The sequence below is a fragment of the Kordiimonas lacus genome (assembly GCF_001550055.1).
In the GTDB taxonomy this organism is placed as follows: Bacteria; Pseudomonadota; Alphaproteobacteria; order Sphingomonadales; family Kordiimonadaceae; genus Kordiimonas; species Kordiimonas lacus.
On record NZ_LRUA01000006.1, the window covers coordinates 60,172 to 117,842 of the forward strand.

Here is a 57,671-nt window from a genome sequence, read left to right on the forward strand (position 1 = left end):
TTCAGGATGGCGGTGCCGGTAATCCGCGCGGCGCAAAGCATGTGGTCGTCGTTGGCGGAGGCATGGCGGGGCTGATCGCGGCCCTTTACGCCGCAAAGGGCGGGGCTAGAGTGACTGTGCTTGAAGGGGCGCGCCAGTTTGGTGGCAGGGCCCAAACCACCAAAGAAGGCGGTTTCTCGGTCAATATGGGCGCGCACGCTCTTTACAAGGGCGGTGCCGCGAAGCGGGCGCTCGATGATCTGGGTCTGTCTGTCACTGGGGGCACGCCGCCCCTAGAAGGCCAAACCGCGACATGGCAGGGCAAGCCCTATCTCTTGCCGGTCAGCCTGATGTCATTCTGGCGGACGGGGTTGTTCTCGCTCATCGACAGGTGGGCGACAACGCGATTCTACGCCAACTTGCCCAAAATGAATTCGGCAGACTATGTGGGCATGACACTTGAGGACACGCTTATGGCGCTTCTGCCTGCGCCAGGTGCCCGCGCCTATATGCATGCCGTGATGCGGCTCAGCACCTATGCCAACGCGCCCAGCCAGATGTGTGGCGGCGCGGCAATCGAACAGCTGAAGATGGCGCTTGGGGGCGTGCTTTATCTGGACGGCGGTTGGCAACAGATGGTGGACACGCTGGTTGACGCCGCCAAGACAAGTGGCGTTGACCTGCAGGCAGGCCAGAAGGTCAGTGATGTCGAGCGCACTGGTGCTGGCTTTACCGTGGTCACGTCCAAGGGGCAGGTTAGTGCGGATGCTGTGGTGCTGGCCCTGGCTCCGAAACAGGCGGCGTCGGTTGCGGCAGGCCTCGCATCCGAGTTAACAGGCTATGCCGAGCAGGCCGTACCGGTCCGGGGGGCGTGCCTGGATGTGTGTCTCTCGAAGGTGCCTGTTGAGGCCACCAGCTTCGCACTGGGGATCGATGACCCTGTCTATCTTTCCGTCCATTCCTGTGTGGCCAAGTTGGCGCCAAAGGGTGGCGGCTTGCTGCATACCGTAAAATACCTGGACCCGTTGAGAGCAGAGAAAGCCAGCGCGCTGGAACAAGAGGTCGAGCGCTATACCGATCAGTTACAGCCGGGCTGGAGGCAGCATGTCGTGTCGCGGTATTTCCGCCCCGGTATGGTGATCGCCAATTCGCTTCCGCTTGCAGAGCATGGCGGCATGGCGGGGCGTCCGGCGGTGGAGACGTCAGTGCCTGGCCTTTGTCTGGCTGGTGACTGGGTTGGGCCGAAGGGCTTTCTGTCTGACGCGTCCGCGGCAAGTGGCCGGGCTGCGGGGCGTCTCGCAGCTGGTGCAGCTGCCCAGCCGCAGCATGCCCAGGCAGCAGAATAGCTGACACCTGACGCACAGCGCTATATGAGGGCGGGGCGGCATTCGTCGCCCGGCCCCTAGCTTCCGACTTCAGCTGTCAAGGCTGCCGATTACCAGCAGTACCCGCAACACCTGCTCGCGTGGAAGTCGAATTTCGTGCGCAGGATTATACTGTTTCAAAACCAGATCCTGACCATCCCATTTGACAAATTGCTTGATGAAACCTGTGTGCTCTGCGGTTTCCACCAGCACGAAACGCCCCCGGCGTGGTGGCTTCGTTGGGTGGACATAGGCCAGGTCCTGATTCTTGTACTTGGGCACCATCGAATCGCCGGTAACAAAAACAGCAAAGGCGTTCTTTACCCCCTGCAGGTCTGCGGGCCGGAACGTCCAGTCTATGGCGCTGTCTTCCATCACAATACTGCCGTCCTTCCCGCCTTGCGCCCGCCCCAGCACAGGTAGGTCCCGCATGGGGCCAAAGGCTTGCACGCGGCCACTGCCTCCAGCGCGTCCGTGTTTGCGCGGCCACTTTCGGGACAGGGAGTCATGCCCCAGTATCGGGGCTTGCCCTTCTTCAAATTGTGCCTTCGTCTCGCCGGTTATGTTGCTCAGGTATCCAGTGGCTGTCGGGTCAGGTATATCGCTTGTGGTCATTATGTTCTCCTTTTGTTCTTATTATGCAGATCAGCCGCGTCAAATAAAGCGCAAAGTTGTAGTGACTAAATTTTAATGATGTTGGGTCCATACTGTCCCTGTTGGCGCTTTTGGTTCCGGGTGTGTGGCCAATTGACGTGCGGGTGAGGGGCGCCTGCAACGATCGCTTTGGATAGGTGGCATGGACGACAATCGGTCGATCGATCTCCATAGATTCGCGGGGCTTTATCAGTCGCTGGCTGGTGCAGTAATGGAGCTGGCACCTGATGACAGGGTCATCTACGCATCGGGCAACCTGGACCGCCTGCTGGGGTGCGGCAGCGGCGGCCTGATGGGCCAATGTTTCACTGCCTACATTCATTCCAAGGATTTTGCGATCTGGCGCCTGGTGCGTCACAAGCTGATGAAGTCCGGCCATGTCGGGCCCGTGCCGCTTCGCATGCTGCGGGCTGACGGCGTGCCGGGCGCGATTGAACTGCACGCTGTACGCACGCCAGGGGCGGAACCCGGTACAATCCAGCTTTCAATCAGCCCCTATTGGGGGCAACTCTCCATCGGCGAGAACAAGCGTGCACCCAGCAGTTCGCCGCGCCAGTTCGACAAGCAGCATTTCGCCAAGCTGGCACAGCGCCTGACAGAATATGCAGCGGGGACAGATCATAGTGTTCCTGAAGCGCTGATGAAGCTGGCGGGCCTTGACGAACAGGCGGGGCAGGGCAAGGCAGAGGTCAGCCTGTGGGCGCTTCACCGCTTGCTGGGCGATGCGGCGGCAGAAGGGGCAGCGGCAGATTTGTCGGAGACCAAGCGTGAAGCGCACAGACCGGAGGGTGTGGCCTGTCCTGACGAACGGCAGCAGGTCTCCAACGCTATGCGCGGTGCCTTCAAGCAGGGTCGGGACGAAGCCAATTATGTGACAGTGGCCGGCGAAGACGGTATTTCCGAATCCGATGCGGTGAAAGCTGCCGTTTATGCCATGAAGCGCGCGGCATCCAAGGAAAATGCCAAGACCATCCAGGCCCTGACAGGCGGGTACGAACGGCGGTTGGAGAAGGTGAAGGCGCAATTGAAGGCTTTCAAGCAGATTGTGTTGCAGGAGCGTTTCGATGTAGCCCTGCAGCCGATTGTCGATATCCACGACGGCACACTGCATCATTTCGAAGCGCTGGCACGGTTCGACCAGAATATATTTGCGGGTTCGCCTTTCGAGTTCATGTGTTTCGCAGAAGATATCGGGGTGATCCACGAATTTGACCTGGCCATGACCATGAAGGTGGTGTCGCTGATCAAGCGTATGCGGCGCATCGGCTATAACGTGGCTGCAGCGGTGAATATTTCCGGCCATTCCATCCAGTCACAGGGCTTCCTGCGCCATTTCTTCAATATTCTGGAAGATTGCGGTGACATCCGTGAAAACCTGATGTTCGAACTAACGGAATCGAGCCAGATCGACGATCTGGAAACCACCAACCGCATCCTCCGCCGTATCCGCGATTTTGGCCATAAGGTCAGCCTAGATGATTTTGGCGCTGGCGCTGCAGGGCTGCAGTATCTGCGTGTCCTTAAGGTAGACTGCGTCAAGATCGACGGCATCTATATTCGCAAAGGCCTCGAGGACGCTGAGAACCGCTCCTTCCTGCGGTCAATGGCTGACCTTTGTAAGGGGCTGGGCATTGAAACGGTGGGTGAATGCGTCGAAAATGAAGAACAGCGTCGCTTCCTTGAGGAAATAGGCGTGAACTATGCGCAGGGTTGGCTATACGGCAAGCCGATGCCGCCTGACGAGGCGCTTCAGTTCCTGCAGGGGTGACCTGCGCCCCGTACCCCTTTCTCCAGACTTGGCACACTCCTTGCTCCTTATCTTGGCGAGCGGCAAAGCGTTTCCAGCGCTGCGTCCCTTCGAGAGATAAAGGATTGGTGTGCTAACTATATGTTTTTACGTCGAAAATATGCAGTAATGAGAGATTTCTCCCGTCAGCTTACGGATCAGCCAACGGCCAAGTTTGCCGCGAGTGTTCCGATGGCGGTGGCATATTTTGCCCGGCCAGCCACCAGTGCAAAACCTGCAGCGGGGGAGATGATCCATGTCGATTAACGGAATTATCAATACTTCGCTGAGCGGCCTGTTCACGAACCAGGCTGCGATCCAGGCAACGTCAAACAACATCGCGAACGTCAACACCGAAGGCTATGCCCGCGTGGTCGTTGAAACGGAAGCCAATATCCTGCAGGGGCAATCTGCCGGGGTCAGTATCTCTGACATCAAGCGCGTTGTTGACAAGTTTCTTGAAAGCGCTCTCCAGACTTCCACTTCCAATCTGTCTGAGGTCACAGTGCAGCGCGAGTTCCATGACCGGCTGCAGGGTATTCTTGGCGACCCGGCGTCAGATAGTTCACTCGCGGCGCGTATGGACCAGATCTATCAGGCAATGGCTGACCTGGCCCTTAACCCGGCCGATGTATTGCGTCGCCAGCAGATGTTGTCCGAGATTGGCAGCTTTACCGACCAGATCAACCTGTATCATGATCAGATCCAGTCCCTGCGCAGCGAAGCCAGTACCCAAATGGCCGAGACGGTTAATGCGATCAATACCACGCTGCAGCGGATCGATGAGCTGAACCCGCTTCTGGTTCGCGCCAGTGCGCTGGGTGAAGAATCGGGAGGCCTGGAAGGGCAGCTGTCGCTTGCGCTGAACGAACTGGCGTCGTTGATTGACATCAAGATTGAACGGACGGCCGCGGGCGGCGTCAAGATCGCTACCGGCGACGGGTACCCGCTTCTGGATACATCGCTGTTCCAGTTGGAATATGATGCGCCGGGTATCGTTGAAGCCGGCACCACGTTCCCGACAATTGACGTATACCGGGTGAATGACGACGGTGAACAGATTTCCTCCACCGTCGACCTGACACCTCACATTCGCTCAGGCAAACTCAAGGGCTTGATGGAAATGCGCGACAACCAGTTGGTGGACCTCAGTGTCACGCTGGGTGAATTGTCTGCGCGTGCCATGGATGAGTTCAATGCCATCCAGAACAAGTATTCGGCTGTGCCAGCCCCTAACAGCATGGAAGGCAAGCAGACCTTTGTCGACGGCGCACATCAGACGGGTTTCACTGGTCAGACCACGTTTGCTGTTGTTGATGGCAATAACCAGCTGGTCAATTCCGTAACTGTCGATTTCAGCGATACTGGGACCTATCCCGATTTTGATGCTGTTGTGACGGCGGTGAATGCGGCCCTGGGTGCGGACGGCACTTTGGCCCTGAACAACGGTGTGATGTCCTTCACAGCGACCAACTCAGCGAACGGTGTTGTTATTGCTGACGATGAGGCGGACCCAAGCGACCGTGCTGGTCGTGGCTTCTCGCATTTCTTTGGTATGAATGACCTCCTGTCCGCAGATCGGGCCGGCATTTATGAAACGGGCCTCGACGGCACGGAAGACCATAACATGGGTGCGGCCGAAACCATCGAATTTGAAGTGCTGGACTCTCTGGGGCGCAGTCTGGCGACAATTTCCGTTGGCACCACAGGCACGACCTTCGACGACATGATCACTGAACTGAATAACGTTGGTGGTCTGGGGGCGTATTTCTCCTTCACGCTCGAAAGCGACGGCCAGCTTACGTACGAGGAAACAGCTTCCTACGACGGCATCAACCTGAAGGTTATCAACGACACCACGGATATCGGCGGCACCGGTGTGACCTTTACCGGCGCCTTTGGTATTGGCGACAAGCACCGGGTTGAAGCGGCACGGGACGTTACCATTAACGAAGACATCACATCAGACCCCAACCGCCTTTCGCTGGCGGTCTTTGATGCGACAGGCGCGGTGGGCGATGTGGTGCTGACAGACGGTGACCAGCGCGGGGCGCTGGCATTCCAAAGCCTGGAGACGTCCCTTGTGGGGTTCGACAGTGCAGGTGAATTGAAGGCGAGCAATGTCACACTCAGCCAGTATGTTGCCCGTTTCCTTGGAAACGCAGGCCTGCAGGCTCGCCGAGTGTCGGACCTGGAAGCAGACAATATCGCGCTGCAACAAGAAGTGCAGGCGCGGAACTCAGCGGTGTCCGGTGTGAATATGGACGAAGAATTGTCAAACCTCATTGTCTACCAGAATGCCTATGGGGCTGCGGCGCGTGTCCTCTCAAGCGTGCAGGATCTCTATGACGACCTGTTGTCGATAGTGTAAGGAGCTTAGTATGGTTCGGGTATCATCATTCGGTCAGCAAACGCTGCTTATCCGTTCTATCATGGAAAACCAGCAGAAGGTTTTCGATGGCCAACGCCAGATTTCCACAGGCAAGAAAACCGATGAGTTTCGGGGTCTTGCTGGACAGGCCAGTACAATCCTGGGCTCGCGCTCCTTCAAAACACGCATTGAGACATACCAGCAGACCATCGACACCATTCGCGGCAAACTGGACGCCAACGACGTCCAGATCGAAGGTATGTTGGGCGCGATGGAAAAGCTCAAGGAAACCATCCAGGTCACGCTTGCGAATGGTCAGGCTGAAGGCTTCAGTGAGATGCTGGATCAGACGTTCAAGTTTGTCTCGAACGCCCTTAACACCAACTTTGACGGCACGTATCTGTTCTCCGGTGCGAAAACCGGGTCAGAGCCCGTCAATATTACATCGCTGGCGGATCTGGACGCGTTGGCATCCGTGAGTGACGCGTTCGATAACGGTGATGTGGCCTTTGAAGCCCGCATTGCAGACGGTGTAGACATTGAGTTCGGTATCCTTGCCAGTGACTTGGGTGAAGGAGTGTTCCAGGAAATGCTGGACCTGTATCAATTTGATCAGGGCGGCAGCGGTCCGCTTCAGGGCGAGTTGGATGCCACCCAGTTCAGTTTCCTGCAGGGTCAGCTTCAATCCCTTGATACCGCTATCGATAATATGCGGCAGATCCATGTGGCCAACGGCCTCGCGTACGAGCGCCTTGATGTGGTGGACGACCAGCACACAGACACGTCCGTGTTCCTGGAAAAATTCATTGCCGATGTGGAAGATGTGGACATTGCAGAAGCTGTTACCAGGCTGAACAACGACCAGGTAGCGCTTGAGGCGTCCTATCAATCGATCAGCTCCTTGTCCCAACTGACGCTGTTGCGCTTCCTCTGAAAACCATTCCGGTAATCTGCTCCGGTAGTCCCGCTCTGGCCGATTGTCGTTGCATTTGGTCTGTCGCTGGCTAGATTGAGCGTCGGAACAAATGAGGACGACAATGGCTATTTCAAAAGACCAGTTCAAGCAGGGCATGCGCCGCTTGGGGGGCGCGGTCAATATCGTGACCGCGGCAGATGGCGAGGTTTGGGCTGGGCTGACAGCAACAGCTGTCACCTCCTTGTCGGCTGAGCCGCCGCGTCTGCTGGCCTGCATTAACCGGCAGGGTGTTACCTATGACATTGTCTCGAAGGGGCGCACGCTGGGCGTCAACGTGCTGGGCACAGCTCACAAGGCGCTTGCCATGCGGTTCGCTGGTATGGACGGCGAAGGCGAAACAGAGCGTTTCGATGGCGGCAACTGGTTTACGGCCAAGTCTGGTGCGCCGCTGTTGACCGGTGCGCTGGTCTCTTTCGACTGCACAGTCGAAAGCATTCTGGATGCCGGCAGCCATGCTATTGTCATTGGCAACATCGAGGCGGTGAAAGTGGGTGCGGGCGATACGCTGGACCCTTTGTGCTACCTGGATGGCGAATGGGGCACCTTTCAGCCCCTGGTCTGACGCTCTTTCCCTTAAGTGATTTGCAACAAATTTCGAATATCTTGTGCCTGAGCTGATTTTTGCAGGACATTTTCGCAACATGTGCGAAAAAAAATCGCTCACCCGAATCGCTATATCTTGACTCTGCGAATCAATATGATTCGATATATGGTGTTTGAGGCGTGATTTGGACCGATCCGGGAGAGGGCCATTTTCCTAAGATGTTGATTCTTCTCTCTGAATCTATATCCTAAAACGCGCTAGGGGTGTGTTGCACCTTGAAATCATGAGAAGTGCCCGTGTTGTTTTGAGCATTTTACGGGAGCGGAGGCGTCAGGTGGTAAGTAAAGAGCTGCAGGAATTGTTGTTGCTGGCGAAGACCAAGTCTTCGGATGCCCGGTCGCGCCTTGTGGAGAACATTACGGACCTGTTTTTATCCGATGGTGGCCGGCTCAGCGAGCATGAGCGCGCCCTGATGTCGGACATTCTTGGCAAGCTCGTGAGCCAGGTTGAAACAGACATCAGGAAAGAGCTGTCCCAGGCTTTGGCAGCATCGGGGGTTGATTTGCCTGATATCGTCAAAATGCTTGCAAATGACGAGATCGAGATCGCGCGTCCGCTTCTGGAAAAGAGTGCGCTTCTCAAGGATCCAGATCTTATAGAAATTATACGGATGCGGACGGACGAACATCGCATCGCCATCGCCATGCGCGAAGATGTGTCCGAAAGTGTCAGCAATGCGCTGGTTGAATACGGTAGCGAAGACGTGGTTGAGACGCTTCTCAATAACCATGACACGCAGTTGTCGTCCCGCGCGATGGAATATCTTGTGGCTGAGTCCCGCCGGGTGGACCGGTTTCAGGAGCCGCTTTTGCAGCGGTCCGATCTGCCCGGCGACTTGGCTTACCGCATGTATTGGTGGGTGTCAGCTGCGCTCAGGAAGCGCATTCTTGAAGACTATCAGGTTGATCCGATTGTGTTCGAGCAGGCTGTGCGCCGCGCTGCTAATTCCGTCATGGTGGACAAGGGCGGGGAACAAAGCGCCTATGTCCGTGCCCAGCGCCTCGTGCGCCGCATGATGGAAAACGGCGAGCTGACGATCCAGTTCCTGCAGAATGCCCTCAGGCAGCAGCGTGTGGCCGTGTTTGTGGCGGGGCTGGCAGAGCTGGCAGGCATCAATTTCCGTACAGCCTGGCGCATATTTTCAGACAAGGGCGGTGAAAGCTTCGCCATTTTGGCAAAAGCCGTTGGTGTTGAGCGGAACCAGTTTACCAGCATCTACCTTCTGGTGGTGCAGGCCCGCGAGGGTGGCGGTGTGAAATCGCCTGGGGTGCTGAAAGGCATATTGGAGTTGTTTGATGCCACGAGCGAAGAGAATGCCCGTGGGGCGCTGCAAGTGTGGCAGCGCGACAGTGCGTACCAAGAAGCAATAGAAGAATTGGAAAAGGTGGGGTAGTGCCGGCTGATCGGGAGCTCAGCCAGACACAGTAAGCCCGGGGAGGACCTCAATGACTTTGGAAAAGCCGAAAGACAACAATGTTGTCGACCTGGCGGGGCGCCGTGGTGACGGGGCTGACGCGATGGAGCCGGCGTTTGGCGCGAGCATTGGCCGACAGGCAGGTGCAGGGATGCCGGCGAACGAGCAGGTGCTGGGCCTTGTCTCGCGTATCCTTGTAGATGAAAGCCTGCCTTTCTATGTGTGCGCGCTCGACGGCACAGTCATTCACTTCAATGACCATTACCAGAATCTTGATCGGGCCCTTGGCGACGTCACGTTGGCGCCGGGCGAAGGCAAATATGCCGGGCGGTATCAGGTGCCAACCCTGAAGCCTGTGATCGAAGATGTGTTGGCCAGTGAAACAACTGTCCGGGCTGAAGAAATTGTGGCCATCAGTGGCAGGGACCGCGTTTTCCTCGGGCGCCATACGCCTGTGCGGAACGAAAAGGGCGACATTGTTGCCGTTGCCGGGACCTATGAAGATGTGACCGTGCAGGTGCGTGGGATCGAGGAAGCGAACAAGACGCAGGCCCGGTTCCAGGATTTTGCCCGCGCGAGCTCTGACTGGTTCTTTGAATGTGACGCCGATATGCGTATCCGCTCTCTGTCTGAGCGCTTTACCGCCATTGTTGGCCAGCCTGCCTCGCTGTTTATTGGATCGAAATTCGAGCAGTTTGGCCGCCTTGAGGAAAATCTGGAAAAACGCATGGAGGGCCCGCAGGCCATCCGCATGCGTAAACCGTTCCGCGAGCAGCTTTTCGTAATTACCGAGCCATCAGGGGCGGACCTCAAATTCCACCTGTCTGCTGTGCCTGTGTTTGAGCGCCAGAGCGGCGACTTCCGCGGTTACCGTGGGGTCGGCATGGATGTGACAGCGCGCTACAAGCAGGCCGCTGAGGCGGATGATATCCGCCGCAATCTGGAAGCCCTGCTGCAGGAATTGACGCGCAAGAATATGGCGCTCGATGAAGCGACAGAGCAGGCCACCAGCGCCCTTCGCGCCAAAAATGAGTTCCTTGCGGCCATGAGCCATGAGCTCCGTACACCGCTGAATGCCATCATTGGCTTCGCCGAAGCGTTCGAGGGTGAAACCTTCGGTGCGCTTGAGCGTGCCTATGTGGATTATGCGTCTGACATCAGGAAGTCCGGCCAGCACCTTCTGGGCCTGATAAACGATATTCTTGACGTTGCCGTGATTGAAAGCGGTGGGTTGTCCCTCAATATCGATGAGCAGGAGCTGGATCAGCTGCTGACAAAAGCCGTGCATATGAACATTGATGCCGCCCGCAACAAAGGGCTGAATGTTGACGGGCTGGACAAAACCACCGGCTTGTGTGTGAAAGTCGATGACCGCCGCACCACGCAGATTCTGGTGAACCTGTTGTCGAACGCCATCAAGTTCACGCCTGAAGGCGGTGCCATCGGGATTGACGTTACCTCAGATGAGGCGGCCCAGCAGGTTGCCATCACCGTTTGGGATACAGGCATCGGGATTTCCGACGATCATGCTGAAAATGTATTCGAAAAATTCCACCAGGTGACAGAGCATATTTATAGCCGGAGCCAGGAAGGCACGGGCCTGGGCCTGCACATCAGTCGCGAGCTTGCGCGCAAGATGAACGGCAATATTACGCTTGAAAGCAAGGTGGGCGAGGGCAGTCGCTTTACGGTGACACTGCCACTGTCGGACGGCGACAACACAGACGCTGGCTATATCTAAGAGATAAAAACCCTGATAAGGGACGGGAGATGGGGCGCAGGCGGATAACCGCCGCGCCCCATTTTTATTTTATTCGCCCCGGATGAAGGTGCGAATGTCCTTCACCAGTTGCTCGATGGACGGCTGGTGCACATACATCATGTGGCCGGCCTCATAATAAGTGAACCACACCCGGCTGGTGTCGATGCCATTGGCGTTGAAGGTGTTCTCCGACGCGAAGAAGGGGGTTGCCAGGTCATAGTAGCCATTGGCTACCATGGTGCGCAGGTCCTTGTTTTCGCGCATAGCCGTGCCCACGAAAGGGGCAACGTTCGGGTAGCCTTCGCTGTAACCACGCTTGCGGGGCTCTGCCCAGTGGCGGCCCGGCTTGCCGGACAGCACCTCATAGCGGCGCTCAATATCCACGCCCAGGTCATTCTGCATATACTGGTAGATGCCAGCGGTATAGGCAGCATCGATGCCGTAGCCTGAAGGGTCATTATCGAACCGTTCGCCGGTGCCTTCATAGTCTTCGCCAACGAAGCGGCTGTCCAGGCGACCAACGGTTTTACCCTCATTGCGCAGCAGTTCTTTCATGAACCGCATGTTGTTGACGCGCAGGTTGGCATTTTTGACATATTGCTCGCTCAGACCCGTGTAGGCAGCCAGTTTGGCGGCGACAGCGTTGAACTCGCTCTCGTCCAGGCGGTTGCCTTGCAGCAGGGCACTGGCATAGTCGCCCAGCGTGAAGGCACGAACTTCGTCAATAAATCCTTCAAGTGTGCGGCCCGCCTTGTCCACCTTGCCGTGATACCAGGCGGTGGCGGCCATTGTCGGCAGGTAGGAAATATAGGGCGTGTCGTTACCAGGCTGATAGCGCGCTGTCTGGAAATCCAGGATGGAGGAGATGAACACAACACCGTTGATCGCAATATCGGACCAGCCGCCCTGAAGCTCATGCAGAAGCGCCGCCGCACGCGTGGTGCCATAGCTTTCGCCCGACAAATACTTGGGCGAATTCCAGCGCTTGTGCTTCACCAGCCAAAGGCGGATGAACTCAGCGATAGACTGGGCATCATTTTCAATGCCCCAGAAATCCTTGCCGTCACCTTTGCCGATGGCGCGGCTATAGCCTGTGCCGACGGGGTCAATGAAGACCATATCGGCCATGTCCAAAATCGACAGTGGGTTGTCTTCCAGCCGGTAAGGCGCGGCGCCATCATCTTCGGCGTCGGACGGCAGGACCACCCGCTTGGGCCCGTAAACGCCCAGGTGCAGCCATAGGCTGGCAGAGCCCGGACCACCGTTGAAGATGAAGAACACAGGGCGCTCGGCGTTTGATTTCAAATCTGTCCGCAGATAAGTGGTGGAAAAGATCGAGGCTGTGGCTTCGCCCTTATCGTTCTTCAGATGCGTTTCACCGGCAATGGCCTTGTATTTGACCTTCTCGCCGCCGAAAGTACCCGCCTTTTCAACTTCATAGACTTTTGGTGCTTCGACAGGTGCTGCGGTCTCGCCCTTCGTCTCGGCCGCGACCGCAGGCAGCGTCATGGACGCCGCAAGCAGCATGCCGACGCATGATTTTGCTAGCTTGAACATGGATATCCCCTGATTGTTGACTTTGGGGCTCTCTTAGCCCTTTGGTTTAGCCCTGTCGCGAGCTTCGCGATGAGCTGAGCCCTTTAGTAGGCGAACTGTTCGGTGAAGATGCGCTCGGCCAGCGTGTGCTCGCTGTCGAACAGCAGCGTCAGCGACACGTCGCGGGCCTCTTCGATCAACACATGGCGCACATCCCGCACTTCATGCATGTCCGCAACAGCGGAAACTGGCCGTTTTTGCGGCTGGTTGATGGTAAGCGCCACCGTCACATGATGCGGCAACAGGGCGCCGCCCCAACGGCGGGGGCGGAAGGCAGAAAGCGGTGTCAGCGCAAGAAGGTCGGCGCCCAATGGGATGATCGGGCCATGGGCAGACAGGTTATAGGCTGTGCTGCCGGCAGGGGTTGCCACCAAGACGCCGTCGCCGACCAGTTCCGGCAGCCGCACCTTACCGTCAATCGCCACGCGGATGTTGGCAGCCTGGCGGGTTTCCCGCAGGAGCGACACTTCATTGATGGCCAGATGTTCGACAACCTCACCATCACAGCGGGTGGCGCGCATACGCAGAGGATGCAGGGTGAAGCTGTCTGCCTTGCCGATACGTTCAATCAGGTCATCATCGTTGAATTCATTCATCAGGAAGCCAACGGTGCCCTTGTTCATGCCGAAAATTGGCACATTGCGGCCCATATAGGCATGCAGGGTCTGCAGCATGAATCCGTCGCCACCAAGCGCAATAATGACGTCTGCATCACTGGTGCTGACTGCCTTATAACGGTTCCGTAATAACTGCGCGGCTTTGCTCGCTTCGCCAAACTCGCTGGCAATGATGGCTATCTTCATATGCTTGTTCCCTCTTGGGTGCGAGTATAGGGAAAAATTGGCTGAGAGCGAGCGGGAATTTTTCCGCAGGAGGTCTCGGTCGGCTGATCAGCCGCCGGTCTGGCTCATGTGGCGACCAACGGTGCCGACCATACGGTCATTCTGCATGGCAAAATCGTGGCCTTTGGGCTTTTCCAGCATGGCTTTCCCAAGAGCGGCTTCAAGCTCGGCTTCCGGGTCGTCAGACCTAAGGGCTGCGCGCAGGTCCACATGGTCATCCTGGCCAAGGCACATATAGATGCGGCCCGTGCAGGTTACGCGCACGCGGTTGCAGCCGTCGCAGAAGTTGCCGGTCAGCGGTGTAATAAGCCCCAGGCGGTTGGCGTGGCCCTTTACAGAGAAATACCTGGCCGGGCCGCCTGTGCGGTGGCCGCTCGGCGTGAGCGTCCAGCGGTCCTGGAGGGTGGGCAAAAGCGCGGTCAGCGGCAGATACCGGTCTTCACGGGCATCGTCGATTTCACCCAAGGGCATGGTCTCAATCAGCGTAAGATCAAGGCCTTCAGCCAGACACCAGGCCATCAGGTCCGGGATTTCACCGTCGTTCATGCCCTTGAGCGCCACCGTGTTGATCTTGACCTCAAGGCCTGCGGCCTTGGCGGCACGGATGCCTTCAAGGACCTGCGCCAGCTTGTTGCGGCGGGAGATTTCCTCGAACAGGTCTGGCTTCAGTGTATCCAGCGACACATTGATGCGCCTTACGCCCGCCTTATAGAGGTCAGCCGCCATATGTGGCAGTTGCGTGCCGTTGGTGGTGAGGGTCACCTCATCCAACAGGCCGCGATCTACATCATCCCCAAGCCGTTCAATCAGCGACAGGATGCCTTTCCTGACCAGGGGTTCGCCGCCTGTCAGGCGGATGCGGCGCACACCGCGGTCCATGAAGGCCTTTGACAGGTCGTAAAGCTCCTCAAGCGTCAGCACGTCGGCTTTGGGCAGGAACACCATGTCTTCCGCCATGCAGTAGCGGCACCGGAGGTCACAGCGGTCCGTGACGGACAGGCGCAGATAGTTGATCTGCCGCCCGAAAGTGTCGGTCAGTGCTTTGGTCTGTGGCATATGGTCATGGCTATCAGGCATAGCTGCAATGTCGTGCGCAAGACGCCAGTCGTCAAGTCATTAGCGCGTGATAATGGCGTCAGAATGTGGTGTGGGGTCAGCTATCTTCGTCGAAGAAGGAACCCAGGGCCTCGTCATACGCTTCATCCAGGCGCTTGAATACTGTGGCATTGGCTTTGAACGCATGCCCTTCGGCCTTCAGGTCCACCATATTCTGCAACAGGTCTGAATAACCGGGACCGGACGGGCTTGTGGAAGGGGACGTAAGGGCTGCGGTGTTCTGGCTTTGACCAGCATCGTCGTCCAGGCTGAAGGATGAAGCCTCACTTGTTTTCTTCAGGATCTCAGCCGCCAAGTCGGTGGCGCGGCTTTCCGACTGCAGCAGGCCTTGTGTCGCGATGTTGAGCGCCTTGATCATGAAATCGTGATATCCCTCTAAAGTCCGCGGTCACTATACACCTGAGGCGGTGAATTGGCAGTAAAGATTTAGATACAATTGTCGATATCCCGTGCGGTGCTATGTTGTGGTGTGAACGATGAACGGAGGCTTTTGTGGAACTTGATCTAGTTATCGATGTGGTGTGCCCCTGGTGTTATGTGGGTAAACGCCAACTGGACAAGGCGCTGGAGATGCGCCCGGGCAGCCTGTCCGTGGTGCGCTACAGGCCATATCAGCTCGCGCCCGACACACCGATAGAAGGCGTGGACCGCAAAAGCTATTACCGGAAGAAATTCGGCGATGGGCCACAACTTGAGGCCATGCGGGAGCACCTTAAGGTACAGGCAGCGGGCCTTGGGATCGCATTCGATTTCGACAGTGACTGCACCATCGCCAACAGCCTGGATGCGCACCGCCTGATCCGCTGGGCCATGACGCCCGGCAAGCAGGCGGAAGTGGCGGACGGCATCATGAAAGCCTATTTCGAAGACTGCGCCTTCATTGGCGATCATGCCCTGCTGACAGAGATCGCCGGGCAGGCGGGCATGGACACTACGCTGGTGGCTGAACTGCTGGCCTCCAACCAGGACACAGACCTCATTCGCACGGAAGTGCAACACGCGCAGGAAGCCGGTATTCGCGGCGTACCCATGTATATCTTTGGCGGCAAATATGCGGTTTCGGGTGCGCAGGGACCGGAAGCGCTCGTGCAGGTGATTGATAAGGTAACAGCCGAGGCAACCGCGTAAAAAAACAGGCGCCCTTCTGGGAAAAGGACGCCTGCTACTCATAACAATTGATACTCGGAACAAAAGGCCAGGGAAAGCCAAGGAATAATCAGGGTAGAAGGGTCAGGACATTTGAAGTTCCCTGAGGGAGCGGGCCCCACTGAACGGAGAGGAAATCAGCAGGGCCCACGAGGGAGACCGTTAGAAGCGGGCGATCAGGCCTGCTTTGGTTGTCCAGGCGTTTTTGTCGTCGCCGTAGGTCGTATAGTCGGCGCCGACACGAAGGCTGAGGCTTTCGCCAAGCGCCCGCTCATAGCCGCCACCAAAGCGCCAGCCGTTGTCGTTGAAGGCATCACCGTCTGCGCTGGTTGGGTCGAACCGGGTGCGAACATAACCAGCTTTACCGTAAATCAGGTTCGCGCCGTCAGAACCAAATGCCTGACCAAGCGTCAGGGACGCGCTCCATTCATATTCGCTTTTCATGCCAGTGGCGTTGTTGTTATAGCCAGTGTCGCCGAAGGTGCCTTCAAGGCCATAGACCATGTTGTTGTCCATCTGACGGCGGAAGCCGATCACACCACCATAATAGAGGCTGCGGTCGCGCTTGACGTCGCCAGCCAGTTTGGTCCAGTCAACGCCTGCCTCAATACCGGCATAGGCACCATCAAATTTGCGCTCACCGTCGGCGGCGCTTGCGCCTGCAGCCAGAAGCGTTGAAGCCGTTACCACACCCATAATTGTTTTCGAGAATTTCATGACTGTCCTCCGTGTCGTTTTCTCAAAGTGCCAGGCCATTCTTATGTGCCCGGCTGATGATGAGAATTTGGAGGGGCTTTGGGGCGCGTCTATGGGCGATCCGTGGCGGATTTATGAAACATTGTGACGCAATGCGGCGCTCAGCTTAACATCTGTTCAGAAAAGGGGGCAAAAGCTGGTTTTGCCCCCTAAATCGAGTTTTTCAGGCGCTGGCTGGTTTGGCGCGCGACAATACGGCCCAGCCGATGAGGGCAGACAGAAGACTCGCTGCCAGCACCCCAATCCGTACGTCGGCCTGAAGCGCGATAGAGCTGTAGGCCAGACTGCCGATAAAGAGGCTCATGGTGAAACCAATACCTGCCAGGTGCCCTGCGCCCCAGACGTGGGCCATGGTTAACTTCCCGGGCAGCTTGGCGCGGAAGATATAGATGGCAACCAGGGCGCCTGCGATCACGCCAAGCGGCTTGCCCAGGGCAAGACCCGCAAGAATGCCCGCACTAACCGGGGCCATGAGCGAGTCAAACGACAGGCCTGCAAGGGAAACACCCGCGTTGGCAAACGCAAACAGCGGCAGAACCATCAGGGCCACCGGTGCGTGCAGGTTATGCTCCAGGTCTTCGAGCGGTGAATGGCCCTCATCATCCTTCGTGGCGGGAATAGCCAGCCCCACTGCAACGCCAGCGAGGGTGGCGTGAACGCCCGACTTCAGCACAGCAATCCAGACGAGCGCGCCAATGAACAAATAGGCGGAGGTGTTGCGAACGCCGGCGCGGTTCAGCACAAAGAGCCCCACACAGCCTGCCTGCGCCAATGTAAGCGAGATGACCGAAAGATCAGCAGTATAGAAGGCTGCGATAATCACCACGGCACCCAGATCATCAAGGATCGCGAGTGTCAGCAGGAACAGCTTCAGCTCCGCGGGAATGCGACTGCCCATCATGGCAAGGATGCCGATGGCAAACGCAATATCCGTGGCGGTCGGGATCGCCCAGCCACTCATGGCTTGGGCCTCACCACCAGTGGCAAACCAAAAGAGGAGGGCAGGAACAACCATGCCGCCGACAGCAGCCATTCCGGGCAGGGCAAGGCTTTTGAGGCTCGACAGTTCGCCCGTCACCACTTCTCGCTTGATTTCAAGCCCCACCAGAAGGAAGAAGATGGCCATGAGGCCTTCGTTGATCCACAAAAGGATGGGTTTGGACAGGCCATACTCGCCAAGGGCAATGGTGCCTTTGGTTTTCAGAAGCGCATCATAGATTGGCGCCAGGCTCGAATTGTCCAAAATGATGGCGAATGCAGCCGCTGCGATCAGCAGGAGCCCCCCGAGTGCGTCGGGTGACATGGATAATTTCATTACGATCTCCCTGATATCCCACCACCATATTGGAGGTAGGGCATGGAGATGCAATATTAAATCGACCGATTTGGTCCGATTTCAGCGGAGGCCGAAAATGGCAAATCCTAAATCAGGAAAAGGTAAGCAACGAAACCGCTCACAGCAATCAGGTTGAGCGCAGCGCCCCATCCTGAGAATTCGCTATATTGGCTATTTTTCATCATTCTATCCTCTAGCTATCCTTTGTGTTGGCTGCAGGTTTTCCTGTCTTTCCAACATATGTCTGTCGTGTCCCTGGCGGTAGATCGGCCTTTGCCAACCCGGTGTCGCCTAATCTGCAACGTCATCTTTTATGGCTTATCAGGTGCCCGATGATCTTTCTGTGCTGCGGATCACAGCGAGATATAAGCGGTCCCGCGCCAATAACAATCTATAAAAATGTTAGGGCAGCTATGCGTTTGACGCTAAGCGATTGAGGTAATGAGTGAAATTGCGGTGCACAAAATATGCCGAGGCGCCCGGATGCGGAACATTCGGCCGATTTGGTCGCTCTATCCCGTTAAATTAGAAAGAGATAGGTCACAAAGGCGCTGACGCCCAAAAGGTTCAGACCGGCAATCAAGCCAGAAAGGGCAGGGGTGGGCTTCATGGCACGTCCCCGGAATTGTCCTGTTGGCCTGAACAACGGGAGGAGGTGTATCTCAGGCGGCTGCCTTTTGCCGCCGGTTAAGACTTATAACACCCATAGGGTACCAGCTGCCGATTAACGATTTCTGATCAAACGAGGTTAATAAACGATAATATATAGTTCCTGACCCCAACAGGGTGTCGAGGTCAGGCTATTTGTGGCTCTGCGGTCAGAATTTGAAAACAATCCCCAAGCTGCTCTCAAGCATGTCGTTGGTTCCGTCCAGACCTGAGAAGGTGACGGTGGTGCGCAGGCTCAATCTTTCAGACAGCGCGCGTTCATACCCAAGCCCCAGCTTCAGGCCGTCAAGACGTCGATAGAGCGACTCACCAGATGGGGTAGGCACGAGGTTGCCGTTGCCGTCGTCGATGAGCTCAAGCAGATCGACGCGTTGCCGAACCTGGCTCCAGCCAACCTGACCGAACAGCAGATTTCGGCGGTTCCGACCAAAGGCGTATCCAGCTGTGCTCATGACAGACCAGTGATGTCGGTTGGATCTAGGGAAGATTGCATACCGGGTATCTGGAGTGCCAGGGAAGCCGAACGTGCCCTCAAGGCCAAGAACAAGGCCATCGTCTGACTGATGTCTGTAGCCGCCAAAAAGGCCGAATTGAAAATCCAGGTCGCTGCTGTCATGCTCTGTGTGCATGCCGAGGCCGGCTTCCACGCCCAGATAGGGACCATGAAAGTATTTTGTGTCTATGGTAGAGGATTGAGGGGCGTCGGCCAGTGCCACTCCTGATACTGCTGTCGTCAGCACCATCACCCCCACAGTGAATAGCTTTTTCATTGTCGTGTCCTTCAATTGTCGGTTGAATTAATTCAACGACTTATTAGGAGCAGTTCAATTGAGGCGACTTTGTGCCGATTTGTGGGAGTTTGTGTAGCAACTAAACTAAGATTGGTTGGTTGCAACAGCAGCCAGACGTTTCGCCACGGCATTCACAGCCTTCAGGCGTGCGCCGATCTTTTCCATCCGTGCATAGTAGGTCAATTTGTGGTCTGGCCGCAGCTTGGCTGACGCGCCGGTGCCGGAAATGAATTCCACCAGTCCGGCCGGGTTGGCGAACTGGTCGTTGCGGAAGCTGATGGTCATGCCCTTCGGCCCGGCATCCAGCTTGTCGATGCCTGCGCGCTTGCAAGACCCTTTGATGATCATGATGGCCGCCAGCTGTTTCACGGCCCCGGGCAGCGGCCCGAAACGGTCAATCAGCTCAGCACAGAAGGCGTCTACGTCCTCGCGGGTTTCAAGGTCTGCCAGGCGGCGATAGAGCGCCATGCGCTGGGTCAGATCCGGCACATATTTTTCCGGGATCATAACGGTGGCACCCAGATTTAGCTGTGGCGACCAGTCTGTTTCCTCGAATTCGTCATCGCCTGCGCCCGCGCGTGCCTCCGCCACGGCTTCCTCAAGCATCTTCTGATAGAGTTCCACACCCACTTCCTTGACGTGGCCGGATTGCTCGTCGCCCAATAGGTTGCCGGCGCCACGAATATCCATGTCGTGGCTGGCGATGGTGAAGCCAGCCCCAAGCGTATCCAGCGCCTGCAGCACCTGAAGCCGCTTGTCGGCATTTTCGCTCAGCATCCGGTTCGCTGGCGTGGTCAGGTAAGCATAAGCCCGGGTTTTCGACCGGCCCACCCGGCCGCGAAGCTGGTAAAGCTGCGCCAGGCCAAAGCGGTCCGCCCGGTGCACCACCATGGTATTGGCGTTCGAGATGTCGATGCCGCTTTCAACGATGGTGGTCGACAGCAGCACATCATATCTGCCTTCATAGAAAGCGGTCATGACATCTTCGATGGTCTTGGGCGTCATCTGGCCGTGGCCGATGATGAATTTCACCTCTGGCACATGTTCCTTGAGGAAAGTGGCGGCTTCTTCAAGGTCGGCGATGCGCGGCACGACATAGAAGCTCTGTCCGCCGCGATAGTGCTCGCGCAACAGCGCTTCGCGCACCACGACAGGGTCGAACGGCAGCACGAAGGTGCGCACCGCCAGCCGGTCCACCGGCGGAGTGGCGATGATCGAAAGGTCGCGAATGCCCGACATGGCCATCTGCAGTGTGCGCGGGATCGGGGTGGCTGTCAGCGTCAGCACATGCACGTCTGCTTTCAGCTCCTTCAGCTTTTCCTTGTGGGCAACACCGAAATGCTGCTCCTCGTCCACAATCACCATGCCCAGGTTCTTGAACTCGATGCCTTTGGCCAGCAGCGCATGGGTGCCGATCACAATATCGCACGTGCCCTTGCGCATTTCTTCTTTGGTAGCCTTCTGGTCCTTGGCGGAAACCAGGCGCGACAGCTGGCCGATGCGCACAGGCAGGCCTTTGAAGCGCTCTGTGAAGTTCAGATAGTGCTGGCGCGAGAGCAGCGTGGTGGGCGCAACAATCGCAACCTGAAGCCCGGCCATGGTTGCCAGAAAGGCCGCGCGCAGGGCCACCTCTGTCTTGCCGAAGCCGACGTCGCCACACACCAGCCGGTCCATTGGGCGGCCGGATGACAGGTCCGCCGCCACTTGTTCGATCGCGCGCAGCTGGTCCTCGGTTTCCGTGAAGGGGAAGTGGGCGGCGAATTCGTCATAGAGGCCTTCGGGCGTTGTCACCCGGGTGCCTTCCTTCAGCTCACGCTCAGCGGCCAGTTTAATCAGCTGGCCGGCCATCTCACGGATGCGTGCCTTGGCCTTTGCTTTCCGTGCCTGCCATGCCACGCCGCCGAGTTTGTCCAGCTGGCCGCCGGCGTCCTCGCCGCCAAAGCGCGACAATACTTCAATATTCTCAACGGGCACATAAAGCTTGTCACCGCCCAGGTAGGTCAGCAGCAAGCAGTCGTGCGCCGCGCCCGTAACAGTAACGGTCTCCAGCCCGACGAATTTACCGATGCCGTGGCTGGCATGCACCACAAGGTCACCGGGCGATAGCGCGCTGGCTTCCTTGAGGAAATTATCTGCCTTCTTGCTCCGCCGCGCCTTCCGCACCAGCCGGTCGCCCAAGACATCCTGTTCAGAAATGACAGCCAGGTCTTTGGTCTCGAAACCCCGCTCAAGCGGCAGTACGGTGACGGCAATCAGCGTCTTGTTTTCGCGCCGGATGTCCTCCCAGCTGTCCGCTAACCCCACGGGCATCAGGCCGTGATCTTCCAGAACACCCTTCAGGCGGTCGGCGGCGCCGGCGGAATAGCTAGCGAACACTACGCGCTTCTCTGAGGCGCGTAGCGCCTTCACATGGTCGCGCACAGCATCATAGACATTCAGGTCGCGGTTGTTGCGTTCGGGGCCAAAGTCGCGGCCCTGACGCGCCTCAAAGCTCACCACATTCAGGGCAGGGGGCTCCTCAAACGGCGTCAGGCGGATGGCATTAAGCTCGTCCAGCCGGTCCTGCCATTCGGCTTCGCTGAGATACAGCTGCGCGCTGGGCACGGGCTTGTAAGGAGGCGCAGTGATGCTCTTCTCATTTTTCGCGATGGCCCAGGCCTCCCGGCGGGCCTCGAAATAGTCGTCCACTGCCTTGAAACGCTCGCCTGCCGCGTCATCCACCTGATGGTCGAAGGTAAAGAGCGGCGCGTCCAGATAATCGAACAGGGTCGACATCTTGTCGTGGAAGAAGGACAGCCAGTGTTCGGCGCCCTGATACTTGCGGCCTTCACTGATGGCTTCATACAGCAGGTCGTCGCCTTTGGCCGGGCCGAAGGTGTTCACATAGTTCCGACGGAAGCGCTCAATGCCTTCTTTCGACAGCGAAAATTCGGACGCTGGCTTCAGGTGCAGGCGCGGCGCCTTGCCTATTGTGCGCTGATCCAGCGGGTCGAACCGGCGGATGGTGTCCAGCTCATCGCCAAAGAAATCCAGCCTCAGCGGGCTGTCTTCACCGGGCGGAAAAATATCAATCAGGCCGCCACGTACTGCAAACTCGCCCGGCTCCATGACCTGACCGGACCGGGTGTAGCCATTTGACGCCAGAAAGTCTGTCAGCGCCACGAGGTCAACCTCATCGCCCGGTTCGGCGTGGAAGGTGGCGTCCCGCACGGCTTCTGGCGCGGGTACACGCTGCAGGGCTGCGTTAACGGTGGTCAGCACCAGCAGGGGCTTTGTCTGCTTGCCAGCCGTCAGGCGTGACAGGGTTGCCATACGGCGCGCGACAATATCGCTTTGCGGGCTGACACGGTCATAGGGCAGGCAGTCCCATGCCGGGAACAGCAATAGTTCCATCTCTGGCGCGAAGAATTTCACCGCCGCCGCCATCGCTGCCAGCCGCCCGTCGTCGGACGCCACATAAAGGACCGGCCGCTTGGCATGCCGACCCGCCAGATCAGCGAGCAGCATGGCGTCATAGCCGCCGGGCACGCCCGAGGCAATCAGCGGCATCTCCGCGTCTATCAGCTGGTCCAGTGGCATGGTGCTAAAATGTCCGGTTTACTTGGCCTTGAGGGTCATGAAGTCCAGCTTCTGCAGCCGGTCCATCATTTCGCCCTGGAATTTTTCAGGCACATCGATGCCTTTGGTGACCCAGCCGAGAATCTCGTGGTCCTGCTCTTCGAACAGGATTTCAAACCATTCGCAGTCAGCATTGCTGAAGCTGTCCTTGTTGGCCTCGACAAAGTTGCCGAAAATCAGGTCCAGTTCCTTGATGCCGCGGTGCCAGGCCCGAAACAACAGACGGCGCCTGCGGTCTTCAAGGTTGATGTCCTTGTGCGGGTTGTAGCCTTGGTCGCTCATACTGGTCACCTTCCACTGGAAACTGGAAAAACACATCACCACCTGCAGATTTTGATCTGTCTGTTTGATGGGCGGCACACCATAGGCTAAGGTCCGCTTTGGTTAAAGGGAAACTTTCATGATTTTCGGGGGAAAACCGCCCTATGCGGCCTGAAGCGCTGTTTGATTATTTCGCGGATATCGAGCGCCTGCCGGGCATCGGCAAGCGTAACAAGCAGGCAATTGAGCGCCTCGCGGGTACGCGCACGCGCGACCTTCTCATGCATCTGCCCACGGGGCTGGTGGACCGGCGCTATCGCCCGAAAGTCAGGGATGCCGCGCCTGGCAGCATCGCGACGCTTGAAGTGGTGGTGGATGAACACCTGCCGCCGCACAACAAGCGCGCGCCCTACAAGGTGCGCTGCCATGACGACACAGCCGAGCTGACGCTGGTGTTTTTCCATGCCCGTGCGGACTATCTCAGGAAGCAGCTGCCGGAAGGCGAGACGCGCATTATCAGCGGAAAACTTGAGCATTTCCAAGGGGATGCGCAGATCACCCACCCGGATTATATGGTCTCCCCCGATAGCGCAGACGAGCTTCCGCTTCTTGAAACCGTCTATCCGCTGACGGCCGGGCTGTCGGGCAAGGTGCTCAGGAAGGCCATCCATGCGGCGCTGGAAACCGTGCCGCCGCTACCCGAATGGCAGCTGAAGGATATCGTCACGCGCGAAGGATGGCCTGATTTTCTAAGCGCAATCAAACATTTACATAGCCCTTCCGGACCCGAAACATTAGCTCCGAAAAGCCCGGAGCGGCGGCGGCTGGCGGCGGACGAGCTGCTGGCGACCCAGCTGGCGCTGGCGATTGTGCGCGACCGCACACAGAAGAAACGCGGCAGGGCACTCAAGGGCAATGGGCACATTAGGGGCACACTCATAGGGAATCTTTCCTACAGCCTCACAGGCGATCAGGAAAAGGCACTCCAGGAGATCATCGCGGACCTTGAAAGTGGCCGCGCCATGCTGCGGTTGATGCAGGGCGATGTCGGCAGCGGCAAGACGGTCGTGGCCTTACTCGTGATGGCGGCGGCGGTGGAGGCGGGCGTGCAGGCGGCGCTGCTGGCCCCTACGGAAATTCTGGCGAACCAGCATCTGGAAACCATCGCGCCGCTCGCGGAAAAAGCGGGCCTTCGCGTTGAGAAGCTCACGGGCCGGAACAAGGGCAAGCACCGCAAGGAAATCCTGGCGCGCCTCGCCGCGGGCGAGATTGATATCCTTGTCGGCACCCACGCCATCATTCAGGACGACGTCCAGTTCAGGGACCTCGGCCTTGCGATCATTGATGAGCAGCACAGGTTCGGCGTGCAACAGCGCCTGGCGCTCGCGGGCAAGGCCACGGCCGGCATTGACGTGCTGGGCATGACTGCAACCCCCATTCCGCGCACGCTGACGCTCACGGCATACGGCGACATGGACGTCAGCCGCATTCAGGAAAAGCCACCCGGGCGGCAGCCGGTGGACACCCGCGTGGTGTCGCTGGACCGGCTGGGCGAGGTGGCGCAGGGCATTGGCCGCGCGGTACAGGCAGGCCAGCGCGCCTACTGGGTTTGCCCGCTGGTGGAAGAAAGCGAAAAGCTGGACCTGGCGGCCGCCGAGGACCGCTACCGCGATTTCCAGCATATGCTGGGACCGCGCGTGGGGCTGGTGCACGGCAAGATGAAGGGCGCGGACAAGGACGCGGTGATGGAAAAGTTCCAGACCGGCGAGATCAGCGTGCTGGTGTCCACCACCGTGATCGAAGTGGGCGTGAATGTACCGGAAGCCACGATCATGGTGATCGAACACGCCGAACGCTTCGGCCTGGCGCAACTGCACCAGCTGCGCGGACGCGTGGGGCGCGGCGCGGGCAAGTCCACCTGCATCCTGTTGCGCGGTAACGAGATTGGCGAAGTGGCGCGCGCGCGCCTCAAGACCATGCGCGAAAGCGAGGACGGCTTCCTGATCGCGGAAGAAGACCTGAAGCTTCGGGGCGGCGGCGAAATATTGGGCACACGCCAAAGCGGCCTGCCGGAATTCAAGATGGTTGATTTCCTGGAGCACGCAGACCTGATCGAGCTAGCGCGCGACGACGCCCGGCTGATCGTCAACAAGGACCCAGAGCTGAAGTCAGAGCGCGGGCAGGCGCTGAGGCACCTGCTGTATCTGTTCGAGCGCGACGAGGGTGTGCGCCTGATGCAGTCGGGGTAAATTCAATTGTCATTCGCTGACTTGATCAGCGAATCCCTGCATGGATGTGGACTCGCCGGTCGAGCCGGCGAGTGACGATGGTGTATGTTGCACTGTGCCCATTTGACTATCCCCCATCCACGCTATTTTACCCTTTAAACAAGGTATTAAGGGACATATCCGTATGGCGTGGGAAAAAGAGTTAGCCGAGAAGAAGAAGCGCGAGGCGCTGGCCGAAAAGATGGGCGGCGAGGACAAGCTGGCGCGCCAACATGCGCGGGGCAAGCTGGACGTGCGCGCCCGCCTTGCAAAAATGGCCGACCCCGGCTCCTTCCGCGAGATCGGCAAGCTGGCGGGCAAGGCCAGCTATGACCAGAATGGCGACCTGGTGGACGCGTCGCCATCGAACTTCCTGTTCGGTCGGGCAGACGTGGACCGCCGCCCTGTGGTGCTGACCGGCGATGATTTCACCGTGCGGGGCGGGGCCGCAGACGCTGCCATCTGGCGCAAGGCGGTGCTGGCGGAACAGATGGCGCACGAATACAAGCTGCCGCTCATCAGGTTGATCGACGGCACGGGCGGTGGTGGCAGCGTCAAGATGCTGGAGGACATGGGCCTGACGTATGTCCCTTACCTGCCGGGGTGGGACCATGTTGTGAAAAACCTTGAGACGGTGCCCGTTGTGGCGCTGGCGCTTGGCTCTGTGGCGGGGCTTGGCGCCGCACGCGTGGTGGCGTCCCACTATAGCGTTATGGTCAAGGGCATGAGCCACATGTTCACCGCCGGGCCCGCCGTGGTGGCGGCGATTGGCGAAAATCTTGATAAGGAAGCGCTGGGCGGCGCGGACATTCATGCGCGCAACGGCGCGGTGGATGAGCTGGTGGAGAGCGAAGAGGCCGCGTTCGAGGCCGCGAAACGGTTCCTGAGCTACCTGCCATCCGCAGCGGGGCTGCCAGCACCAAGGGGCGATACCAGCGATGGCGTGGAACGCCGCGACGAAAAGCTGCTGGACGCCGTGCCGGAAGACCGCCGCAAGGCCTATAGCATGCGCAAAATCCTCGACAGCGTCATGGACCGGGGCAGCGTGTTTGAGATTGGCAGGCGCTGGGGCCAGTCGGCCATCACGGCGCTGGCGCGGCTTGATGGCTGGCCCGTCGCAGTGATTGCCTCAGACCCTAGCTTCATGGGCGGCAGTTGGACCGCCGACGCGGCCCGCAAGATCGAACGGTTCGTAAAGCTCGCCAACACTTTCCGCCTGCCGGTGGTTCACTTCGTTGATAACCCGGGTTTCATGATCGGGCTTGACGCCGAGAAGGCCGCCACCATCCGTTATGGGGTTGAGGCACTCAATGGCATTTACCGTTCAACCGTGCCGTGGGCCAGCGTGATTGTCAGGAAGGCGTACGGCGTGGCGGGCGCGGCCATGAGCGACCATACCAAATTCCAGTACCGCTTCGCCTGGCCGTCAGGCGACTGGGGCAGCCTGCCGCTCGAGGGCGGGATCGAGGTGGCCTATAAGGCGGAACTGGAGAAGGCCGAAGACCCACAGGCCGCACTGGCGGAGATCAAAGCACGGCTTGATAAGGTGCGCAGCCCCTTCCGCACCGCCGAAGCCTTCATGGTCGAAGACGTCATCGACCCCCGCGAAACAAGGCCGCTCCTGTGCGAATTCGCAAACCTCGCCCAAGGCAAGATGGCTTTGGAATAACCCGCAGCTCTTGCAATGAAGGCATGTTTAGGGCATGACCGGCAACCTTGTTGCTGCCGGGAAGAAAACCATGACCACGCTTACCATCCGTCCAGTCGAGGACGCTGACCTGCCGTTTATCCGGTCCCTGTCGCCGACGCTGGCGGCGAAGGCAGGGCTGAGCTGGCATTCGGATGCGGTGGTGCAGAAATTCCAGGACGACTATATCGACGCCATGATGGCGGCAACGGACGTGCGGAACGCCACCTATGTTGCCGTTCGCGGCGATGAGCCGCTTGGCTTTGTACATGTGCGTGAACGCGAGGATGAAGTCTCTGGCGAAATGGTCGCCACCGTACCGCTACTTGCGGTGAAGGATGGTGCGCAGGGTCTTGGTGTGGGGCAGGCGCTGATGGCCGCGGCGGAAGACTGGACCCGCGCGAACGGTTTTCGCCTGTTGCATCTCGAGGTGTTCTGGAACAATGCACAAGGCCGCCATTTTTATGAAAAGCAGGGCTATCTGACGGAGACGATTAACCTGATCAAGCCGTTGGGGTAGGGCGAAACAAGGCCGCTCCTGTGCGAATTCGCCAATCTCGCCCAAGGCAAGTTGGCGGTGGAGGGGTAGATTAGGTATTAGCGTTGAGCCACCGTTGGGCCTCAGAGAGGATTTCCTGTTTGATGACTTCAGGAGGCCCAGGATCATAGGGGACTGGATGTTGCAGCGCTGCACGGGCGTGGCACATTTCATGTTCCAGATAGACAAACTCTCTCATGCCTAATTCCTCGCTGAAGTTGGAAGCTGGGCCTTTTTGTGGGCTGCCCAGCGAGAAATGGTGGCAAAGAAATTGGCAACCTACTTCTGGGTCAACTTCTTGATCTGCGATTTGTTGAATGATAACGCGGGCAGCCGTGAATGCGGCGTCATGCGGCGAGAACTCTTGAACCTGTAATTCTTTGACCGCCTGCTTAAAAAGCTCGTGGGCTTGGGCAGGCAAGGTTTCGGGCGTGTCGTCTAATGCATCAAGGCCTTGCGAGTAATGACCATTGATGAGCATGTGGTTTGCCCATGCAATTAACTCGCTATTGTTTAGGATGCCCACCGCTTCCAGTGCTGCGGCTTCCCCAATGGTGGATATCTTGAGCTGAAAGCCTTGTCTCTGAATTAGAAAAGGGGGCATTACCCAATCGCTTTCTCATACACGCGGTAGGTCTTGTAAATCTCGCAGCCGATCTCTTCGAGAATGCTGATCATCCCTTCGTTGTCCTCAAGAATCCAGCCAAGTTCGCCGAAATAGGCGCCGCGGTCCATCACGTTCTTTTGCGATACCTGGATCATCCACATGGCCATGGCGGCCCCGAGGGGGCCTTTCTGGAATTTCTTCCTGACACCCATCAGCGGCACGCGGCAGCGGTCTTCCTTGCCGTTCATCATGCGCCAGGCCACCTTGGCCCAGCCGAACGGCAGCAGCTTGCCGTCAAGGTCACGGATCTTGTGGTTCACGTCCGGGATGGTCAGCATGAAGGCGACGGGCTCGCCGTCATATTCGCAGATCATGGTGCGGTAAGGCTTCACCACCGGCTTCAGCGCCTTGGCGCCATGCTCCACCTCATGCTTGGTGAAGGGCACATAGCCCCAGTTTTCGGACCATGCCTCGTTATAGATATCCAGAACTGTGGCGACCTCTTCGTCGAAACGCTTCATGTCGACCTCGCGCATGGTGGTACGCTTGTTCTTTTCCGCCATCTTGACGATACGTTTGGCGCGCTCAGGCACCGGCATGTTCAGGTCCAGCCGGAAGGCATGCATGTCTTTGGCCTTGTCGAAGCCCTGGCCCTTCAGCCAGCCGTCATATTCGGGTCGGCCGTGGGGCATCATGAAGACAGGCGGCGTGTCGAAGCCCTTGATCAGCGTGCCAACCTCTTCAGCGGTATTGAGGGACCACGGCCCCTGCATGCGTTTCATGCCGCGGGCCTTGAGCCAACCTTCGGCGGTGCTCAACAGCTTGTCGGCCACGTCCTTCGTCGTGGCTTCAAAAAAGCCGAAGTGCCCCAGGTTCGGGCCCCATTTTTCCTGCGCCAGTTCATCGATCTGGGCGGTGATACGGCCGACGGGCTTTCCGCCTTCGTACGCTACCCAGTGGGCGACTTCGGCATGCTCATAATAGGGGTTCTTGTCGCGGCGGATGGCGTCCATCCGCTCCATCATCAGGGGCTGGATCCAGTTGGGGTCATTCGCATACACCTGCCGGGTGGCGTTGACGAAGTCCTTCAGGCCCTTCACATCAGTGATTTCTTTGATGATGATGTCGCTCACGCGCTGCTCCCCGGGTAAATTCTTTGTTTAGTGACTTAAGGCAGCAAGGCCGTCAAAGCAAGCGGGTGCCGTTCGGCACGGGCTTCGAGGGCGTTATCAGCACGGTGCGGCCACTGTCTTCCATGGTTGCCAGCGTCAGCACCTCTGACTTCACGCCCGCGACGCGCTTTGATGGGAAGTTGGTGACAGCCAGCACCTGCATGCCCACAAGGTCTTCCTTGGTGTGTTCTTCGGTGATCTGGGCGGACGTTGTCTTGACGCCGAAGTCCGGGCCGAAGTCTACCTCCAGCACATAGGCGGGGTTGCGCGCCTTTTCATTATCGCGCGCGCTCAGGATCGTGCCGGCGCGGATATCTACCTTGAGGAAGTCGTCAAATGAGATTTCGTCAGCCATGTCAGGGTGCCAGTTTCTTCAGGGGTTTCAGTTTGCCGATGCGGCCCAGTGCGTTGGCGTCCTCGTGATTGAGGCCATAGCGCACCAATATCATCACGGAGATCAGCAGCCCGGCGACGGCGCCGAGGATGCCCACCGGCACCGGCCAGTGATTGCTGGCGGGAATGAGCGACAGCATGATGCCGCTGGTGACAAGCGAGACGATCAGCGGGCGGAGGGCGTGGCGGTCATAGGGCCACAGCCGGAAAATGAAAAAGGTTTCAATCAGCCCCGCGATGGCCGTGACATTGAGGCCGGCGGCCGCCGCAACGGCAGCGCCCGTGACACCATAAAGCGGGATCAGCCAGTTGCCCAGAAGCAGCAGGGTAATAAGCCCCAGCACGCCATTGATGGCCGGCAGCGACCGGTGTCCCAGCATTTCAATGATGGCGCTCGAAGGGCCGGTCGCGGCCTCAAGCACGCGGCCCGCGCACAGGATGGACATGGCCGCCGCCGCCGTCTGGAACTGGGGCTGCATGGTGGCCAGGATATCGTTGCGCGCCAGCACGAGCGCCGCGCCGAACGGCAGCGCCAGCGTGACAGACAGGCGGGTGGCATAGGCGAACATGTCCTGCAGCGCCACATGGTCGCCGTGGCCGTCCTTTTCCGCAGCCAGCGGCGCCATGACATACTCAAATGTCATGCGCACAGCCTGCAGGGCGCTGGCGATCTTGCGGGCAACAGCATAATAGCCGCCTGCCGCCGCACCTGCCGCACCGGGTAGCAGATAGTTCAGGAACATCACCGGGAATTCGCTGAACAGTTTCTTGATCAGGTTCGCAGGCATGACGGTGAAGCCATATTGGCGCATGGCCCTGGGCATCGGGCCTGTCATCGGGGCGCGCAGAACCTTGCCGAAATCATAGTGTTTGGCGACAAGGCGAAGGGCGAGGGCCGCTGAAAGCACCACGCTGACAAGGTGGGCAATGAAAAGCCCGTAGGTCATATAGTCCATCGCCGCAAAGCCGATGGCGGCCACCAGGCGCAGGCCCTGTTCGTAGAACACGCGGACGCGGATTTCCGGGCCGAATTTCCGGCGGGCGCGGATGGCGGCGGTGCCCACTTCAACCATGGTCCAGAACGGCAGCACCCAGACATAGATGCGGATCACACTGATCAGGTGGTCGGCATCATCTTCGGCGGCGCTGATGACGCCTGCCAGGTTTGGCGCGAAATAGCAGGTCAGGCCAGCAATGGTGATGGCGATCAGGAAACTGAATTTTATGGCGTATCCGACGGCCAGTTCCGGATCATTGCCATTGGCTTTGGGGACAAAGCGCTGCAGCGCTGTGGTCATGGCGGCGTCCGAAACGGCGGTAGAAACCTTCACATAGGACCACAAGACCGCAAACAGGCCAAAGGTCGCCGCACCATAGTACCAGGTGAAGGCGATAACGGAGATGGCTTCAATCAGCGCACCCATGCGGCCAAGGAAGGCAAAGCCCGCACCGCCAGCGACCCGCGCGCGGTGCTCGTTTCGCTCAGGACGTTCCGGCCGCTCTGGCTTTTCCGGGCGGGAAGGGGGCTTGGTCTTGTCCATGTCACTCACCGGCTATGGGCTTTTCTTGGAGTACCTTGCGTTTCTTGGGTAAGCTTCCTTCTTCCGAATTGAAAATTACGGCATAGCCGACCACCAGGAACAGGAAGAAGGGCGCCCAGGCGGCAAGGAATGGCGGCGCCACGCCAAATTCGCCCATGGCCAGCATGAAATTGTCAGCGACAAAGAAGCTGAAACCAAGCGCCATGCCGAAGACGACCCGCAGCACCAGATTGCCCGCCCGGTGCACACCGAAGGCCGCCACAGCCGCCAGAAGCGGCATCAGAAGGGATGAGGCCGGGCCCGCCACCTTCTGCAGGAAGCTGGCCATCAGCCGGTCTGTGGGCAGGCCGTCTTTCTTCAGTTCCTGCATCGATTGCCAAAGCTTGGGGAAGGACACATGGTCAGGCTTCACCGTCAGCGCCTGGAAGCGTTCAGGCCGGGTCTCCAGCTCCCAGGGCTGGCTGGGCTGGATGGTCATCTCGTGGGTGCCTGCATCGAAACGGCGCACCTCGTGAAGGGTCCAACGACCATCCTGGTACCAGGCGAAGTCGGCGTGGACCATGGCCTGAAGCTTGCCGCGCTCATCGCGTTCAAACAGGGACACCTTATCCAGTACCACCTTGTTGCGGATCTGGCTGACAGCTTCCACCAGGACGATGGTCTTGTTTTCCTTGATCCACACACGACCAGTTGGGCCGGCGCTCGGCGGCAGGTCGACCGCATAGTCATTGTCCTGCCAATACTCGAGGTCGGCGTTCGCATTCACCACGACGGTTTCATTGAACAGGAAATGGCTGGCAGCGATGATGAAGGAGGCGATCCCGAGCGGCAGCAGGATACGGTGCGCCGAAAGCCCGCTGGCTTTCATCACCACCACTTCTGAATGCTGGTTGAGGGTCGCGAGTGTCAACAGTGTGGCGAGAAGGGCGGTGAAGGGGACGAACTGGCTGATCAGTTGCGGGGCCCGCATGCTGATATAGGACGCCAGCGAGACCCAGTTGGCACCTTCGGCTGCCATGATGTCATCGGCGGTGGCCAGCAGGTCCAGCATCTGCAACACGGCCGTAAGGCCAATCAGGATGCCGAAGAAGCGGCCAAGGTGCATCTTCACCATATAGCGCGCCAGCGTGCGCGAGGGCACAAACAGGCGGCGGAGTGTACGGGAGGTAAACATCAGTCGCTAACCCCCATGACTTTCTTCGACAGGCGCTTGATCGGCCCGCTGATGAAGGCCCAGCTCTTGTCGATCCAGGCGAGCGGTTCACCGCCGACCTTGTGGGCCGCGATGTGGAACAGGGTGAAGCTGAGAAGACCGAAAGCCACGAACAGCAACCATATCGTGCCGTATGGTGAGGCGCCGCTTTGGACAGCGGTCTCCATGGCTTCCATAAATTCGTTATAGAGAATGAGGAGCGTCAGCCCCACGACGATACCGGTGCCCTTACCCGTCCGTTTGTTGGTCAGCCCCAGCGGTATCGCCAGGAATGGCAGGATCAGGAAGGTGATGGAATGCATTACGCGCCAGTGGAAATTACCATTGAAGGCTGCGCGTTCCTTGGCGTCCAGAACCGGATTGTCCTTCTCCACCCAGAGTTCAGGCAGGGTCATCTCCAGCTCTTCGCCGCCGCGTTCACGGAAGGCCTCCTTGGCGGGCAGTTTCACCGTCAGGTCCTGTTGGTCAAATTTGAGGACACGGGGCTTGTTCTGGCCTTCATTAAGGTCAATCAGCACGCCATTGAAAAGCCGTAGCAGGATGGTGTTTTCATCGTCAGTGGCGAAGAAGCCACCACGTTCCGCGCTGACGGCCAGGCTGCGCCCGTCGCTGCGGCGTTCCATGAAGATGCCCAGAAGTTCGGCGCCCTGATCGCGGGACTCTTCAATCATCAGGGTGATGTTGTCGCCGATATCGACAAATTCGCCGACCCGGATGCTGGCGCCCAGCGCCCCGCTCCTGAGATCGAAGACGAGACTGCGGTAGGCGTAGCGGCCATAGGGCTGCACCCAACCAACCAGGATGGTGTTTACCAACACGAGCACCAGCGATAGCGCCAGCACAGGCCGCACCAGGCGGTTCAGGCCGATACCCGACGACGTGATCGCGTCATATTCACTGGAAAGTGAAATTTTCCGGAAGGCAAGCAGGGTCCCCAGCATCAGGCCGATCGGCAGCGCCAGGCCCATATAATGCGGCACCTGGTTGGCCAGCATCTGGAACACCACTTCCACCGGGCCACCCTGGTTCACGACAAAGTCAAAAAGCCGTAGCATCCGTTCAAGAATCAGCAACAATGCTGCGATGCCAAGGGTCGTGAATAACGGTCCCAATATCTGCGTGAGAATATATCGGTCGATGCGAGTAAACATGCTTTGGCGCTACACCCCTATGAGCCTTGTTGCAAGAGCCTTTTCTCCTTTGAGCGGGGAAAGAAGGCAAAAGCTTGTTGAGTTATACCCAATTTGTCGTCATATGGGACATATTTTCGCCACCATCGACCGCCATTTGCAAACTAAGGCGGGGGCACCTGGAGAAGTTTATGTTGATAAAATCGACGAGTGTTTTGAGTAAGGTGGCGGTTGTGGGCCTGATGATGGGCTTTTGGGGAGTATCAGCCCATGCCGATGTCGACGATGATGCGGTGCTGGTAGACCATGATATGGGCCTGTGTGCAGCCCCGGAGGGCGGTAAGTCTTTCGTGCGGGTATCGGTCGAGGGCCTGAAGGACCTCGAAGGCAACATCCGCGTGCAGGTTTATGGCCCCACTGAGGAAGACTTCCTTGAGAAGGGCAAGAAGCTGGTGCGGATTGACGTGAAAACGGAATCTGACGGCCAGGAGATCTGCGTGCCGATGCCAGGCCTGGGCGATTTTACCCTGGTGGTGATGCACGACCGGAATGCCAACGGCAAGGCGGACTTCTTCACGGAAGGGTTCGGATTTTCCAATAACCCCAAGCTGGGCCTTGGCAAGCCGGATGTCGAAGACGTGGTCTTCACCGCGACAGAAGGCGTTACGGATATGCCGGTGAACCTGAAATATATTTTCGGTGCCGACGAGGAACAGAAAAAGAAGCGTCGCCAACTGCGTCGGCGCTAGGTTCTAGTGCGGCGTTAGGCCGCAACAATCCTCATGGCATTTGCGCCTACAGCATTTGCGTCTTGAGCCTTTTCAAGGTATGAAGGCGGCGAATGATTGATGAAAGCGTCCGAACCCTAGCGTTTAGACGGTTTGTGTTACAAGAGTTTGACACCATGCAATTGGAAAAAAGCAGTATCCAGTCAGGCGCGACTGTGCCTCTGATCGCCATTATTTCCAATCCGCTCAGCACCACAAACGCTGCGCGGATCGAGGCTATTCGCCGGGTTGTGGACGACAGCGCGAACGTGGTGCATTTCGAGCTCAATGGCATTGAAAGCATTGATGAGGCCCTGGCCCTGTTTGCGCGTGCCAATCCTGCGATGCTGATTGTAAATGGTGGCGACGGCACGATTGGTGCTGTGTTGGCCTCAATCCTGGACCGTAGCCCGTTTGACGTGATTCCGCCGATTGCCTTCCTGCCCGGCGGCAAGACCAACATGACGGCGGCGGATCTCGGCTTCAAGGGACGCCCTGAAAAGGTACTCAAGCGCCTGATTCAGATCGCGAAAGAAGGCGGCATCGCTGACCGGCTTGTCAGCATGAACCTGATCGAACTTGATCTGGGCGACGGCAAGCCGCCGCGCGTCGGTACCTTCTTTGGCACAGCCGGGATTGTGAAGGGTATTCACTGGTGCCGTGATCACGCCTATAATACGGGTATGCCCAACGGGGTCGCCCATGTGGGGGCGATCTCCAAATTGCTGGCATCGGCCTTCGGCCTGAGCCGGGACAAACGCCTGATGGTATCTGATCCGATGACGGTAACCATCAAGGGTGGTGGTCGTTTCCATGGCGAATTCGCGGCTGTCATGGCCACGACGCTGGACCGCTTGCTTCTCGGGCTTCGGCCATATGGCAAGGAAGGCCGGGGTGGCCTGAAGTTTTCGGCGGTCGAAGCTGGCGGCGGCAATGTGTTCCGCGCCATGAAAGGCCTGATCACGGGTGGCTTCGGCAAAAAGACAATTAACGGCGTCCATACCCGCCGGGCTGATGAAATTCGCGTCGATGGTATTGAACCTGTAACACTTGATGGCGAAATATATTATCCAGTGCCGGGAAAAGAAATTATACTGCGTGGCAATAGGGCATTAACATTTGTGTCGCTAAAATAGGGACCACAATGACTAGTAAAGCTGACCAAGAACTGACTACTTTTATCCTCGACGAATGGAAGCGTCCGGTGCCGGATGCTGTCAAGCAGGCCGCACAGGCGGTTGCTGACAAGTTCGGCGATTGTGTTTCGGGTATCCTGTTCTATGGGTCTTGCCTGCGCACCGGCGACATCGAAGAAAAAGTTCTCGATTTCTACGTGATTGTGGACAGCTACAAGGAAGCGTACCAGAAGCGCTGGCTTGCGATTGCCAACCAGATTTGCCCGCCGAACGTCTTTTATCACGAGATGGACATCGCCGGCATGACCGTGCGTTGCAAATATGCTGTGCTGTCACGTTCCGATTTCGCTTTCCGGGTTCGCCCTGAATGCCTGAACGTGTCTGTATGGGCGCGCTTCTGCCAGCCTTGCATTCTGTTGCTGCCGAAGGACGACATGACCCGTCAGTCGATCGCTGGCGACGTGGCGCAGGCAATGAAAACCATGATCAGCAACCTTCTGGAGCTGATCCCGGGTGCCACCAATTCGCGTGACCTGTGGGTTGAAGCCTTCGAGCAGACCTATTCAGCTGAGCTGCGCTCAGAGCGCCGGGGCAAAGGCCTTGAGATTTACCTGCTGGACCAAGACCGCTATGACGCGCTGACGGCGCTTGCGGAAGAGGCCATGGGCATTGTGCCGGGCCCAATCCCACCGATCAAACAGCCACCCCGCACGGAACGCTTTGTGCCGCGGCTCAAGTGGTTCGCGCGCCGCTGCAACGGCAAGTTCGTCAGTTTCATGCGGCTGGTGAAAGCTGCCATGACATTCGACGGCGGCATCGATTATCTGGCCTGGAAGATCAAGCGCCACTCAGGCGTCGAGATCACGGTCACAGACCGCATGCGCAGGCATCCGATCCTGTCGGGCATTTCTCTGTTCTGGGGCCTCAAGCGCAAGGGCGCGTTCAAATAGCATTCTTTGAAATAGACAAAGAAAAAGGCGGCCAGTGAGCCGCCTTTGTTTTACCGGTTTGCTGTTCTGGCCTTAGGCCTTCAGCTCAAGCCCGACCTTGTCAGCCGTTGTCTTGAAGCGCTTGATGATCTCGTCGATCTGTTCGGTCGTGTGCTGGGCACAGACGCTGACGCGCATCAGGAACATACCGGCTGGCGTGGCTGGCGGTGCCGCCATATTCACATACACGCCTTCCATGATCAGCTGTTCCCAGAATTTGGTGCCGATCATCACATCCGGAAAATGCACGGCGATGATAGGGCTTTCAGCTTTCTCGGTACACAGGTCGAAGCCCGCATCCTTGAGGCCTGCGTGCAGGCGCTTGGCGTTTTCCCACAGGTGCGCCCGGCGGTTGGAGCCGCGCTTGATCGCCTCAATTGATTTGATCGCTGATGCCACCACACTTGGTGGCGGGCTGGCGGTAAAGATGTAGGGCCGGCTGACGTACCGAAGCACATCGAATTTCGGGTGGTTGGAAACAGCAAAACCGCCCACTGTGCCCACGGACTTGGAGAAAGTGCCGACATAAAAGTCCACCAGGTGTTCAACGCCCTCCTGTTCGGCGATGCCGCGGCCATTTTCGCCGCAGAAGCCCATCGAGTGCGCTTCGTCCACCAGCGTCATGCAGCCATATTTCTTTGCAACTTCAAGGAGTTCCTTCACTGGTGCCGCATCACCCAGCATGGAATAGATGCCTTCGATGACAACCAGCTTGCCTGCGTCTTCCGGCAGGCGTTTGAGGCGGCGTTCCATGTTGTCCACGTCATTATGCTTGAAGCGTACGATGGTGGCGTTGCCCATGGAGCAGCCATCATAGATGGAGGCGTGGCTATCAGCATCGATGATGACGAAATCGTCCTTGCCGCCGAGGGCCGAGATCATCCCCAGATTGGCTTGATAGCCGGTGGAGAAGACCATGCAGTGTTCCATGCCGTAGAAGTCGGCGATGGTTTCTTCAAGCTTCTTATGGCTCAGGTATGTGCCGTTCAGGGACCGGCTGCCTGTTGTTCCGGTACCGAAATCATCGAGGGCCTGCTTGGCGGCTTCGATGGCTTCCTCGTTGAAGGTCATGCCCATATAGTTGTTGGTGCCGGCAAGAATGGTGCGGCGGCCGCCGATCATGGCTTCGGTTTCCGAGATGATTTCTTCCATCACGACGGTGAAAGGGTCGGCCTTCTCGAACGGAAGGGACGCACGCAGTGCGGCAATTGAATCAAACTTATCCAGCAGGTCCACGGTATATCAGCCTTTTTTCAGGATTTTCTCTACGGCATCGGCAACGTGGGCGATGGTTTCCAGCTCAGGCAACAGGTTGAGTGGCAAAACAATGTCGAACTCGTCCTCAATGTCGGCCACAAGATCCATAACCGTCAGGGAATCAAGTTCAAGGTCAGACGCGAACGTAACATCCGGCGCGAGATCGATGCCCTTTTTATTGAGCGGTTCGATCAATTCGTAAATCTTTTCAATGGTTTCCGCTTTAGCCATCGTGTCTGCCTATCTAAAATAATTTTTGCGGGATTGCATAGCGTCCTTATATCGGGACGCGCGCCATCATAAAAGCCCGTTTTTTCGATACCAGTCGATCGTGCTCTTTAGGCCTGCTTTAAGGTCATATTGCGGCGCCCAGTTGGTCAGATGAGGGCGACGGGCGTTCCGAACGGTCCAGTCCTTGTGGCACAGGTATCGTGCGGTGGACATGGTCAGCATCACTGGACGTCGGATAATCGTGGCGATCAGGCCGTTGATGAAGCCGATCAGCCCCAGAATGGGGAAGGGGATCGGCAATATGAAGGGCGGCTTGTCGTGTTTGCCGCCAAGGGCCTCAGCGACATCCGCAAGCGTGTAGCCGCCTGACTTGCCGTCATCGAGTTCCAGTACCGCGCTTTTATTCTTACCGTCGGACAGGGCGACCAGCGCCGACGCCATGTCGCGGCCATGGATCATGGCAAAACGGTTGTGGCGGCTGCCGGGGGCCGGGAGAAGGCGGTATTTGAGCGCCTTGAACAGCTTCAGGATTTCCTTGTCGCCTGGGCCATAGATGGCCGGTGGGCGAACAATGGTCCAGGTGAAGGGCCAGTTGCGGGCTGTCAACACCAGTTCAGACGCGCGCTTGCTGGCACCATAATGGGACAGCATCGGCTCCCGCGCGGCCATGGAAGACACATGAACCACGTGGCCAACGCCGGCCTTGGCGGCGATTTCCATCAGGCGCTTGGTGCCGCCTACGTTCACGTCGAAAAAGATATCGCGGTTGAGCGCCTTGGTCAGGCCGGCGATATGGACCAGCACGTCTGTGCCGTCGCACAGGGCCTTGAGCGCCGTGTCGTCATCAAGATCACCGGAAACCCAGGTTACACCGTCGCGGGCGGCCTGATGGCGGCGGGTCAGCGCTTTCACCTTGTAGCCTGCCTCGAGATAGCAATCGACCGCATGGCCACCAAGAAACCCGGTGGCACCTGTGAGTGCGACTGTTTTCTGGTCACCCTTTGAGGCGGACGTCTTGGCCATATCTAGCTTGCGATGGCTTGAAGGTTGCCGGAGAGATATTCGTTGCGGGCTTTCACGCGGCTCAGCTTGCCCGACGATGTCCGGGGCAGGGAGCGCGGCGGCACCAGTTCGATCATGCAGTTGATGCCGGTCGAGGACTGGATGTGTTTTTTAAGGGCCGCTACGAACTTGATCCGATCATCGGTTTCCAGAATGCGACACTGCGCGAGAATGAGCGGCACTTCCTCGGCATTTTCGCCGGGAATGGAAATCGCCGCCACATCGCCGGTTTTCACGCCCGGAAGCTGCTCGGCGGCCCATTCGATGTCCTGTGGCCAATGGTTGCGGCCGTTGACAATGATCATATCCTTCGCGCGACCAACGATATAGATACAGCCGTCCTTCAGGTAGCCCATGTCACCGGTATCAAGCCAGCCATCGGGGCTAAGGACCGCGCGGGTCGTCTCAGGGTCATTGAAATATTCGCGCATCACGGAAACACCGCGCAGGAACACGCGGCCAACTGTGTGGTCCGGTACCACATTGCCGTCTTCGTCGCGCATTTCAACGTCATATTCCGGCAGTGGCTTGCCGCAGTTGACCACCTCGCGCATCCGCGGTGTTTCGCCCGAGCCGTTCACCAGCACATGTTTGTCGCCGGTCAGCTTGCTTTCTTCGATCAGGTCAACCTCGATGCCTTTGCCAACGGTGCCGAAGCTGACGCCCAGCGTACATTCGGCAAGGCCGTAGCTTGGCAGGAAGGCTTCCATCTTGAAGCCGATATCCTTGAAGGTCTCATAGAAGGCGCGCATCACTTCGGGGCGGATCATTTCCGCGCCACAACCGGCCACGCGTACGCTGGAGAGGTCAAGACCTTCCATGGCGCTGGAGCGCAGGGCCGCCCGGCGTGAACAGATATCGAAGCCAAAAGTTGGGCTGTAGGTGATGGTGCCTTTGTTGGCACTGAGTACACGCAGCCACGAAAGCGGGCGGCGGGCAAATTCTTCTGTCGGAATGAAATCAACCGACACCTGTGTTGTCAGCGTGGTCAGCAGTGTGCCCACGAGGCCCATGTCGTGATAGAAGGGCAGCCACGAGCAGCAGCGGTCGTCTTCGCCAATATGCACACCGTGATAGCCCATGCCGTGCGTGTTCGACAGCAGCGACCGGTGGGTTACCGACACGCCATGCGGAAAGCGCGTGGAGCCAGAGCTGTATTGCAGGTAAGCCAGATCATCAGGTGAGGGCAGGCGCACATCGCCTTCGCCTTCGGCATTCAGGTATTCCTGATAGGAGCCTGAGAAACGGAGTTCCAGGCCCTCGGTGGCTTCTGCCACGATCTCGTCCATGAAGCTTGGTGCCATCAGGCCATTGGCCTGGCAGCTGTTCATCTGCAGCTGCAACTGCGAGACATAGCCGTCCTTGCCGCCGAAGGATGTCGGGAGGGGCAGGGGAACCGGCAGCACGCTGGCATACTGGCAGCCAACAAAGAAACAGACAAAATCGGCGCTGGTTTCCGCGATCAGGGCGATCCGGTCGCCTTTCTCGAAACCCATGCCGACAAGTTTGCGGCCGATAACTTCGGCACGGTCGCGAACGTCTCGCCATGGAAGGGATTCAACAAGATCACCGCGGGCGTTGAAAAAATTCGGGCCACGAAGCCCTTTGGCCGCGTACTCGATTGCATCAACAAGCGTGTCAAAATCCGAATAGCGCCGTGGAAGCGTTGGATCTTGTGTTGGTGTCACATCAGTCATTACGTCGGCTTCAACCATATTTGCCCCAAGATTTTACCTTGGCCGGACCTAACAAAACAAAACACAAAGCCTTCGGCGCGCCGAAACTTTATATAAATTACATATTTAGCACATAAATGCCTAGGCCAAAAAAGCGCTTGATTTTGACCTGCCATTACCTGTTCACTCAGAAACAGTCGTGTGCGTGAATATTACGGCTGAATTACAGTCTGTAACCAGACGGCGCAAGAGAATTCTGGCCCCATGTACACACGCACCGCCCGAATAGAAGAGGATTGAGGCTAAAAAATGACACTGCTGTCATCCAGTTTCAGCAACGATCTGCTCCTGAAGGTGCGGGAGCAGACACCAGGCACAAACACCACACTTCATCTGGATAATTGCGGTTCCGCGCTGATGCCGGCGCCCGTTATCGACGCGATTGAGGCGCACTTGGCGCAGGAAATTTACCACGGCGGCTATGTTGCTCAAGAGCAACAGTCTCAGGCCCTTGAAGGGGCGTATGAGGCCATCGCGGGCCTTCTGGGTGCCAATCGGAGCGAAATGGCGCTCACAGGCAGCGCGGTAGAGGCCTGGGCCAAGGCCTTCTATAGCGTACCCTTTGAGCGGGGTGACAATATCGTCACCGCCTTCAATGAATATTGCAGCAACTTTGTTTCCTTCCTGCAGCTCAGGGACCGCTTTGGCCTTGAAATTCGCGTGGCGCGGGCTGACGCTGAGGGCAAGCTGGACGTTGATCACCTTGAAAGTCTGGTCGACAGCCGCACCAGGCTGATTGCCATTGCCATGGTGCCGTCATCGAGTGGGCAAGTGAACCCGGTGGCGGATGTTGGCCGCGTCGCCCGCGATCGCGATGTGCTTTATTTGCTGGATGCCTGCCAGGCGGTGGGGCAGATGCGCGTGGATGTGGGAGAGATTGGTTGCCACATGTTGACGGGCACTTCGCGCAAGTTTCTGCGCGGGCCGCGCGGTGTTGGGTTCCTGTATGTGCAGGCAGACACGCTCAAGCGGCTCGATCCGGCTTTCCTGTCGAACCAGGCGGCGGTATGGGTATCAGAAGACAGCTATGACCTGCGGGCCGATGCCGGCGTGTTCGAGGACTGGGAGCGGTCCGTCGTCAACCAGTTGGGTTTCGGCGCGGCAGTGAAATACCTGCAGCAGCTTGGACCAGATATCTGTTTTGAGCGCACGCAGGCCATGGCCGCCTACTTGCGCGAAGGCCTTTACGGCATAAAGGGTGTGGTCGGCACCTGTCCGCCAGATGCTACAGCCGCCATTGTTACCTTCAACAAGACGGGTTTGCAGGCAGTAGACGTGAAAAAGCGGCTGGCAGCAGACGGCATCAACGTGCAGGTAGCGAATGTAATCCACACCCGTCTTGATCTGGGCGCGCGAGGAATTGAGACCACAGTGCGGGTATCACCACATTATTATAACACGCGCGAAGAAGTTGACCGGTTCCTGAATGCCGTGGAGGCCTTGTGACCTCGGATAAGCCAGATAAAAGTGGCAAGCCTGATAAGGCGAAAGGCCGCAGGCAAGGCCCGCGCAAAGTCAGCGCAGGCTACCTGGAGCGCGCGGCCCTTCATTATCTGGGGCGTTTTTCCACCACTGAAGCCAATCTGCGTGCTGTGCTTGAACGCAAGATCCGTCGCCGGAATGAAGAAAACGCGCCACCAACCGACGAACAGCTTGGTTGGGTGGATACGGTGGTCGCCAAATGCGTCAGCTACGGCTACGTGGACGATGCGACCTATGCTCGCAGCCGAGTCGACACCCTGATCCGAAAAGGCAAGCCTACCCGCATGATCGCGCAGGACCTGCGTTACAAAGGCGTGCCAACGGAAATCGCCGACGCCACGATGCGGGCCATCAGTGAAGATAATGAGCGTGACCCAGACCGGCAAGCGGCCGCAGCCTATGTGCGCAGGCGGCGGTTTGGCGCTTTCCGGCGTGCGGACCGGGATGTGGAAGGCAAGCTGGACAAAGAAAAGGCCGCCATGATGCGGGCCGGATTTTCTTATGGGCTGGTGGCCGAAATGCTGTCGCTCAGCGAAGACGAAATTCTCGACCTGCTGCCTTGACGGGCCTAATCCGGCACCGCGCCAAACTGGGCCAATGCTTCTGGGGTGTCGAGGTCAATCAGGATGCCGTGGTCATCCACCGGCACTTCGCACACCAAGTTCTCATGATCATGGATCATCTGCCGACCACCTTTGTCACCCTCAATTGTCAGTAGGGCTTCAACCATGTCCCGATGCCACAGCACAGGGTTGCCCCGCTTGCCGTTGAAAGTGGGGATAAACATCTTGAATTCAGACAAGCGGTTTCCGGCTTCGGCCAGCGCTTTGATGGTCTCCGGTTTAACAAACGGCATATCGCCCAGGCAGACACAGACGAATTCTGCAGTTTCAGGAAGGTGCGCCAGTCCCCGTTTCAGGCTGCCGGCCATGCCATCCTTGAAAGCACTATTATGTGCCCGGGTGTAATTGAGGCCTGAAAGAGCTTCGGCCACGGCCTCGCCTTCATGGCCGGTAACTAGAATGGGCGGGTTGAACCCTGTCTGGCTGACAGCAGCAAGGGTTTGGCGCACCACCGTGTGGCCGTTCATGCGCGACAACAGTTTGTTCTGGGCGCCAGAGCGGCTGGATCTTCCTGCCGCCAGCACGATTGGCTGGACGTTCGGCTGCGCCTGCCGGTGTAGTGGTGCGCGGGGCTCCGGCCTGAAAGGTGTTTCCTTCAGAAGGCCACCAACGCCCATATCCGCAATGTCGTCACGGGTGACAGGAAGGCGGGCGGCGAATCGTTCCAGAACCCAATCAAGGCCGTTCAGAGCAGGAGACCGCGCACAGCCCGGCAGGCCAATAACGGTAATGCCCTCAAGTTGGCCCAGCATCAACAGATTGCCCGGGTCAACAGGCATGCCAAGCGATGTGATGCTGCCGCCTGCGGCCTCAAGGGCCGCGGGGATCACATCTCGCCGGTCGCTGATGGCGGAAAGGCCCAAGACCAGCAGCAGGTCGGGCTTTCTGTCGGCGGCGGCCTGCAGCGCTTCAACAAGTGCCGGAACCGTATGGTCACACCCTTCATAGGCGGTAATAGCGCCCTCAAGCGCCGCAAGCCGGTTTTCTGTCAGCCGGTAGGCTTTGTCTGACAGGGCCTGTCCGGTTACGACCATATGAGCCGTGAAAGGCTGGAAGCGCGCAACGGTAAGCACGCTCTTCAGTTGGGTGGCCTTGTCCAAACTGGCTTTTTTCACGCCATAGGGAATGATTTTGGCGGTAGCCACCAACTGCCCCGCTGCGACTGGGCTAAGGTGAGGCAGGGTGGACACGGCAATCGCCTCATCGGCCCGGTTGACGGTGTTGAGGGCCTCCGGTGCCAGCAGAAGCCCAGCCGCCTCAGTGTGCAGGTTACAACGACCACGCGTGGAAATTCCGAGCCTGAGGCCGGAACCAGCCACTTGGCGGGCAATGCTTTCCGCGGCTTCATCTTCACCGACGTCGTCGGAGTCCAGGCGGAACGCGTATACCTGATCCACCCCAGCGCCGGTCAGCGCTTCGATGTGCGCTGGCGTCAATGTCAGGCCTTTCGGCAGCTTTCTGTTTCCAGCCCGCACACTGTGGGCTAGGGACCAGCCTTTGGCGTCAAGTGTATCAATTTCCCGAAATTCCATCAGCTACACCTGCGTACAAGTGTGACTTCCGCCAAAATGGCAATTGCAATTTCAGCCGGTGTCTTTGCACCGATATTCAATCCCACTGGCCCTCTGATCCGCTGCAGGTCTTCGCCGCTGAAACCTTTTTCTATCAGGCGCTCCAGCCTGGCCGCATGGGTTTTCTTGCTGCCCAGGCTGCCAATGTAGAAAGCGGGGCTTTCAAGCGCAGGAATGAGGGCGGCGTCATCAATTTTGGGGTCATGGGTCAATGTGACCACGCCCGTGTGGGCATCTGGCGGAATGCGGGTGAACAATTCATCCGGCCAGTCCTCCACCAGGCGGGATTCGCCAAAAGATCGGCTTTCTGTAAAAGCCGCCCTCGGGTCCACCACCGTGACGTCATAGCCTGCCTGGATCGCCATGGGTGCCAGATGCTGCGCAATATGCACCGCGCCAACAATCACCAGCCGGTGCTTGGGGTGAAGCGGCAGCATCAGCTGGGTGTCATCAAACGCAAGGTCGCCAGGTGTTTCTGTTTCGTCAAAGGCGAGCGCCCCGGTATGCAGGTCAATGGAAATACGCCCGGATTGTCGGTCTGTGATCGCCGCCAGAACGGACTGGCAATCCGCGCCAATATCACCGGAAAGGGCGACAATCAGAATGTCGATCTGACCGCCGCAGGCAAGGCCCACGTCCCAGGCTTGTTCGCTGGAAACGGTGAAACTGAGAATTTTGCTGCCGCCGGTTTGCGTCATCTGATTGGCTTCAGCAATCACGGTCCCTTCAACGCAGCCGCCGGAGACTGACCCTTCGAACCGGCCGTCACCTGCGATGGCCATCAGGCTGCCAACACCGCGCGGCGCCGAACCCCAGGTCTTGGTAACTACGGCGAGTGCCGTTTTTAGCCCGGCTTTGTGCCAGCCAGAGAGGGATTCAAATATTTTTTCCATGATTGTTTTGCCGCTCTCGCCCACTTGATCGTCATATTAACGGTAGTCAGCATGGTGGGCTTGTGCAAGATCAACCTTTGGCCAGTCCGCCATGCGTGGTCATAGGGTTTGGCTTGATTTGGGCTTCTGCGCGCAGTAAAAGCAAGCCCTGTAACTTTTGCCTGTAAAAATGGCTGAACAGTAAAAAAGGGATAAATTATGGCGTCGCTTTTCGCGAACCCAGCGGGTAGGAACTTCCTGGGTAACTCAGCCGAATGGTACAAGTTTACCATTCTGGCGTTTCTGATCATCAACCCAATTTTGTATTTCACAGTAGGCCCTTACATTGCCGGCTGGGTTTTGGTTCTCGAGTTTATCTTTACGCTGGCGATGGCGCTGAAGTGCTATCCCCTGCAGCCGGGCGGTTTGCTGGCAATCGAAGCCGTCGCTATCGGAATGACATCGCCGGGAACAATCTGGCATGAAGTGCAGGTGAACCTTGAAGTCGTGATGCTTCTGGTATTCATGGTTGCGGGCATTTACTTCATGAAGAGCATGCTGTTGTTCGTTTTCACCAAGATTTTGGTGAAGGTACGCAACAAGATTCTTTTGTCGCTCATCTTCAGCTTAATGGCGGCCTTCCTGTCGGCCTTCCTGGATGCTCTGACGGTGACGGCGGTTGTTATTGCCATTTCTGTTGGTTTCTACTCGATCTACCACAAGGTCGCGTCGGGCAAGGAATTCCACCACGACCACGACCACTTGCATGACGGTGAACTGGACAAACTTACGCATGAGGATCTTGAAGGTTTTCGCGCTTTCCTGCGTAGCCTGATGATGCACGCTGCTGTTGGTACGGCGCTTGGTGGTGTGATGACACTGGTTGGCGAACCACAGAATATTCTGATTGCATCCCAGGCTAACTGGGAGTTCCAGGAATTCTTCTTCCGGATGCTGCCTGTAACATTGCCCGTTCTTATTGCAGGCCTGCTGACTTGTATAGCTCTCGAAATGACGGGCATTCTGGGTTACGGCGCAAAGCTCCCAGCAAAGGTCCTAAACGTTATCGCCGATTATGATGCTTACACTTCCGAGCGTCGGACTACGCGTGACAAAGCGTCCTTGGTCGTTCAGGGTATTGTTGGTGTTTGGCTTGTGGTCGCACTGCTGTTGCACCTGGCACCGGTGGGCATCATCGGCCTGTCGGTTATTGTGCTGGCATCAGCCTTCACCGGCATCACCGAAGAACATCAGATTGGTCATGCGTTTGAAGAGGCACTGCCATTCACGTCGCTTCTTGTTGTCTTCTTCGCTATCGTGGGTGTTATTGCGGACAATAACCTTTTCAAGCCGGTAACGGACTTTGTCCTCAGCCTCGATGGCCATAGCCAGATCACCACGCTCTATATGGCGAACGGTGCACTGTCTGCGATTTCGGATAACGTGTTCGTAGCGACAGTGTATGTTAGTGAAATGGGTAAAGCCCTGGTTGATGGCGTGATCGACCGTGACACCTACGATCTGATGGCGGTGGCAATCAACACAGGTACCAACATCCCGTCTGTTGCAACGCCAAACGGGCAGGCTGCGTTCCTGTTCCTGCTGACATCTGCGCTGGCACCGCTTATTCGCCTGTCCTACATGACAATGGTGAAAATGGCGCTGCCATACACCATCGTGATGTCCATTGTTGGCTATGTCGCGGTCGCGAATTTCCTCGAGCCAATGACGGAAAGGTTGTATGAAGGCCACTATATCGAGCATCACACAGACCTGCCTGGGCAGGCCCCCAAGGAGGGCGGCCACTAAAAAATTGCCTGCTAAACAATAAGTTGCTTTGCGGCGCCTGCGACAAAAGTGTTGCGGGCGCCGTTTTTTATGACTAGCATTGCCTGATATTGCTAATCTTTAGTGCCTGTGCAGGGTATTCCTAAGGGGGGAATGGTATGGACGGCCGTAGTACGATCTGTTCTGAGGAACGGCCCGATGAAGTGAGCCAGCTTGTGACTGGCAGGGTCAAGTGGTTTGACGCCGTGAAGGGGTATGGTTTTATCGTACCTGATGACGAAGACGGCGATGTGCTATTGCATTTTTCTGTTTTACGAGATGTCGGACGCCGCTCGGTGCCCGAAGGAACGACTGTTGTTTGTCAGGCCGTTGTGCGTGACAAAGGACGTCAGGCGACTGAAGTTCAGTCGTTGGACCTGTCCACGGCGGTCGCACCTGAGGACCTGGGTCGGTCATCTTTCTCGCATCCTGGTATGGACATCGATGTATCTCCGGATTTTGAAGATGTCGTGGTGAAATGGTTCAACCGCACCAAGGGGTATGGCTTTGTCTCCCGCGGTGAGGGCACCCAGGATATCTTCGTGCATATTGAAACGCTTCGTCGGGCGGGTCTTACCGACCTTGAGCCCAGCCAGGAAGTGCGGGTTCGTATCGGTACCGGTGAACGGGGACCGCTTGTGGCACAAATCGCGCTTCCGGGGGATGCGTGAGGCATCCGTCGGCTATGAAGCGTTCTAAAACGAATATGCGACAAGGATGGGCGATCGGCGCTTTTTTCTTGTCGCTTTTTCTTATTGTGCTGGGCGCAAGCACCCATGCAGCAGCTGATATGGGCTCTGTAAGGGTGGACAGCGAAAATGGCTCTCACCAATTTTCCGTGGAGCTGGCCCTGACACCGCCCGCGCAGGCGCGCGGCCTGATGTTCCGGGCAAAGCTCGATCCCGACAAAGGCATGCTGTTCATTTTTCCGGAAGCCGATATGCGCTCCTTCTGGATGAAGAATACACTGATTCCGCTGGATATCATCTTCATCCGCGAGAATGGCACCATCATCAATATTGTCGAGAATGCTGAGCCTCGAACCCTGACACCACGCGAGTCTCTGGCGCCTGCCGTGGCAGTGCTGGAGATTGCTGGCGGGCGTGCCCGTGCGCTTGGTATCAAGCCAGGCGATACGGTGCGGCATGATTTCCTGGGCAACATGGGGTCCCGTTGATGGGGCTGGGGCCACGGCGTGCGACACCGGACATGGTCGCGGCGGCCAACCCGCCTGCCGGGTTCGAACCTATCCTGTCCAACAGTCCGTTTGGCTGGGAAAACGGGCCGATTTTCGAGAAGACAGACGATAGTGGCAAGGTGCGTGGGTTTCGCGTCGCCGACCGCCACATCAATGCGGGCGGTGCCTGCCACGGCGGCATGATAATGACGTTTGCAGATATCCTGCTGGCAACGGCTGTCTTTGTTGTCGCTGAGCCGCCGTTCGTGACCGTTCGCCTGACCACCGATTTTATCGGCCCGGCGTTCAAGGGTGAATGGCTAGAGGGGCGGGCTTGCGTCACTGGTATTGATGACGGCCTTGTTGCTGTGACGGGCGAGATGCATGCGGGCGACCGAGCGGTGGCAAGCGTGAGCGGGCTGTTCAAGACAATCCGCCCACGCGAAGGGCGCTAAAGCACAATCACCAGGTCGGTGATCTTGTCGATCCCGACCAGGAAAATGCTGTCGCCTTCGCCCAGTTCCAGCATCAGGCCTGTGACACCATTTTGTGTGGCAAGGTGGGCTGAACCAACGATTTCTGCGATGCTGTCAAACCGGTCGCTATAGCCCTCAAGCATCAGCGTGTCCTCGCCCAGGCCGAAGTCCAGCACTGTGTCGGCACCACTGCCTTCCTTGAAATAGAAAGCATCATCACCCGTGCCACCAGACAGGAAATCGTCGCCCGTTCCGCCATAAAGAACATCGTGGCCACCATTGCCGCCCAGACTGTCGTCGCCCGCACCACCAAAGAGCGTGTCATTGTCGGCACCGCCAGAAACCTCGTCATCACCGCCGGACGCGAAGACCACATCATTGCCTTCACCGGCGTCAATCACGTCATTGATGCCGGTGTCGGCCCCATCATTCTTGCCGCCATAAATGACGTCATGGCCGTCACCGCCGAAGATGATGTCATCACCTTGGCCGCCGCCAATGACATCATCGCCGCGCGCACCATACACCTTGTCGTTGCCTGTACCGCTATAGAGGACGTTCCTGGCGGTGGAGCCATAATCATACGGCTTGCCGCTGTCGTCGGTTTCGCCGTCCAGCAAGGGATTGCCGCCGTGGATTGTGTCATCGCCGGCGCCGCCGAAGATGGAATCCTCACCGTCCAGACGCTGTTCATAGGCCACAAAAACCAAATCGCGAATATCGCTGCTGCTCAGTTGACCACCAATGATCAGGTCGTTCCCGGCGCCGCCCCCGATGATGTCATCGCCGGCACCGCCAATCACTGTGTCGCTGCCTGTGTCACCGGCCCCCGCCCAACTGATGTCATTACCGTCTCCCAGGGTCAGGCTGTCGTCGCCGTCGCCGCCAATCACCGTGTCGTTCCCGGACCGGGCGGCTATCACGTTCGCGGCGGCGTCGCCAATCATCCTGTTGGCACCGCTGTCGCCACCATAAGGGTTGATGACAGTGAAACTACGGTCAGTAAGTGCAAGTGTCGCCCGGTTGTAGGCGGCATCATTGAGGGACAGGCGCTCAACGGTAAAATTGCCGGCAGGGAAAGTCCCATTGAAGGCGAAAGTGGCGGTGCCACCTGTGTTGTCGTCATTGAGAACCGCTGGGGCGTTCAGTTGGTAGAGGCCGCCTTTGTCGCTCCTGAGGGTCAGGGAGGCGCTGGTAACGCCTGTGTCGTCGAGGCCATTATCGGTGGCTTCAAACGCAAGCACCAGGCTGCCACCATCTGCACCGACGGTCACAGCTTGGGCAAGGGAGAAGCTTGAGACCGCCGGGGCTGACGAATCCTCAAGGGCCGCGCGCGCCGCCACGTTGATGATGGTCTCAAATCCCATTTCCTGCAGTTTCTCCGTGCCCAGCAGGTGGGTGTTGCCCTGATCGTCGGAAATCCTGAGGCGGGTCAATATATAGTCGCCTGCCGGGGCTTCGGTGTTGAAGGTAGACAGGCCGATTTCTCCGCCGGGAATGTCGCCGAACAGGCCCCATTCGCCGCCTGCGACTGCAGGGGAGCCCTCGCCAATATCAAACTCAAATTCTATCAGGTTCAGGCCGGACGACGGGTCCGCTACATTCAGCGTGAAGCTGATCTCAACGGAATCGTCATCCCCCGTGGAAAAGGGATTGTCTGACGCGATGGTGAAACTGCGGCTTGGCAGGTCCAGGCTGGTGATTTCCGGCGCTGACCGATCTTCGTCTGGCACATCCAGTGTCACAAATCGGGTCTCTGCCAGGCTTGAGACCGCGTCCGCCCCAAATATGTGCGACGCTGGCAGGTCAGGGTTGGCGTCCGTATCGAATGTCACCGTCACTTGTGCCAGCGCCCATTCCCCGCTGGGGTCATATTCATCCAGTTCAATGGTCAGCAGCTGCAGGTTGTCACCGTCTGATTTCTCGGCTGAGGCTGAAGCGGTGCGCCCGGTTGGGGATACCAGCAGCACCGAAACGTCTGTGATGGCTGCCAGCATAGTGTCCACCAGGTCGACACTGACAGAAACGCTGGGTGCGTCGGCTTCACCGCCGCCAGGCACCGGTGTGCCGATTGCCACTGAATTGATGATTGCTTCACCGCTTTCAGGCAAAGCGCCAGGGTCCCGGCCAGCTGCTTGTGCGCCGCCTTCGCCTTTTGTGGCTCCACGCCACGATCCTTTGGTTTTGGTTGCCATGATTCCCCCAATCATATGCGACAGCCAATATCTTGGCCATCATCCACATACCATAATATGTGAAATTATGGCGGGAAAATGTTTTCTTATAGTTGCATTGAGGCGTGAGGAAGGACCGTCACTGGTTTTTGCGCGCGGGGCATGGTAGGGGAAGCGCCGTTTGTTTTACCACCGAATGCCAGGCAAATGCCGGGAAGGAATCCAATGACTGTCGAAAAAATCTATGCCGGATTTCTGGGTGAATGGCAGCTTGATGTTGCTGAATCGCATTATGGCCAGGGTGAAGCGCCCGTCTCGGGAGGCTATGCGATCAGTGAAAGCCAGGAAGGTTTGGTGTTCGTTATCAGTTGGCAGGACAGCGACGGAAAAGATCATTCCTTCAGCTTTTCCGGCATTCCCGACGGGGAGGCCCGGCCCTTTGCCGGTGATGACCTGATCGACTCCATGTCGGTTTCTGTGCCTCACCCCAATGAGTTGACCAGCAAGGCCTTCTTTAAGGGCAGGGAGCTGATGACAGCCAGGCGCGTGCTTGTGGAAGACGGTGCGGTGATGGAGATCACCCAGTCGGTGGTATTGCCGGATGGATCGCAGCCCGCAAACGTCGCGCGCTACAGGCGCAAACTGCATTCCTGAGGGCGCGGGAAAATATTTGGATTTTTTTTGAATTTTCCGCTTGCATTCAAAATCGCCAAACATTAGAAAGCGCGGGCGTCGGGGAGTGGCGCAGCCTGGTAGCGCACCTGTTTTGGGTACAGGGGGTCGCTAGTTCGAATCTAGTCTCCCCGACCATTTCTCTCCTTATCAGGAGGAGAGTAAGAGAGAGGCCTCTGCCGGTATCGGCGAGGCCTCTTTTTTCTTGGCATCAGGTGGCCGGGATAGCATATTTCGGTGTTCCCTTTCCCCACGCTTTGGGATAGGGTGCGCAGCCGTCAGCCACGGTAGGCTGGCACATGATTTGTTTGCCGTCCAAATGGGCGGTGTTGGTGAACCAATGGGGCTCTATGATGAAGGCACGCATTTACCAACCTGCTAAGAATGCCATGCAGTCTGGCACGGCGAATACGCACCAGTGGATTCTGGAGTTCGAGCCTGAGCTCGCGCGCAAGATCGATCCGCTTATGGGCTGGACCAGCTCTGCGGATATGCGCAGCCAGATCAGAATGAAGTTCGAAAGCCTTGAAGCCGCGCAAGCTTACGCTGAGCGCAACGGCGTTCCTTACGAGGTGAAGCCGGTTCACAAGAAGAAGCGCCACATTCAGGCCTACGCCGACAACTTCAAATAAGTTTCCAAGATAGCGGTCCCGTAGCTCAACTGGATAGAGCAGTTGACTTCTAATCAACAGGTTCGGGGTTCGAGTCCTCGCGGGATCGCCAGTCTTGCCCATTGTCAGTCTTGCCCGAAGCCCTCGCGTTTGCGGGGGCTTTTTATTGGTCACCGTCCCTGAGGGTGGCGAGGTAAGCGATCAGGTCTGCCCGGTCAATCGGCCCGCGCAGGGTCTTGAAGGCGCGGTGGGTGCCTTGTTTGAACTCTTTTTTTGCGAGCAGGAAGCGGTCCAGGCGTTCCGGCGTCCAGGCGCCCTCTACCTTGACAAGATTTCCAGCATAATCAAATCCGTCCGCACTGGCGATGGGGCGCCCCATAACGCCAAAGAGATTGGGTCCGATTTCGTGTGGGGCATCGGCCTCATGGGAATGGCAGGCCTTGCATGTGCGGAAAAGCCGCTTGCCGATCGTTGCGTTGCCGCTGTCTGCACCCGTTAGGGGCCTGTCTACATCCGCGGACAGGTTGGCGTTAGCTGATGCATCAATCAGCCAGTCCAGCAGGTCTGCGCGCTCATGTGGGCTCATCAGGCCCGAATAGGGCATATCATTGTCAGGCACTGCAAGGTGTGGTTTGGCGATGAATGCATTCAGCGATTTCCGGGTCCAGGCACCGCCTTCAGCCAACAGGGCAGGGCTATACTGAAAGTCGGGCGCCCCGGCGATACCCCGGTCCATCAAGCCATGCAGGTTTGGCCCGAAGCGATGCTCGCCGTCTTTGCTGATGGTGTGGCATCGAACGCAGGTCTGGAACAGTTGCTGGCCGCGCGTCACGTCAGGGGAGGCCGCTGATACGTTGCTCGTGAAGGGCGAGGCCAACACAAAAAACGCCAGAATGCACCACAGACTATACCTCGAGATCACCATTATTGGTCCATATCCTATTGCTTCAACGTACCCTTAAAGGATGCGGGCTATCTTCGCTGTGATGCGACTTGAAGGGCAAGTTGAAAATTAGGATAGCGGTTTTCCCCTGGGGGTGGCGTCAACTCTATACCAACAGGCCAGAGGCGGAGTTGGGCGGAAGACAAGCGGAAATGCGCAGGTGCCGGCAATAGGTTCAATTGAGCGCAACACTGTTTTTGTCTGGGGCATGGTGGTATAACTGGCCCCCTTCCCAGGGGCGAAGAGCGGAGTGAATTGAGTGACCGATATTGCAAATGACCTGACGACGACAGCCTCGGTGGATGAGGGCGAAGAGTTCGAGGGAACGATCGAGTCCGTCGGCGACGAGGATTGGATTGCTGTCACGCTGACTGCGGGAGTGACGTACGGTTTCAACCTGCGGGGCCTTTTGTCAAACAACGGGACGCTTGAGGACCCTTTTATCAAGGGAATCTACGATTCTAACGGCAATTCGCTCGGGCTTGAGGATGACGACAGTGGTGACGGTCGGGAAAGCCTGCTGGTGTACACGCCAGAGGCAAGTGGCACGTACTATATCTCCGTAGGCAGTTGGGACGGACCGTTTGACGGCTATGACCCTTCCGGCACCTATACCTTCAGCTATGGCGTGTATGAAGGGTCTGTTTCCACGCCTTTTTCCGAAGCTTTCGCTGACCAAGTAGAGGCAAGTGGAGTCACCGAAGTTGATGCGCTTCTGTCACTGTGGCGCTACAAGAACCTTGAAGGCGGCGAGCCGACTGAAGTTACATACAGCTACCCCACCTCTGGCAGCCTTTATTCCCAGGACCCGGATTTCGGTTATGGCCCGGAATCGCCGGATGCAGAGCCCTGGGCGGGGATCAGCTATCTGACAAATGCGGAAAAAGCCTTGTTTGATGATGCGCTTGCCCAAATTTCCGGCTTTGCCAATATTGTCTTCACCGAAGTGCCGGATAATGCTGAAAGCGCTGGCGTGATCCGCCCCGCCTGGACTGACCTGGCGGACGAAGATGCTGCAGCCTGGGCCTACCTGCCATTCTCTTCCTCTCAGGCGGGAGACATCTGGTTCCTGACCCAAAATCAGGATACAGGCGGCAGCGGTTCCTATTTCCATACCGTGCTGCTGCATGAGCTAGGCCACGCAGTCGGCCTGAAGCACACGTTCGATACCGATGGGTCGGGCGCTGTGATGCCAGCTGAATATGACGGCCTTGAATATACCGTGATGTCCTATAACTCGTCGGTCGACACGGACATCTTTTCGCTGGATTTCTACCCGACGACTTACATGTACTATGACATATTGGCGTTGCAGCACCTGTATGGCGCGGTTGAGAGCAATAACGGCAACACCACCTACACCTTCGAGCATGGTACCCAATATTATGAAACCATCTGGGATACTGGTGGCATCGATACCTATGATGCATCCAGCCAGATCAAGGCACTCCACTTGGACTTGACACCGGGGTCATGGAGTAGCGTTGGGACCACGGTTCGGATGTTCGGCGGCGCCGACACCAAAAACAAGATCGATACAGTTTTCACGCCCCCGGAAATTACCATCGAGCGTGCACTTGGTGGAGCGGGTGACGATACCCTGACGGGGAACGATGCCGACAATCTGCTGGCCGGGAACGCAGGGAATGACAAGCTGACAGGCGGCTTGGGCAACGACACGCTTCGTGGCAATGACGGTGATGATACGCTGATGGGCGGCCTTGGCGCAGATGCCCTTTGGGCAGGCGCGGGGGATACTGGCGCGGACCGGATGTCTGGCGGTGGCGGCAACGACACCATCGGCGGTGGGGCGGGCAATGACCTGCTTGATGGCGGGACAGGTGCGGATGTGGTGTTCGGCGGTGCCGGGGATGATACGATCGCGGGCGGCGGCTGGACAAACGGCTCTGCCGATACCAGCGAGACATCGAAGGCCCAGTTGTGGGCAGGCAGCGGCAATGACTTTGTCTTTGGCGCGGCGGGCAATGATGAGCTCGGCGGCGGCGATGATGACGACAATATCTCGGGCTTTGGCGGCGACGATGTGATCTATGCCGGGAAAACCGGCGCCGACACGCTTGATGGCGGTGATGGCGATGATGTCATCTTCGGCGGTTCTGAAAACGATGTGGTCACCGGTGGCAGCGGCAACGACGAAATCTATGGCGGTGGCGGCAATGATATGGTTACCGGTGGCAGCGGCGGTGACACGCTTTATGGTGGCGCTGGCGATGATACGCTCACAGGCGGTGGCGGTGACGACACCCTGCGTGGCGGTGACGGTGCTGATGTCTTCATCTTTTCCGGTAGCGGCGGCGATGATCAGATCGACGGCTTCACCACAGGCGAGGACATTCTGGACTTTGGCGATACCACCACAGACTTTACTGACCTCGCCAGTGTTCAGGCAGCGGCAACCGACACCGCAGATGGCCTGCTGATTGATCTGGGCGGCGGCGATAGCCTGCTGTTAAGCGGCCTCGCGGTCTCTGACCTATCAGCAATTGATATTCTATACAGCTAGCAGACATGTATGAATGGCCTGAAGGCGCTGCCCCGTGGCGGCGCCTTTCATTTTGGGCTGGGTTTCGCCTTGGCCTTACGCTAGCCTCAGCCGAAAAGCAGCAACCGGGACCCAGTTCATGCCGTTCATCGATCTTCTCAGCAATGCCGACCTTTTGGCGCTCAGCATCTATTTGCTGGCCTTTGTGCTTTATGGCCTGGTGGCAGACCACAGCCCCCTTCAGCGCTATTCCATTTCGGCTGCCATGGACCGGCAGCGCCGCAACTGGATGCACGAGGCCCGGCGGCGTGAACTGCGGATGCTGGACAGCAATGTGCTGCAGATACTGATGAACGGTATCAGCATCTTCGCGTCCACCAATATCTTCGTCATTGGCGGCCTGATCGCCGGTATTGCCTATAACGAACAACTGAGCGATGCCTTTTCCCGCGTGCCGTTCGCGGTGCAGATTTCACCGGCTTTGTGGTCGCTCAAGCTTGCGCTGCTGTTGGCCGTGTTTGTTTATGCTTTCTTCAAGTTCGCCTGGGCGATCCGGCTGGCGAACTATTGCGCCATCATGGTGGGGGCGCTGGCATCCCACAATGACGCTGAGAGTGCGGACGCAGAAGCCCGCACCGAGGCGGCGGCAAAGCTGGCGTCGCTGTGTGCCTTTCATTTCAATCGTGGGCTGCGCGCCAATTTCTTCGGCCTTGCGGCGCTTGGCTGGTTCTTCAGCCCGATGCTGTTCATCGCCGGGACGATCTTTATCGTGCTGATCCTGGTGCGCCGGGAGTTTCTCTCGGGTGCGCTCAAGGCCGTCCGGGCGCTCAAATAAAAAAAGCCGGAGCGAACCCCGGCTTTCTCTCATTATTTCAAAGGCTTATTTGCCCATGCGGTCGAGGATTGCCTCAGCCTCGTCCATCAGTCGGTTCATGCGGCCGATGAGGATTTCATAAGGCGTTTTAGATGCCAGGTCGATCTTCGACGCCTTCAGAAGCTCATACGGATATTCCGACCCGCCGGCTTCCAGCACCTTGATATAGTCCTCGGTGGCTGTCTTGTCGCCAGCCAGCATACGTTCCGCGAACGCTGTGCCGCCCGAGATGGAGGTGGCATACTGATAGACATAGAAGTTGCGGTAGAAGTGCGGGATATAGGCCCATTCGATGGCGTAGGCTTCATCGATGGTCATCACACCCTCATCGTGGCCGTGGTATTTTTTCAGCAGATCCAGATACACAGCCGTCATCTTGGACCCTGAAAGGGCCTCGCCAGCTTCCTGCATCTCATGGATCTTCAACTCAAATTCCGCGAACATGGTCTGGCGGAAGAATGTGCCCCGGATGCCCTCAAGCGCCCGGTCGATATAGTAAAGCCGCTCAGCGTCCGGCAGGTCCTTCGCCAGCATATATTCCTGCAGCAGCACTTCGTTGGTTGTTGAGGCCAGTTCTGCCGTGAAGGTGGTATAGCTGAAGTTCTCGAATGGCTGATTTTCACGGCTCAGCAAGGTATGGACTGCGTGGCCCCACTCGTGGCTGAAGGTGGAAACATCTTCGAACCCGCCGTTGAAGTTCAGAAGCACATAAGGGTGCACATCGTAGGCGGAGCCGAACATATAAGCGCCAGGCCGCTTGCCGGGTTGCGGCAATACATGCATCCAGTCGTCCGCAAACCCTGCCTTCAGGTGGTTCAGATACTTCTCGCCGAACGGCTGCAACGACACCAGCGTCATTTCCTTGGCGTCATCAACGGTGAAGGTGCGGTCCAGTGCCGTTACTTCCGGGTAGATGTCGTAATAATTCAGGTCCTCGAGGCCCAGAAGCCGCTGCCGAAGCTTCAGGTAACGGTGCATGCTTGGGAGGTTGTCGTTCGCGGTATCCACCAGTGTGCGGTAAACGTCTGTCGGGATATTGCTGCCGGAAACGGCGGCGGCCAGGGCATTTTCATAGCCGCGCGATTTGGCGCCAAACACA

General features: G+C 57.8%; 49 protein-coding genes and 2 tRNA genes (2 of these 51 only partly in view). 26 read left to right on the plus strand and 25 right to left on the minus strand.

What is annotated here, in order from left to right; translation table 11 throughout:
* Nucleotides 1-1,325 carry the 3' portion of a phytoene desaturase family protein gene (locus tag KORLAC_RS08410; RefSeq protein WP_068305406.1) on the plus strand. It extends 19 nt beyond the left edge of the window, so 1,325 of the gene's 1,344 nt are visible here — the last part of the coding sequence; its start codon lies off the left edge, out of view; its stop codon occupies nucleotides 1,323-1,325.
* 69 nt (nucleotides 1,326-1,394) lie between these two features.
* On the opposite strand, the gene KORLAC_RS08415 is transcribed toward KORLAC_RS08410, so the two are convergent.
* Complete coding sequence (locus KORLAC_RS08415) at nucleotides 1,395-1,958, minus strand: S24 family peptidase (RefSeq protein WP_068305408.1); 564 nt, start codon at nucleotides 1,956-1,958, stop codon at nucleotides 1,395-1,397.
* Between the two features lie 181 nt (nucleotides 1,959-2,139).
* On the opposite strand from KORLAC_RS08415, the gene KORLAC_RS08420 reads away from it, so the two are divergent.
* The 6 genes from KORLAC_RS08420 (at nucleotide 2,140) to KORLAC_RS08445 (ending at nucleotide 10,889) form a co-directional block, all read left to right on the plus strand.
* Complete coding sequence (locus KORLAC_RS08420) at nucleotides 2,140-3,765, plus strand: sensor domain-containing phosphodiesterase (protein ID WP_068305410.1); 1,626 nt, start codon at nucleotides 2,140-2,142, stop codon at nucleotides 3,763-3,765.
* Nucleotides 3,766-4,039: 274 nt separating this feature from the next.
* Nucleotides 4,040-6,154 carry a flagellar hook-associated protein FlgK gene (flgK, locus tag KORLAC_RS08425; RefSeq protein ID WP_068305411.1) on the plus strand — a complete coding sequence of 705 codons (2,115 nt, stop codon included), beginning with the start codon at nucleotides 4,040-4,042 and terminating at the stop codon, nucleotides 6,152-6,154.
* Nucleotides 6,155-6,164: 10 nt separating this feature from the next.
* Nucleotides 6,165-7,088, plus strand: a complete 924-nt coding sequence (locus tag KORLAC_RS08430; protein ID WP_068305412.1) for a flagellin — start codon at nucleotides 6,165-6,167, stop codon at nucleotides 7,086-7,088.
* Between the two features lie 103 nt (nucleotides 7,089-7,191).
* Nucleotides 7,192-7,692 carry a flavin reductase family protein gene (locus KORLAC_RS08435; RefSeq protein WP_068305414.1) on the plus strand — a complete coding sequence of 167 codons (501 nt, stop codon included), beginning with the start codon at nucleotides 7,192-7,194 and terminating at the stop codon, nucleotides 7,690-7,692.
* Between the two features lie 316 nt (nucleotides 7,693-8,008).
* Nucleotides 8,009-9,127 (plus strand): DUF2336 domain-containing protein, encoded by a 1,119-nt coding sequence (locus tag KORLAC_RS08440; RefSeq protein WP_068305415.1) that lies wholly within the window; start codon nucleotides 8,009-8,011, stop codon nucleotides 9,125-9,127.
* A 52-nt stretch (nucleotides 9,128-9,179) separates the two neighbouring features.
* Nucleotides 9,180-10,889, plus strand: a complete 1,710-nt coding sequence (locus tag KORLAC_RS08445; protein ID WP_068305417.1) for a sensor histidine kinase — start codon at nucleotides 9,180-9,182, stop codon at nucleotides 10,887-10,889.
* A gap of 69 nt (nucleotides 10,890-10,958) precedes the next feature.
* On the opposite strand, the gene KORLAC_RS08450 is transcribed toward KORLAC_RS08445, so the two are convergent.
* The 4 genes from KORLAC_RS08450 to KORLAC_RS08465 all read right to left on the minus strand — a co-directional run bounded on the left by KORLAC_RS08450 (nucleotide 10,959) and on the right by KORLAC_RS08465 (nucleotide 14,822).
* Entirely contained in the window at nucleotides 10,959-12,437 is a 1,479-nt protein-coding gene (locus KORLAC_RS08450) for a S10 family peptidase (RefSeq protein ID WP_420913274.1), read from the minus strand.
* Between the two features lie 113 nt (nucleotides 12,438-12,550).
* Complete coding sequence (locus tag KORLAC_RS08455; protein WP_068305421.1) at nucleotides 12,551-13,309, minus strand: NAD kinase; 759 nt, start codon at nucleotides 13,307-13,309, stop codon at nucleotides 12,551-12,553.
* A gap of 87 nt (nucleotides 13,310-13,396) precedes the next feature.
* Nucleotides 13,397-14,425, minus strand: coding sequence for a GTP 3',8-cyclase MoaA (gene moaA, locus KORLAC_RS08460; RefSeq protein ID WP_139167422.1), 1,029 nt, complete (start codon nucleotides 14,423-14,425; stop codon nucleotides 13,397-13,399).
* Nucleotides 14,426-14,501: 76 nt separating this feature from the next.
* The gene (locus tag KORLAC_RS08465) at nucleotides 14,502-14,822 is read right to left on the minus strand and encodes a hypothetical protein (protein ID WP_068305424.1); all 321 of its coding nucleotides are present in this window, start codon (nucleotides 14,820-14,822) and stop codon (nucleotides 14,502-14,504) included.
* A gap of 134 nt (nucleotides 14,823-14,956) precedes the next feature.
* Here KORLAC_RS08465 and KORLAC_RS08470 point away from each other — a divergent pair, with 134 nt between their 5' ends.
* The gene (locus KORLAC_RS08470) at nucleotides 14,957-15,592 is read left to right on the plus strand and encodes a DsbA family oxidoreductase (RefSeq protein WP_068305426.1); all 636 of its coding nucleotides are present in this window, start codon (nucleotides 14,957-14,959) and stop codon (nucleotides 15,590-15,592) included.
* Nucleotides 15,593-15,772: 180 nt separating this feature from the next.
* On the opposite strand, the gene KORLAC_RS08475 is transcribed toward KORLAC_RS08470, so the two are convergent.
* From KORLAC_RS08475 to KORLAC_RS08495, 5 genes are all read right to left on the minus strand, one after another.
* The gene (locus KORLAC_RS08475) at nucleotides 15,773-16,327 is read right to left on the minus strand and encodes an outer membrane protein (RefSeq protein ID WP_068305428.1); all 555 of its coding nucleotides are present in this window, start codon (nucleotides 16,325-16,327) and stop codon (nucleotides 15,773-15,775) included.
* Nucleotides 16,328-16,529: 202 nt separating this feature from the next.
* Nucleotides 16,530-17,681, minus strand: coding sequence for a Na+/H+ antiporter NhaA (gene nhaA / locus KORLAC_RS08480; RefSeq protein WP_068305429.1), 1,152 nt, complete (start codon nucleotides 17,679-17,681; stop codon nucleotides 16,530-16,532).
* 839 nt (nucleotides 17,682-18,520) lie between these two features.
* Nucleotides 18,521-19,141, minus strand: coding sequence for an outer membrane protein (locus KORLAC_RS08485; RefSeq protein WP_068305432.1), 621 nt, complete (start codon nucleotides 19,139-19,141; stop codon nucleotides 18,521-18,523).
* Between the two features lie 105 nt (nucleotides 19,142-19,246).
* Nucleotides 19,247-22,741: a transcription-repair coupling factor gene (gene mfd, locus KORLAC_RS08490; RefSeq protein WP_068305435.1), complete on the minus strand. Its 3,495-nt coding sequence runs from the start codon at nucleotides 22,739-22,741 to the stop codon at nucleotides 19,247-19,249.
* A gap of 18 nt (nucleotides 22,742-22,759) precedes the next feature.
* Nucleotides 22,760-23,062, minus strand: a complete 303-nt coding sequence (locus tag KORLAC_RS08495) for an FAD assembly factor SdhE (protein WP_068307084.1) — start codon at nucleotides 23,060-23,062, stop codon at nucleotides 22,760-22,762.
* 143 nt (nucleotides 23,063-23,205) lie between these two features.
* On the opposite strand from KORLAC_RS08495, the gene recG reads away from it, so the two are divergent.
* From recG to KORLAC_RS08510, 3 genes are all read left to right on the plus strand, one after another.
* Nucleotides 23,206-25,290, plus strand: coding sequence for an ATP-dependent DNA helicase RecG (recG, locus tag KORLAC_RS08500; RefSeq protein WP_068305439.1), 2,085 nt, complete (start codon nucleotides 23,206-23,208; stop codon nucleotides 25,288-25,290).
* 163 nt (nucleotides 25,291-25,453) lie between these two features.
* A complete protein-coding gene (locus KORLAC_RS08505) occupies nucleotides 25,454-26,977 on the plus strand; it encodes an acyl-CoA carboxylase subunit beta (RefSeq protein ID WP_068305440.1) in 1,524 nt (507 codons plus the stop codon).
* Nucleotides 26,978-27,047: 70 nt separating this feature from the next.
* Complete coding sequence (locus tag KORLAC_RS08510) at nucleotides 27,048-27,515, plus strand: GNAT family N-acetyltransferase (RefSeq protein ID WP_068307085.1); 468 nt, start codon at nucleotides 27,048-27,050, stop codon at nucleotides 27,513-27,515.
* Nucleotides 27,516-27,585: 70 nt separating this feature from the next.
* Here the strand turns inward: KORLAC_RS08510 and KORLAC_RS08515 are convergent, their stop codons facing one another.
* The 6 genes from KORLAC_RS08515 to lptF are packed head-to-tail and all read right to left on the minus strand — an operon-like array spanning nucleotide 27,586 to nucleotide 33,610.
* Nucleotides 27,586-28,137, minus strand: a complete 552-nt coding sequence (locus tag KORLAC_RS08515; RefSeq protein WP_068305442.1) for a hypothetical protein — start codon at nucleotides 28,135-28,137, stop codon at nucleotides 27,586-27,588.
* On the minus strand, nucleotides 28,137-29,273 hold the full coding sequence (locus tag KORLAC_RS08520) for a hypothetical protein (protein ID WP_068305444.1): 1,137 nt from the start codon (nucleotides 29,271-29,273) through the stop codon (nucleotides 28,137-28,139). The genes KORLAC_RS08515 and KORLAC_RS08520 overlap by 1 nt, the downstream gene beginning before the upstream one ends.
* A 52-nt stretch (nucleotides 29,274-29,325) precedes the next feature.
* Nucleotides 29,326-29,667, minus strand: coding sequence for a tRNA-binding protein (locus tag KORLAC_RS08525; RefSeq protein WP_068305445.1), 342 nt, complete (start codon nucleotides 29,665-29,667; stop codon nucleotides 29,326-29,328).
* 1 nt (nucleotide 29,668) lies between these two features.
* On the minus strand, nucleotides 29,669-31,246 hold the full coding sequence (locus tag KORLAC_RS08530; RefSeq protein ID WP_068305447.1) for a lipopolysaccharide biosynthesis protein: 1,578 nt from the start codon (nucleotides 31,244-31,246) through the stop codon (nucleotides 29,669-29,671).
* Between the two features lies 1 nt (nucleotide 31,247).
* Nucleotides 31,248-32,420 carry an LPS export ABC transporter permease LptG gene (lptG, locus tag KORLAC_RS08535; protein WP_068305449.1) on the minus strand — a complete coding sequence of 391 codons (1,173 nt, stop codon included), beginning with the start codon at nucleotides 32,418-32,420 and terminating at the stop codon, nucleotides 31,248-31,250.
* Entirely contained in the window at nucleotides 32,420-33,610 is a 1,191-nt protein-coding gene (gene lptF / locus KORLAC_RS08540; protein ID WP_068305451.1) for an LPS export ABC transporter permease LptF, read from the minus strand. Before lptF ends, lptG begins: the two co-directional genes overlap by 1 nt.
* A gap of 170 nt (nucleotides 33,611-33,780) precedes the next feature.
* On the opposite strand from lptF, the gene KORLAC_RS08545 reads away from it, so the two are divergent.
* The 3 genes from KORLAC_RS08545 to KORLAC_RS08555 all read left to right on the plus strand — a co-directional run bounded on the left by KORLAC_RS08545 (nucleotide 33,781) and on the right by KORLAC_RS08555 (nucleotide 36,442).
* A complete protein-coding gene (locus KORLAC_RS08545) occupies nucleotides 33,781-34,338 on the plus strand; it encodes a DUF2141 domain-containing protein (RefSeq protein WP_068305453.1) in 558 nt (185 codons plus the stop codon).
* A gap of 155 nt (nucleotides 34,339-34,493) precedes the next feature.
* Nucleotides 34,494-35,492: a diacylglycerol/lipid kinase family protein gene (locus tag KORLAC_RS08550; protein ID WP_068305455.1), complete on the plus strand. Its 999-nt coding sequence runs from the start codon at nucleotides 34,494-34,496 to the stop codon at nucleotides 35,490-35,492.
* A gap of 8 nt (nucleotides 35,493-35,500) precedes the next feature.
* Entirely contained in the window at nucleotides 35,501-36,442 is a 942-nt protein-coding gene (locus tag KORLAC_RS08555; protein WP_068305456.1) for a hypothetical protein, read from the plus strand.
* Between the two features lie 72 nt (nucleotides 36,443-36,514).
* On the opposite strand, the gene spt is transcribed toward KORLAC_RS08555, so the two are convergent.
* The 4 genes from spt to KORLAC_RS08575 all read right to left on the minus strand — a co-directional run bounded on the left by spt (nucleotide 36,515) and on the right by KORLAC_RS08575 (nucleotide 40,746).
* Nucleotides 36,515-37,717: a serine palmitoyltransferase gene (gene spt / locus KORLAC_RS08560; RefSeq protein ID WP_068305460.1), complete on the minus strand. Its 1,203-nt coding sequence runs from the start codon at nucleotides 37,715-37,717 to the stop codon at nucleotides 36,515-36,517.
* A gap of 6 nt (nucleotides 37,718-37,723) precedes the next feature.
* A complete protein-coding gene (locus KORLAC_RS08565) occupies nucleotides 37,724-37,969 on the minus strand; it encodes an acyl carrier protein (RefSeq protein WP_068305462.1) in 246 nt (81 codons plus the stop codon).
* A gap of 66 nt (nucleotides 37,970-38,035) precedes the next feature.
* Nucleotides 38,036-38,992 (minus strand): NAD-dependent epimerase/dehydratase family protein, encoded by a 957-nt coding sequence (locus tag KORLAC_RS08570; RefSeq protein WP_068305465.1) that lies wholly within the window; start codon nucleotides 38,990-38,992, stop codon nucleotides 38,036-38,038.
* 2 nt (nucleotides 38,993-38,994) lie between these two features.
* Entirely contained in the window at nucleotides 38,995-40,746 is a 1,752-nt protein-coding gene (locus KORLAC_RS08575) for a fatty acyl-AMP ligase (protein ID WP_068305468.1), read from the minus strand.
* Between the two features lie 270 nt (nucleotides 40,747-41,016).
* Between KORLAC_RS08575 and KORLAC_RS08580 the strand changes: the two genes are divergently transcribed.
* Both KORLAC_RS08580 and KORLAC_RS08585 read left to right on the plus strand, forming a co-directional pair.
* Entirely contained in the window at nucleotides 41,017-42,213 is a 1,197-nt protein-coding gene (locus KORLAC_RS08580) for an aminotransferase class V-fold PLP-dependent enzyme (RefSeq protein WP_068305471.1), read from the plus strand.
* A complete protein-coding gene (locus tag KORLAC_RS08585) occupies nucleotides 42,210-42,812 on the plus strand; it encodes a regulatory protein RecX (protein ID WP_068305474.1) in 603 nt (200 codons plus the stop codon). The genes KORLAC_RS08580 and KORLAC_RS08585 overlap by 4 nt, the downstream gene beginning before the upstream one ends.
* 5 nt (nucleotides 42,813-42,817) lie before the next feature.
* Here the strand turns inward: KORLAC_RS08585 and KORLAC_RS08590 are convergent, their stop codons facing one another.
* Together KORLAC_RS08590 and KORLAC_RS08595 are read right to left on the minus strand one after the other, a co-directional pair.
* Nucleotides 42,818-44,404 carry an NTP transferase domain-containing protein gene (locus tag KORLAC_RS08590; protein WP_068305479.1) on the minus strand — a complete coding sequence of 529 codons (1,587 nt, stop codon included), beginning with the start codon at nucleotides 44,402-44,404 and terminating at the stop codon, nucleotides 42,818-42,820.
* Nucleotides 44,404-45,336, minus strand: coding sequence for an XdhC family protein (locus tag KORLAC_RS08595; protein ID WP_074519300.1), 933 nt, complete (start codon nucleotides 45,334-45,336; stop codon nucleotides 44,404-44,406). Before KORLAC_RS08595 ends, KORLAC_RS08590 begins: the two co-directional genes overlap by 1 nt.
* Before the next feature lie 198 nt (nucleotides 45,337-45,534).
* Here KORLAC_RS08595 and nhaB point away from each other — a divergent pair, with 198 nt between their 5' ends.
* The 4 genes from nhaB (at nucleotide 45,535) to KORLAC_RS08615 (ending at nucleotide 48,774) form a co-directional block, all read left to right on the plus strand.
* Nucleotides 45,535-47,124, plus strand: a complete 1,590-nt coding sequence (nhaB, locus tag KORLAC_RS08600) for a sodium/proton antiporter NhaB (protein WP_068305484.1) — start codon at nucleotides 45,535-45,537, stop codon at nucleotides 47,122-47,124.
* 137 nt (nucleotides 47,125-47,261) lie between these two features.
* On the plus strand, nucleotides 47,262-47,813 hold the full coding sequence (locus KORLAC_RS08605) for a cold-shock protein (protein ID WP_068305490.1): 552 nt from the start codon (nucleotides 47,262-47,264) through the stop codon (nucleotides 47,811-47,813).
* A 68-nt stretch (nucleotides 47,814-47,881) separates the two neighbouring features.
* The gene (locus tag KORLAC_RS08610; RefSeq protein ID WP_241493392.1) at nucleotides 47,882-48,319 is read left to right on the plus strand and encodes a DUF192 domain-containing protein; all 438 of its coding nucleotides are present in this window, start codon (nucleotides 47,882-47,884) and stop codon (nucleotides 48,317-48,319) included.
* Entirely contained in the window at nucleotides 48,319-48,774 is a 456-nt protein-coding gene (locus tag KORLAC_RS08615; RefSeq protein ID WP_068305492.1) for a PaaI family thioesterase, read from the plus strand. Before KORLAC_RS08610 ends, KORLAC_RS08615 begins: the two co-directional genes overlap by 1 nt.
* Here the strand turns inward: KORLAC_RS08615 and KORLAC_RS08620 are convergent.
* Nucleotides 48,771-50,990 carry a calcium-binding protein gene (locus tag KORLAC_RS08620; protein WP_068305495.1) on the minus strand — a complete coding sequence of 740 codons (2,220 nt, stop codon included), beginning with the start codon at nucleotides 50,988-50,990 and terminating at the stop codon, nucleotides 48,771-48,773. The genes KORLAC_RS08615 and KORLAC_RS08620 overlap by 4 nt on opposite strands.
* A 204-nt stretch (nucleotides 50,991-51,194) precedes the next feature.
* On the opposite strand from KORLAC_RS08620, the gene KORLAC_RS08625 reads away from it, so the two are divergent.
* From KORLAC_RS08625 to KORLAC_RS08640, 4 genes are all read left to right on the plus strand, one after another.
* A complete protein-coding gene (locus tag KORLAC_RS08625; protein WP_068305497.1) occupies nucleotides 51,195-51,623 on the plus strand; it encodes a hypothetical protein in 429 nt (142 codons plus the stop codon).
* Between the two features lie 79 nt (nucleotides 51,624-51,702).
* Nucleotides 51,703-51,779: transfer RNA gene (locus tag KORLAC_RS08630), tRNA-Pro, on the plus strand.
* A gap of 215 nt (nucleotides 51,780-51,994) precedes the next feature.
* Entirely contained in the window at nucleotides 51,995-52,273 is a 279-nt protein-coding gene (locus KORLAC_RS08635) for an ETC complex I subunit (RefSeq protein WP_068305499.1), read from the plus strand.
* Between the two features lie 14 nt (nucleotides 52,274-52,287).
* Nucleotides 52,288-52,364: transfer RNA gene (locus KORLAC_RS08640), tRNA-Arg, on the plus strand.
* Between the two features lie 51 nt (nucleotides 52,365-52,415).
* Here the strand turns inward: KORLAC_RS08640 and KORLAC_RS08645 are convergent.
* Nucleotides 52,416-53,177 (minus strand): c-type cytochrome, encoded by a 762-nt coding sequence (locus tag KORLAC_RS08645; protein ID WP_068305500.1) that lies wholly within the window; start codon nucleotides 53,175-53,177, stop codon nucleotides 52,416-52,418.
* Nucleotides 53,178-53,454: 277 nt separating this feature from the next.
* On the opposite strand from KORLAC_RS08645, the gene KORLAC_RS19170 reads away from it, so the two are divergent.
* The gene (locus KORLAC_RS19170; protein ID WP_068305502.1) at nucleotides 53,455-55,719 is read left to right on the plus strand and encodes a M10 family metallopeptidase; all 2,265 of its coding nucleotides are present in this window, start codon (nucleotides 53,455-53,457) and stop codon (nucleotides 55,717-55,719) included.
* Nucleotides 55,720-55,837: 118 nt separating this feature from the next.
* Nucleotides 55,838-56,533, plus strand: coding sequence for a DUF599 domain-containing protein (locus tag KORLAC_RS08655; protein ID WP_068305504.1), 696 nt, complete (start codon nucleotides 55,838-55,840; stop codon nucleotides 56,531-56,533).
* A gap of 45 nt (nucleotides 56,534-56,578) precedes the next feature.
* On the opposite strand, the gene pepF is transcribed toward KORLAC_RS08655, so the two are convergent.
* On the minus strand, nucleotides 56,579-57,671 hold the 3' portion of the coding sequence (pepF, locus tag KORLAC_RS08660; RefSeq protein WP_068305506.1) for an oligoendopeptidase F. The gene runs 803 nt beyond the window's last position; 1,093 of the gene's 1,896 nt are visible here — the last part of the coding sequence; the start codon falls outside the window, past its right edge; the stop codon is at nucleotides 56,579-56,581.

Coding starts and splice junctions, on each gene's coding strand:
- KORLAC_RS08415 (WP_068305408.1), bottom strand. CDS start 1,958: ATGACCACAAGCGATATACCTGACCCGACAGCCACTGGATACCTGAGC.
- KORLAC_RS08475 (WP_068305428.1), bottom strand. CDS start 16,327: ATGAAATTCTCGAAAACAATTATGGGTGTGGTAACGGCTTCAACGCTT.
- KORLAC_RS08655 (WP_068305504.1), top strand. CDS start 55,838: ATGCCGTTCATCGATCTTCTCAGCAATGCCGACCTTTTGGCGCTCAGC.
- nhaB (WP_068305484.1), top strand. CDS start 45,535: ATGGCGTCGCTTTTCGCGAACCCAGCGGGTAGGAACTTCCTGGGTAAC.
- flgK (WP_068305411.1), top strand. CDS start 4,040: ATGTCGATTAACGGAATTATCAATACTTCGCTGAGCGGCCTGTTCACG.
- KORLAC_RS08615 (WP_068305492.1), top strand. CDS start 48,319: ATGGGGCTGGGGCCACGGCGTGCGACACCGGACATGGTCGCGGCGGCC.
- KORLAC_RS08590 (WP_068305479.1), bottom strand. CDS start 44,404: ATGGAATTTCGGGAAATTGATACACTTGACGCCAAAGGCTGGTCCCTA.
- KORLAC_RS08550 (WP_068305455.1), top strand. CDS start 34,494: ATGCAATTGGAAAAAAGCAGTATCCAGTCAGGCGCGACTGTGCCTCTG.
- recG (WP_068305439.1), top strand. CDS start 23,206: ATGCGGCCTGAAGCGCTGTTTGATTATTTCGCGGATATCGAGCGCCTG.
- KORLAC_RS08515 (WP_068305442.1), bottom strand. CDS start 28,137: ATGCCCCCTTTTCTAATTCAGAGACAAGGCTTTCAGCTCAAGATATCC.
- lptG (WP_068305449.1), bottom strand. CDS start 32,420: ATGTTTACCTCCCGTACACTCCGCCGCCTGTTTGTGCCCTCGCGCACG.
- KORLAC_RS08575 (WP_068305468.1), bottom strand. CDS start 40,746: ATGGTTGAAGCCGACGTAATGACTGATGTGACACCAACACAAGATCCA.
- KORLAC_RS08570 (WP_068305465.1), bottom strand. CDS start 38,992: ATGGCCAAGACGTCCGCCTCAAAGGGTGACCAGAAAACAGTCGCACTC.
- KORLAC_RS08495 (WP_068307084.1), bottom strand. CDS start 23,062: ATGAGCGACCAAGGCTACAACCCGCACAAGGACATCAACCTTGAAGAC.
- KORLAC_RS08435 (WP_068305414.1), top strand. CDS start 7,192: ATGGCTATTTCAAAAGACCAGTTCAAGCAGGGCATGCGCCGCTTGGGG.
- KORLAC_RS08450 (WP_420913274.1), bottom strand. CDS start 12,437: ATGCTGCTTGCGGCGTCCATGACGCTGCCTGCGGTCGCGGCCGAGACG.
- KORLAC_RS08485 (WP_068305432.1), bottom strand. CDS start 19,141: ATGAAAAAGCTATTCACTGTGGGGGTGATGGTGCTGACGACAGCAGTA.
- KORLAC_RS08565 (WP_068305462.1), bottom strand. CDS start 37,969: ATGGCTAAAGCGGAAACCATTGAAAAGATTTACGAATTGATCGAACCG.
- KORLAC_RS08510 (WP_068307085.1), top strand. CDS start 27,048: ATGACCACGCTTACCATCCGTCCAGTCGAGGACGCTGACCTGCCGTTT.
- KORLAC_RS08465 (WP_068305424.1), bottom strand. CDS start 14,822: ATGATCAAGGCGCTCAACATCGCGACACAAGGCCTGCTGCAGTCGGAA.
- KORLAC_RS08595 (WP_074519300.1), bottom strand. CDS start 45,336: ATGGAAAAAATATTTGAATCCCTCTCTGGCTGGCACAAAGCCGGGCTA.
- moaA (WP_139167422.1), bottom strand. CDS start 14,425: ATGCCTGATAGCCATGACCATATGCCACAGACCAAAGCACTGACCGAC.
- KORLAC_RS08530 (WP_068305447.1), bottom strand. CDS start 31,246: ATGGACAAGACCAAGCCCCCTTCCCGCCCGGAAAAGCCAGAGCGGCCG.
- KORLAC_RS08525 (WP_068305445.1), bottom strand. CDS start 29,667: ATGGCTGACGAAATCTCATTTGACGACTTCCTCAAGGTAGATATCCGC.
- KORLAC_RS08645 (WP_068305500.1), bottom strand. CDS start 53,177: ATGGTGATCTCGAGGTATAGTCTGTGGTGCATTCTGGCGTTTTTTGTG.
- KORLAC_RS08420 (WP_068305410.1), top strand. CDS start 2,140: ATGGACGACAATCGGTCGATCGATCTCCATAGATTCGCGGGGCTTTAT.
- KORLAC_RS08555 (WP_068305456.1), top strand. CDS start 35,501: ATGACTAGTAAAGCTGACCAAGAACTGACTACTTTTATCCTCGACGAA.
- KORLAC_RS08505 (WP_068305440.1), top strand. CDS start 25,454: ATGGCGTGGGAAAAAGAGTTAGCCGAGAAGAAGAAGCGCGAGGCGCTG.
- KORLAC_RS08605 (WP_068305490.1), top strand. CDS start 47,262: ATGGACGGCCGTAGTACGATCTGTTCTGAGGAACGGCCCGATGAAGTG.
- mfd (WP_068305435.1), bottom strand. CDS start 22,741: ATGCCACTGGACCAGCTGATAGACGCGGAGATGCCGCTGATTGCCTCG.
- KORLAC_RS08445 (WP_068305417.1), top strand. CDS start 9,180: ATGACTTTGGAAAAGCCGAAAGACAACAATGTTGTCGACCTGGCGGGG.
- nhaA (WP_068305429.1), bottom strand. CDS start 17,681: ATGAAATTATCCATGTCACCCGACGCACTCGGGGGGCTCCTGCTGATC.
- KORLAC_RS08580 (WP_068305471.1), top strand. CDS start 41,017: ATGACACTGCTGTCATCCAGTTTCAGCAACGATCTGCTCCTGAAGGTG.
- KORLAC_RS08455 (WP_068305421.1), bottom strand. CDS start 13,309: ATGAAGATAGCCATCATTGCCAGCGAGTTTGGCGAAGCGAGCAAAGCC.
- KORLAC_RS08635 (WP_068305499.1), top strand. CDS start 51,995: ATGAAGGCACGCATTTACCAACCTGCTAAGAATGCCATGCAGTCTGGC.
- KORLAC_RS08545 (WP_068305453.1), top strand. CDS start 33,781: ATGTTGATAAAATCGACGAGTGTTTTGAGTAAGGTGGCGGTTGTGGGC.
- KORLAC_RS08625 (WP_068305497.1), top strand. CDS start 51,195: ATGACTGTCGAAAAAATCTATGCCGGATTTCTGGGTGAATGGCAGCTT.
- KORLAC_RS08620 (WP_068305495.1), bottom strand. CDS start 50,990: ATGGCAACCAAAACCAAAGGATCGTGGCGTGGAGCCACAAAAGGCGAA.
- lptF (WP_068305451.1), bottom strand. CDS start 33,610: ATGTTTACTCGCATCGACCGATATATTCTCACGCAGATATTGGGACCG.
- KORLAC_RS08430 (WP_068305412.1), top strand. CDS start 6,165: ATGGTTCGGGTATCATCATTCGGTCAGCAAACGCTGCTTATCCGTTCT.